At 42.5% G+C, this 55,667-nt stretch carries 61 protein-coding genes, 22 tRNA genes, 3 rRNA genes, 1 pseudogene and 1 riboswitch (2 of these 88 cut by a window edge); of the genes and pseudogenes, 12 read left to right on the forward strand and 75 right to left on the reverse strand.

Features of this window, described 5'->3' with window-relative positions; genetic code table 11:
• The 3 genes from NSS80_RS15020 to NSS80_RS15030 all read left to right on the forward strand — a co-directional run.
• Positions 1-836: the 3' portion of a 1,4-dihydroxy-2-naphthoate polyprenyltransferase gene (locus NSS80_RS15020; protein WP_025093657.1), read on the forward strand. It extends 103 nt beyond the left edge of the window; 836 of the gene's 939 nt are visible here — the last part of the coding sequence; the start codon falls outside the window, past its left edge; it ends in the stop codon at positions 834-836.
• Between the two features lie 118 nt (positions 837-954).
• The gene (locus NSS80_RS15025; protein WP_024425775.1) at positions 955-1,689 is read left to right on the forward strand and encodes a TraR/DksA C4-type zinc finger protein; all 735 of its coding nucleotides are present in this window, start codon (positions 955-957) and stop codon (positions 1,687-1,689) included.
• An 86-nt stretch (positions 1,690-1,775) separates the two neighbouring features.
• Positions 1,776-2,252 (forward strand): tryptophan-rich sensory protein, encoded by a 477-nt coding sequence (locus NSS80_RS15030; protein WP_024424942.1) that lies wholly within the window; start codon positions 1,776-1,778, stop codon positions 2,250-2,252.
• A gap of 76 nt (positions 2,253-2,328) precedes the next feature.
• On the opposite strand, the gene NSS80_RS15035 is transcribed toward NSS80_RS15030, so the two are convergent.
• From NSS80_RS15035 to NSS80_RS15150, 24 genes are all read right to left on the reverse strand, one after another.
• Positions 2,329-2,400: transfer RNA gene (locus tag NSS80_RS15035), tRNA-Glu, on the reverse strand.
• Between the two features lie 7 nt (positions 2,401-2,407).
• Positions 2,408-2,498, reverse strand: a tRNA-Ser gene (locus NSS80_RS15040).
• Positions 2,499-2,501: 3 nt separating this feature from the next.
• Positions 2,502-2,576 (reverse strand) — tRNA-Asn (locus NSS80_RS15045).
• 6 nt (positions 2,577-2,582) lie between these two features.
• Positions 2,583-2,659, reverse strand: a tRNA-Ile gene (locus tag NSS80_RS15050).
• Between the two features lie 17 nt (positions 2,660-2,676).
• Positions 2,677-2,750 (reverse strand) — tRNA-Gly (locus NSS80_RS15055).
• Positions 2,751-2,761: 11 nt separating this feature from the next.
• Positions 2,762-2,837, reverse strand: a tRNA-His gene (locus NSS80_RS15060).
• Positions 2,838-2,862: 25 nt separating this feature from the next.
• Positions 2,863-2,935: transfer RNA gene (locus tag NSS80_RS15065), tRNA-Phe, on the reverse strand.
• Between the two features lie 18 nt (positions 2,936-2,953).
• Positions 2,954-3,030, reverse strand: a tRNA-Asp gene (locus tag NSS80_RS15070).
• Positions 3,031-3,034: 4 nt separating this feature from the next.
• Positions 3,035-3,111: transfer RNA gene (locus NSS80_RS15075), tRNA-Met, on the reverse strand.
• A 22-nt stretch (positions 3,112-3,133) separates the two neighbouring features.
• A tRNA-Ser gene (locus NSS80_RS15080) sits at positions 3,134-3,226 on the reverse strand.
• A 7-nt stretch (positions 3,227-3,233) separates the two neighbouring features.
• Positions 3,234-3,310, reverse strand: a tRNA-Ile gene (locus NSS80_RS15085).
• Between the two features lie 4 nt (positions 3,311-3,314).
• Positions 3,315-3,388, reverse strand: a tRNA-Met gene (locus NSS80_RS15090).
• A 25-nt stretch (positions 3,389-3,413) separates the two neighbouring features.
• Positions 3,414-3,486 (reverse strand) — tRNA-Ala (locus NSS80_RS15095).
• 8 nt (positions 3,487-3,494) lie between these two features.
• Positions 3,495-3,571: transfer RNA gene (locus tag NSS80_RS15100), tRNA-Pro, on the reverse strand.
• Between the two features lie 7 nt (positions 3,572-3,578).
• Positions 3,579-3,655: transfer RNA gene (locus NSS80_RS15105), tRNA-Arg, on the reverse strand.
• 10 nt (positions 3,656-3,665) lie between these two features.
• Positions 3,666-3,751: transfer RNA gene (locus tag NSS80_RS15110), tRNA-Leu, on the reverse strand.
• A 12-nt stretch (positions 3,752-3,763) separates the two neighbouring features.
• Positions 3,764-3,835: transfer RNA gene (locus NSS80_RS15115), tRNA-Gly, on the reverse strand.
• Between the two features lie 30 nt (positions 3,836-3,865).
• Positions 3,866-3,948: transfer RNA gene (locus NSS80_RS15120), tRNA-Leu, on the reverse strand.
• An 8-nt stretch (positions 3,949-3,956) separates the two neighbouring features.
• Positions 3,957-4,032, reverse strand: a tRNA-Lys gene (locus tag NSS80_RS15125).
• Positions 4,033-4,069: 37 nt separating this feature from the next.
• Positions 4,070-4,145, reverse strand: a tRNA-Thr gene (locus tag NSS80_RS15130).
• A 33-nt stretch (positions 4,146-4,178) separates the two neighbouring features.
• A tRNA-Val gene (locus NSS80_RS15135) sits at positions 4,179-4,254 on the reverse strand.
• 521 nt (positions 4,255-4,775) lie between these two features.
• Positions 4,776-4,891: ribosomal RNA gene (gene rrf, locus NSS80_RS15140) — 5S ribosomal RNA — on the reverse strand.
• A gap of 61 nt (positions 4,892-4,952) precedes the next feature.
• Positions 4,953-7,883 (reverse strand): 23S ribosomal RNA (locus NSS80_RS15145).
• 182 nt (positions 7,884-8,065) lie between these two features.
• Positions 8,066-9,614: ribosomal RNA gene (locus tag NSS80_RS15150) — 16S ribosomal RNA — on the reverse strand.
• Together the 16S, 23S and 5S rRNA genes form the textbook arrangement of a ribosomal RNA operon.
• A gap of 435 nt (positions 9,615-10,049) precedes the next feature.
• A riboswitch (TPP riboswitch) is annotated at positions 10,050-10,151 on the forward strand.
• 98 nt (positions 10,152-10,249) lie between these two features.
• Here NSS80_RS15150 and thiT point away from each other — a divergent pair.
• Positions 10,250-10,825, forward strand: a complete 576-nt coding sequence (gene thiT / locus NSS80_RS15155) for an energy-coupled thiamine transporter ThiT (protein WP_034284310.1) — start codon at positions 10,250-10,252, stop codon at positions 10,823-10,825.
• Positions 10,826-10,917: 92 nt separating this feature from the next.
• Positions 10,918-11,106, forward strand: a complete 189-nt coding sequence (locus tag NSS80_RS15160; protein ID WP_024423229.1) for a hypothetical protein — start codon at positions 10,918-10,920, stop codon at positions 11,104-11,106.
• Here NSS80_RS15160 and NSS80_RS15165 read toward each other — a convergent pair.
• The 3 genes from NSS80_RS15165 to NSS80_RS15175 all read right to left on the reverse strand — a co-directional run bounded on the left by NSS80_RS15165 (position 11,066) and on the right by NSS80_RS15175 (position 13,852).
• A complete protein-coding gene (locus tag NSS80_RS15165) occupies positions 11,066-11,620 on the reverse strand; it encodes a GNAT family N-acetyltransferase (protein ID WP_034284309.1) in 555 nt (184 codons plus the stop codon). The two genes, NSS80_RS15160 and NSS80_RS15165, sit on opposite strands and share 41 nt — an antisense overlap.
• Positions 11,621-11,762: 142 nt before the next feature.
• The gene (locus tag NSS80_RS15170; RefSeq protein ID WP_034284308.1) at positions 11,763-13,310 is read right to left on the reverse strand and encodes a flotillin family protein; all 1,548 of its coding nucleotides are present in this window, start codon (positions 13,308-13,310) and stop codon (positions 11,763-11,765) included.
• Between the two features lie 11 nt (positions 13,311-13,321).
• Positions 13,322-13,852, reverse strand: coding sequence for a hypothetical protein (locus NSS80_RS15175; protein WP_041115891.1), 531 nt, complete (start codon positions 13,850-13,852; stop codon positions 13,322-13,324).
• 206 nt (positions 13,853-14,058) lie between these two features.
• On the opposite strand from NSS80_RS15175, the gene NSS80_RS15180 reads away from it, so the two are divergent.
• Positions 14,059-14,541, forward strand: coding sequence for a DinB family protein (locus NSS80_RS15180; RefSeq protein ID WP_342498337.1), 483 nt, complete (start codon positions 14,059-14,061; stop codon positions 14,539-14,541).
• Positions 14,542-14,580: 39 nt separating this feature from the next.
• On the opposite strand, the gene NSS80_RS15185 is transcribed toward NSS80_RS15180, so the two are convergent.
• On the reverse strand, positions 14,581-15,789 hold the full coding sequence (locus NSS80_RS15185; protein ID WP_025094230.1) for an iron-containing alcohol dehydrogenase: 1,209 nt from the start codon (positions 15,787-15,789) through the stop codon (positions 14,581-14,583).
• A gap of 27 nt (positions 15,790-15,816) precedes the next feature.
• Positions 15,817-17,286: a betaine-aldehyde dehydrogenase gene (betB, locus tag NSS80_RS15190; RefSeq protein WP_041115889.1), complete on the reverse strand. Its 1,470-nt coding sequence runs from the start codon at positions 17,284-17,286 to the stop codon at positions 15,817-15,819.
• 206 nt (positions 17,287-17,492) lie between these two features.
• Between betB and NSS80_RS15195 the strand changes: the two genes are divergently transcribed.
• Positions 17,493-18,050 (forward strand): GbsR/MarR family transcriptional regulator, encoded by a 558-nt coding sequence (locus NSS80_RS15195; protein WP_034284303.1) that lies wholly within the window; start codon positions 17,493-17,495, stop codon positions 18,048-18,050.
• A gap of 72 nt (positions 18,051-18,122) precedes the next feature.
• Positions 18,123-18,195: transfer RNA gene (locus NSS80_RS15200), tRNA-Ala, on the forward strand.
• 53 nt (positions 18,196-18,248) lie between these two features.
• Here NSS80_RS15200 and NSS80_RS15205 read toward each other — a convergent pair.
• The 39 genes and pseudogenes from NSS80_RS15205 to NSS80_RS15395 form a co-directional block, all read right to left on the reverse strand.
• Positions 18,249-18,431: a hypothetical protein gene (locus NSS80_RS15205; RefSeq protein WP_034282447.1), complete on the reverse strand. Its 183-nt coding sequence runs from the start codon at positions 18,429-18,431 to the stop codon at positions 18,249-18,251.
• Positions 18,432-18,547: 116 nt separating this feature from the next.
• Entirely contained in the window at positions 18,548-19,351 is an 804-nt protein-coding gene (locus NSS80_RS15210; RefSeq protein ID WP_041115887.1) for an N-acetylmuramoyl-L-alanine amidase, read from the reverse strand.
• 19 nt (positions 19,352-19,370) lie between these two features.
• Positions 19,371-19,634, reverse strand: coding sequence for a phage holin (locus NSS80_RS15215; RefSeq protein ID WP_024423242.1), 264 nt, complete (start codon positions 19,632-19,634; stop codon positions 19,371-19,373).
• 12 nt (positions 19,635-19,646) lie between these two features.
• Positions 19,647-19,859 carry a BhlA/UviB family holin-like peptide gene (locus NSS80_RS15220; RefSeq protein ID WP_017367922.1) on the reverse strand — a complete coding sequence of 71 codons (213 nt, stop codon included), beginning with the start codon at positions 19,857-19,859 and terminating at the stop codon, positions 19,647-19,649.
• Positions 19,860-19,895: 36 nt separating this feature from the next.
• Positions 19,896-20,039, reverse strand: coding sequence for an XkdX family protein (locus NSS80_RS15225; protein WP_041115885.1), 144 nt, complete (start codon positions 20,037-20,039; stop codon positions 19,896-19,898).
• Positions 20,036-20,356 carry a hypothetical protein gene (locus NSS80_RS15230; RefSeq protein ID WP_041115883.1) on the reverse strand — a complete coding sequence of 107 codons (321 nt, stop codon included), beginning with the start codon at positions 20,354-20,356 and terminating at the stop codon, positions 20,036-20,038. Before NSS80_RS15230 ends, NSS80_RS15225 begins: the two co-directional genes overlap by 4 nt.
• Positions 20,357-20,368: 12 nt before the next feature.
• Positions 20,369-21,754, reverse strand: a complete 1,386-nt coding sequence (locus NSS80_RS15235) for a hypothetical protein (RefSeq protein ID WP_041115881.1) — start codon at positions 21,752-21,754, stop codon at positions 20,369-20,371.
• Positions 21,755-21,799: 45 nt separating this feature from the next.
• Complete coding sequence (locus tag NSS80_RS15240) at positions 21,800-22,930, reverse strand: pyocin knob domain-containing protein (protein WP_041115879.1); 1,131 nt, start codon at positions 22,928-22,930, stop codon at positions 21,800-21,802.
• 7 nt (positions 22,931-22,937) lie between these two features.
• Positions 22,938-23,110: pseudogene (locus NSS80_RS15245) on the reverse strand (XkdX family protein).
• Entirely contained in the window at positions 23,107-23,436 is a 330-nt protein-coding gene (locus NSS80_RS15250) for an XkdW family protein (RefSeq protein ID WP_041115877.1), read from the reverse strand. The pseudogene NSS80_RS15245 and the gene NSS80_RS15250 overlap by 4 nt, the downstream one beginning before the upstream one ends.
• A gap of 10 nt (positions 23,437-23,446) precedes the next feature.
• Entirely contained in the window at positions 23,447-24,325 is an 879-nt protein-coding gene (locus NSS80_RS15255; protein ID WP_041115875.1) for a hypothetical protein, read from the reverse strand.
• A gap of 14 nt (positions 24,326-24,339) precedes the next feature.
• Positions 24,340-24,723 (reverse strand): phage tail protein, encoded by a 384-nt coding sequence (locus NSS80_RS15260; protein ID WP_024423249.1) that lies wholly within the window; start codon positions 24,721-24,723, stop codon positions 24,340-24,342.
• 11 nt (positions 24,724-24,734) lie between these two features.
• A complete protein-coding gene (locus tag NSS80_RS15265; RefSeq protein WP_041115873.1) occupies positions 24,735-25,658 on the reverse strand; it encodes a YmfQ family protein in 924 nt (307 codons plus the stop codon).
• Positions 25,642-26,691: a baseplate J/gp47 family protein gene (locus NSS80_RS15270; protein WP_024425895.1), complete on the reverse strand. Its 1,050-nt coding sequence runs from the start codon at positions 26,689-26,691 to the stop codon at positions 25,642-25,644. Before NSS80_RS15270 ends, NSS80_RS15265 begins: the two co-directional genes overlap by 17 nt.
• The gene (locus NSS80_RS15275; RefSeq protein WP_041115871.1) at positions 26,684-27,106 is read right to left on the reverse strand and encodes a DUF2634 domain-containing protein; all 423 of its coding nucleotides are present in this window, start codon (positions 27,104-27,106) and stop codon (positions 26,684-26,686) included. The genes NSS80_RS15270 and NSS80_RS15275 overlap by 8 nt, the downstream gene beginning before the upstream one ends.
• Before the next feature lie 14 nt (positions 27,107-27,120).
• Complete coding sequence (locus NSS80_RS15280) at positions 27,121-27,387, reverse strand: DUF2577 family protein (protein WP_024423253.1); 267 nt, start codon at positions 27,385-27,387, stop codon at positions 27,121-27,123.
• On the reverse strand, positions 27,384-28,394 hold the full coding sequence (locus NSS80_RS15285; RefSeq protein WP_041115869.1) for a hypothetical protein: 1,011 nt from the start codon (positions 28,392-28,394) through the stop codon (positions 27,384-27,386). Before NSS80_RS15285 ends, NSS80_RS15280 begins: the two co-directional genes overlap by 4 nt.
• A gap of 11 nt (positions 28,395-28,405) precedes the next feature.
• Complete coding sequence (locus NSS80_RS15290) at positions 28,406-29,074, reverse strand: LysM peptidoglycan-binding domain-containing protein (protein ID WP_034282467.1); 669 nt, start codon at positions 29,072-29,074, stop codon at positions 28,406-28,408.
• Positions 29,067-33,149, reverse strand: coding sequence for a transglycosylase SLT domain-containing protein (locus NSS80_RS15295; RefSeq protein WP_317221874.1), 4,083 nt, complete (start codon positions 33,147-33,149; stop codon positions 29,067-29,069). The genes NSS80_RS15290 and NSS80_RS15295 overlap by 8 nt, the downstream gene beginning before the upstream one ends.
• On the reverse strand, positions 33,150-33,287 hold the full coding sequence (locus tag NSS80_RS15300) for a hypothetical protein (RefSeq protein ID WP_095357030.1): 138 nt from the start codon (positions 33,285-33,287) through the stop codon (positions 33,150-33,152).
• A gap of 41 nt (positions 33,288-33,328) precedes the next feature.
• Positions 33,329-33,769, reverse strand: coding sequence for a phage portal protein (locus tag NSS80_RS15305; protein WP_012011040.1), 441 nt, complete (start codon positions 33,767-33,769; stop codon positions 33,329-33,331).
• Between the two features lie 525 nt (positions 33,770-34,294).
• Positions 34,295-34,738, reverse strand: coding sequence for a phage tail tube protein (locus tag NSS80_RS15310; protein ID WP_024423257.1), 444 nt, complete (start codon positions 34,736-34,738; stop codon positions 34,295-34,297).
• A gap of 1 nt (position 34,739) precedes the next feature.
• On the reverse strand, positions 34,740-36,086 hold the full coding sequence (locus tag NSS80_RS15315; protein WP_044332541.1) for a phage tail sheath family protein: 1,347 nt from the start codon (positions 36,084-36,086) through the stop codon (positions 34,740-34,742).
• 3 nt (positions 36,087-36,089) lie between these two features.
• Entirely contained in the window at positions 36,090-36,302 is a 213-nt protein-coding gene (locus NSS80_RS15320; protein ID WP_034282476.1) for a hypothetical protein, read from the reverse strand.
• Positions 36,289-36,744: a hypothetical protein gene (locus NSS80_RS15325; RefSeq protein WP_024425901.1), complete on the reverse strand. Its 456-nt coding sequence runs from the start codon at positions 36,742-36,744 to the stop codon at positions 36,289-36,291. Before NSS80_RS15325 ends, NSS80_RS15320 begins: the two co-directional genes overlap by 14 nt.
• 4 nt (positions 36,745-36,748) lie before the next feature.
• The gene (locus NSS80_RS15330) at positions 36,749-37,246 is read right to left on the reverse strand and encodes an HK97 gp10 family phage protein (protein ID WP_317221873.1); all 498 of its coding nucleotides are present in this window, start codon (positions 37,244-37,246) and stop codon (positions 36,749-36,751) included.
• Positions 37,243-37,599 carry a YqbH/XkdH family protein gene (locus NSS80_RS15335; protein ID WP_144472307.1) on the reverse strand — a complete coding sequence of 119 codons (357 nt, stop codon included), beginning with the start codon at positions 37,597-37,599 and terminating at the stop codon, positions 37,243-37,245. The genes NSS80_RS15330 and NSS80_RS15335 overlap by 4 nt, the downstream gene beginning before the upstream one ends.
• Positions 37,596-37,979, reverse strand: a complete 384-nt coding sequence (locus NSS80_RS15340; protein WP_024423261.1) for a DUF3199 family protein — start codon at positions 37,977-37,979, stop codon at positions 37,596-37,598. Before NSS80_RS15340 ends, NSS80_RS15335 begins: the two co-directional genes overlap by 4 nt.
• A gap of 13 nt (positions 37,980-37,992) precedes the next feature.
• Complete coding sequence (locus NSS80_RS15345; RefSeq protein WP_024425904.1) at positions 37,993-38,916, reverse strand: phage major capsid protein; 924 nt, start codon at positions 38,914-38,916, stop codon at positions 37,993-37,995.
• A gap of 22 nt (positions 38,917-38,938) precedes the next feature.
• Positions 38,939-40,027 (reverse strand): XkdF-like putative serine protease domain-containing protein, encoded by a 1,089-nt coding sequence (locus NSS80_RS15350; protein ID WP_317221872.1) that lies wholly within the window; start codon positions 40,025-40,027, stop codon positions 38,939-38,941.
• A 38-nt stretch (positions 40,028-40,065) separates the two neighbouring features.
• The gene (locus NSS80_RS15355) at positions 40,066-41,523 is read right to left on the reverse strand and encodes a phage portal protein (protein WP_041115859.1); all 1,458 of its coding nucleotides are present in this window, start codon (positions 41,521-41,523) and stop codon (positions 40,066-40,068) included.
• On the reverse strand, positions 41,520-42,821 hold the full coding sequence (locus NSS80_RS15360) for a PBSX family phage terminase large subunit (protein ID WP_198527494.1): 1,302 nt from the start codon (positions 42,819-42,821) through the stop codon (positions 41,520-41,522). Before NSS80_RS15360 ends, NSS80_RS15355 begins: the two co-directional genes overlap by 4 nt.
• A gap of 8 nt (positions 42,822-42,829) precedes the next feature.
• Positions 42,830-43,474, reverse strand: a complete 645-nt coding sequence (gene terS / locus NSS80_RS15365; RefSeq protein WP_041115855.1) for a phage terminase small subunit — start codon at positions 43,472-43,474, stop codon at positions 42,830-42,832.
• Positions 43,475-43,626: 152 nt separating this feature from the next.
• Positions 43,627-44,145, reverse strand: coding sequence for a sigma-70 family RNA polymerase sigma factor (locus NSS80_RS15370; protein WP_024423267.1), 519 nt, complete (start codon positions 44,143-44,145; stop codon positions 43,627-43,629).
• A 131-nt stretch (positions 44,146-44,276) separates the two neighbouring features.
• Positions 44,277-44,483, reverse strand: a complete 207-nt coding sequence (locus tag NSS80_RS15375; protein WP_024423268.1) for an XtrA/YqaO family protein — start codon at positions 44,481-44,483, stop codon at positions 44,277-44,279.
• Positions 44,480-44,881, reverse strand: coding sequence for a holliday junction resolvase (locus NSS80_RS15380; RefSeq protein WP_317221871.1), 402 nt, complete (start codon positions 44,879-44,881; stop codon positions 44,480-44,482). The genes NSS80_RS15375 and NSS80_RS15380 overlap by 4 nt, the downstream gene beginning before the upstream one ends.
• Positions 44,882-44,931: 50 nt before the next feature.
• Positions 44,932-45,174, reverse strand: coding sequence for a hypothetical protein (locus NSS80_RS15385; RefSeq protein WP_029707371.1), 243 nt, complete (start codon positions 45,172-45,174; stop codon positions 44,932-44,934).
• Complete coding sequence (locus NSS80_RS15390; protein ID WP_169737554.1) at positions 45,152-45,304, reverse strand: hypothetical protein; 153 nt, start codon at positions 45,302-45,304, stop codon at positions 45,152-45,154. Before NSS80_RS15390 ends, NSS80_RS15385 begins: the two co-directional genes overlap by 23 nt.
• Positions 45,301-45,564 (reverse strand): helix-turn-helix transcriptional regulator, encoded by a 264-nt coding sequence (locus tag NSS80_RS15395; RefSeq protein ID WP_317221870.1) that lies wholly within the window; start codon positions 45,562-45,564, stop codon positions 45,301-45,303. Before NSS80_RS15395 ends, NSS80_RS15390 begins: the two co-directional genes overlap by 4 nt.
• Before the next feature lie 159 nt (positions 45,565-45,723).
• On the opposite strand from NSS80_RS15395, the gene NSS80_RS15400 reads away from it, so the two are divergent.
• The 3 genes from NSS80_RS15400 to bioB all read left to right on the forward strand — a co-directional run bounded on the left by NSS80_RS15400 (position 45,724) and on the right by bioB (position 47,816).
• Positions 45,724-46,101, forward strand: a complete 378-nt coding sequence (locus tag NSS80_RS15400; protein ID WP_024423272.1) for a helix-turn-helix transcriptional regulator — start codon at positions 45,724-45,726, stop codon at positions 46,099-46,101.
• Positions 46,102-46,318: 217 nt separating this feature from the next.
• Complete coding sequence (locus NSS80_RS15405; RefSeq protein ID WP_024425911.1) at positions 46,319-46,669, forward strand: hypothetical protein; 351 nt, start codon at positions 46,319-46,321, stop codon at positions 46,667-46,669.
• A 151-nt stretch (positions 46,670-46,820) separates the two neighbouring features.
• Positions 46,821-47,816 carry a biotin synthase BioB gene (gene bioB, locus NSS80_RS15410; protein ID WP_268414873.1) on the forward strand — a complete coding sequence of 332 codons (996 nt, stop codon included), beginning with the start codon at positions 46,821-46,823 and terminating at the stop codon, positions 47,814-47,816.
• Positions 47,817-47,851: 35 nt separating this feature from the next.
• On the opposite strand, the gene NSS80_RS15415 is transcribed toward bioB, so the two are convergent.
• From NSS80_RS15415 to NSS80_RS15430, 4 genes are all read right to left on the reverse strand, one after another.
• Positions 47,852-48,325 carry a hypothetical protein gene (locus tag NSS80_RS15415; RefSeq protein WP_024423274.1) on the reverse strand — a complete coding sequence of 158 codons (474 nt, stop codon included), beginning with the start codon at positions 48,323-48,325 and terminating at the stop codon, positions 47,852-47,854.
• 374 nt (positions 48,326-48,699) lie between these two features.
• A complete protein-coding gene (locus NSS80_RS15420; protein ID WP_025094210.1) occupies positions 48,700-49,533 on the reverse strand; it encodes an undecaprenyl-diphosphate phosphatase in 834 nt (277 codons plus the stop codon).
• Positions 49,534-49,660: 127 nt separating this feature from the next.
• A complete protein-coding gene (locus NSS80_RS15425) occupies positions 49,661-50,803 on the reverse strand; it encodes an AI-2E family transporter (RefSeq protein WP_024423275.1) in 1,143 nt (380 codons plus the stop codon).
• 66 nt (positions 50,804-50,869) lie between these two features.
• On the reverse strand, positions 50,870-51,247 hold the full coding sequence (locus NSS80_RS15430; RefSeq protein WP_317221869.1) for a hypothetical protein: 378 nt from the start codon (positions 51,245-51,247) through the stop codon (positions 50,870-50,872).
• Positions 51,248-51,444: 197 nt separating this feature from the next.
• On the opposite strand from NSS80_RS15430, the gene NSS80_RS15435 reads away from it, so the two are divergent.
• Entirely contained in the window at positions 51,445-52,437 is a 993-nt protein-coding gene (locus NSS80_RS15435; RefSeq protein WP_034282511.1) for a Gfo/Idh/MocA family oxidoreductase, read from the forward strand.
• Between the two features lie 62 nt (positions 52,438-52,499).
• On the opposite strand, the gene NSS80_RS15440 is transcribed toward NSS80_RS15435, so the two are convergent.
• The 3 genes from NSS80_RS15440 to NSS80_RS15450 all read right to left on the reverse strand — a co-directional run.
• A complete protein-coding gene (locus NSS80_RS15440) occupies positions 52,500-53,024 on the reverse strand; it encodes a type 1 glutamine amidotransferase domain-containing protein (RefSeq protein WP_024423278.1) in 525 nt (174 codons plus the stop codon).
• A gap of 90 nt (positions 53,025-53,114) precedes the next feature.
• Positions 53,115-55,103 carry a methyl-accepting chemotaxis protein gene (locus NSS80_RS15445; protein WP_041115847.1) on the reverse strand — a complete coding sequence of 663 codons (1,989 nt, stop codon included), beginning with the start codon at positions 55,101-55,103 and terminating at the stop codon, positions 53,115-53,117.
• Positions 55,104-55,468: 365 nt separating this feature from the next.
• A protein-coding gene (locus tag NSS80_RS15450) for a methyl-accepting chemotaxis protein (protein WP_317221868.1) crosses the window boundary here: on the reverse strand, positions 55,469-55,667 show its end. The gene runs 1,778 nt beyond the window's last position; the window shows 199 of its 1,977 coding nt (coding positions 1,779-1,977); the start codon falls outside the window, past its right edge; the stop codon is at positions 55,469-55,471.

Here is a 55,667-nt window from a genome sequence, read left to right on the forward strand (position 1 = left end):
TTATTCCCGTTACTTTAGGAACTGTTTTAGCACTTCCAAGTGGTCAAATACATGTTGGGCTATTTTTAGCCATGCTGTTTGCATCTATGTTTATCCAAATCGCAACAAACATGTTTAATGAGTACTTTGATTATGTTCGCGGGCTTGACAACGAGAAATCTGTCGGCATCGGCGGAGCCATTGTAAGAAACGGTGTGAAGCCAAAGACAGTCCTCAGCCTCGCTTATGCTCTATTTGCACTTTCTTTATTGCTTGGGGTATATATTTGCATGATGTCTAGCTGGTGGATTGCACTAATAGGACTTATTTGTATGGCAGCAGGCTATTTCTATACTGGCGGCCCTGTACCAATTGCATATACACCGTTTGGAGAACTTGTTTCAGGTGCTTTTATGGGATTAGGAATCATCCTGATTAGTTTCTATATCCAAACAGGCACACTGACGTCTAAAGCGGTTCTCATCTCACTACCAATTTCTATTTTAGTTGGTGCCATCTTACTATCGAACAATATCCGTGATTTAGACGGGGATAAGGAAAATGGACGAAGAACACTTGCCATTCTTGCTGGACGCAAAGCTGCAGTGAACATTTTACTTTCCATGTTTTTGGTATCATATGTACTCATTTTTGTTTATATCTTCACAGATATCGTCGGTCTTTGGAGTCTTCTTGTTTTACTGAGTGTGCCAAAAGCCTATACAGCCATTAAAGAGTTTAAGCAAAAAGAAAAACCGATTGAATTAATGAATGCCATGAAATCTACAGCTCAAACCAATACATTTTTTGGTTTTCTGCTGACGATCGCTTTAATCATACAATACTATATCGCGTAACAAAGAACGCCTGCAGCCGCAGGCGTTTTTTTAATAAGGAATTGCTTCAAATTGGAACTAGTCTTACATACAAAATTGCTCATACTAACAATATGTTTGATATGAAAGGATGATCGCTTTGTTGTCTAAAGACGAATTACATCATTTGAAGCAGCGCCTTCTTGATGAAAAGAAAGAACTTGAAGCCAAAAGCCATGACGATGAACAGAAAGTATCCTTTCCTTACGATTCGATCGGTGAATTGTCTGCCTATGATAACCACCCGGGTGATCAAGGGACAGAGCTGTTCGAGCGGGGGAAAGATATTGCTTTAAACAGCTTGGAACATGAACATATGTTAGACATCAATGAAGCACTCCAAGCCATTGCAGACGGCTCTTATGGTCTGTGCAAGGTCTGTAAAGCCCCTATTCCAAAGGAACGCTTAGAAGCCTTGCCTACTGCCGTCACATGCACAGAGCATTCAAAAGAACAGACCGTTTCACAAAACCGTCCGATTGAAGAGGATTTATTAAGTCCTCCCGCGGGACAATTTGAAAATGAAGAAAGTGCTGCGTACGATGGAGAGGATGCCTACCAAGACGTAGAACGCTACGGAAACTCTGAGACCCCGTCTGATATGGAATTCCCTCCTCTAACATACGATGATGTATATACACAATCAGAAGATGAAGATTATGTGGAGGACTACGAAGGATTCGCAGCTGCTGATATTGAAGGAAAAGCAAGCAAGGTGTATCCGACCAAAGCACACGAGGCCTATGAAGAAGCACTAGACGAAGAAGGTGTCATGACGGTATTTGGTGACTTGAAACCGTACGAGGAAGAACCTTATACAGAAGAAAATCATTAGTCCCCTCATATTGGGGGCTTTATGTTTATATCATGTAATTATTGGGAAATCATTTTAAGAGTGAATTTGATTGGAGGAGATTCTTGATGGCTAGAAAAAGTATCATTTGGGCGATTGTTGTCTTCTTTATAACATACGCACTATTCTCTATTGCCGGATTCTTGTTCCCCATCGACAGAGAATGGTATGACGCATTGAATAAACCAGAATGGACGCCTGGTGGCGGTGTGATTGGTGCTGTGTGGGCTGTCTTATTTGCACTCATCTCATTGTCCGCAGCGATCATTTATGGAAAATATGGATTCCAAAAAATCACTTTACCATTTTGGATTCTTTTCCTTTTAAATTATGTTTTCAATCAAGCCTTTAGCTTTTTTCAATTTACACAAAAGGATTTGTTTGTAGCTACAATCGACTGCCTTCTCGTCGCACTGACAGCACTTGCACTTGTCATCGTCTCACGTAAACTAAGCAAAGTCGTTCCAATTTTACTGATTCCTTATGTCTTATGGGGCTTCTTTGCCACATACTTGTCTTATACGATCTATTCCATGAATATGTAAAAAAAGACCGCCATGATGCGGTCTTTCGTTTTGGAGAAAATAAAAAAGAGATCTTTGACAAGATCTCTTTTAAAAATGACCCGTACGGGATTCGAACCCGTGTTACCGCCGTGAAAGGGCGGTGTCTTAACCGCTTGACCAACGGGCCAGATCAATGGCGGAGAAGGAGGGATTTGAACCCTCGCGCCGCTTACGCGACCTACACCCTTAGCAGGGGCGCCTCTTCAGCCACTTGAGTACTTCTCCATTTGGCTCCGCAGGTAGGATTCGAACCTACGACCGATCGGTTAACAGCCGATAGCTCTACCACTGAGCTACTGCGGAAGATCATGGTGGGCCTGAGTGGACTCGAACCACCGACCTCACGCTTATCAGGCGTGCGCTCTAACCAGCTGAGCTACAGGCCCATGAACAGATATACAAATGGAGCGGGTGATGGGAATCGAACCCACGACATCAGCTTGGAAGGCTGAGGTTTTACCACTAAACTACACCCGCAAAAATATGTATGGGGCGATTGATGGGAATCGAACCCACGAGTGCCAGAGCCACAATCTGGTGCGTTAACCACTTCGCCACAACCGCCATACTATGAATATTTTTATAAAAGTGGCTCGGGACGGAATCGAACCGCCGACACACGGATTTTCAGTCCGTTGCTCTACCAACTGAGCTACCGAGCCAAGTATTCTCTTGAAAAATGGCGGTCCGGACGGGACTCGAACCCGCGACCTCCTGCGTGACAGGCAGGCATTCTAACCAACTGAACTACCGGACCATTTTGGTTGCGGGGGCAGGATTTGAACCTGCGACCTTCGGGTTATGAGCCCGACGAGCTACCGAACTGCTCCACCCCGCGATGATATGGGTTTTAAAAAATATGGCGGAGGAAGAGGGATTCGAACCCCCGCGGGCTTTGACACCCCTGTCGGTTTTCAAGACCGATCCCTTCAGCCGGACTTGGGTATTCCTCCGTATAGATGGTGGACCTTGTAGGACTCGAACCTACGACCGGACGGTTATGAGCCGTCTGCTCTAACCAACTGAGCTAAAGGTCCTTTATAGCGGCGGAGGGGATCGAACCCCCGACCTCACGGGTATGAACCGTACGCTCTAGCCAGCTGAGCTACACCGCCATGATCAAAATAATCTTTTAAAAAGTGGAGCCTAGCGGGATCGAACCGCTGACCTCCTGCGTGCAAGGCAGGCGCTCTCCCAGCTGAGCTAAGGCCCCATAAAAGATGGTCGGGAAGACAGGATTCGAACCTGCGACCCCTTGGTCCCAAACCAAGTGCTCTACCAAGCTGAGCTACTTCCCGATCTTAATGGCGCGCCCGAGAGGAGTCGAACCCCTAACCTTTTGATCCGTAGTCAAACGCTCTATCCAATTGAGCTACGGGCGCTTATTTATAATGCCGAGGGCCGGACTTGAACCGGCACGGTAGTCACCTACCGCAGGATTTTAAGTCCTGTGTGTCTGCCAATTCCACCACCCCGGCGTGGATGGTATAAGCGGAAGACGGGATTCGAACCCGCGACCCCCACCTTGGCAAGGTGGTGTTCTACCACTGAACTACTTCCGCATTACAGGATTTCTTTATTTTATTTGGCAATGCGGGTGAAGGGACTTGAACCCCCACGTCATAAAGACACTAGATCCTAAGTCTAGCGCGTCTGCCAATTCCGCCACACCCGCATGAAACATGGTGAGCCATGAAGGACTCGAACCTTCGACCCTCTGATTAAAAGTCAGATGCTCTACCAACTGAGCTAATGGCTCGCTTTAAAAGCGACTTGTCTATCTTACCATATGAAAGTGGTGCCGGCAAGAGGACTTGAACCCCCAACCTACTGATTACAAGTCAGTTGCTCTACCAGTTGAGCTACACCGGCTTTATCTATCCTAACATTATGTAAGAATAAATATGGTGGAGGATGACGGGCTCGAACCGCCGACCCTCTGCTTGTAAGGCAGATGCTCTCCCAGCTGAGCTAATCCTCCACTATGTAGGAATCTCTCGATCCGACAAAGATTATTATATACAGGTTTTAATCATTTGTAAAGGCTATATTAAAAAAATTTTATTTCAATTTTCATTGCGTATTTCTTTTAACAAATGATCGTCATTTCTCCTATTCAAACAGCTGCTGTTCCACGTTCAGCAGCTGAACTTCTCTCTTCTATATTCTCTTTTAAAACGTTCGATTCCTTCAGAAATATTAGCAGTCCCTCATTTTTATACTTTAATGATATATGTATCTCTTTAGCCGTAAGCATTTATAAAAAATCATAGAGGCTTACACATCTTTAATTTCCCTATATAAGCTGATACTCTGTCTCTCTATTGTTTTTTTATAGATAATGGTTTATGCGATAGACTCTTTTTCTCTTTATATCCAAGTATTTCACACGCTGCTTGTGGACATAAAATGAAGCCACGATCTTTTATCAAACAAGTGAATGTATGTACCCTCAACTTGCACAAAAAAGACCAGTTCCGACTGGAACTGATCCTAATAGAAGCTTGGCGGCGTCCTACTCTCACAGGGGGAAACCCCCAACTACCATCGGCGCTGAAGAGCTTAACTTCCGTGTTCGGTATGGGAACGGGTGTGACCTCTTCGCTATCGCCACCAAACCTGATGGAGAGAATGTTCTCTCAAAACTAGATAACAATGTTCATGCTTCACATTAGAATATAGGTTAAGTCCTCGATCTATTAGTATCTGTCAGCTCCACGTGTCACCACGCTTCCACCTCAGACCTATCAACCTGATCATCTTTCAGGGATCTTACTTCCTTGCGGAATGGGAAATCTCATCTTGAGGGGGGCTTCATGCTTAGATGCTTTCAGCACTTATCCCGTCCGCACATAGCTACCCAGCGATGCCCTTGGCAGAACAACTGGTACACCAGCGGTGCGTCCATCCCGGTCCTCTCGTACTAAGGACAGCTCCTCTCAAATTTCCTGCGCCCGCGACGGATAGGGACCGAACTGTCTCACGACGTTCTGAACCCAGCTCGCGTACCGCTTTAATGGGCGAACAGCCCAACCCTTGGGACCGACTACAGCCCCAGGATGCGATGAGCCGACATCGAGGTGCCAAACCTCCCCGTCGATGTGGACTCTTGGGGGAGATAAGCCTGTTATCCCCGGGGTAGCTTTTATCCGTTGAGCGATGGCCCTTCCATGCGGAACCACCGGATCACTAAGCCCGACTTTCGTCCCTGCTCGACTTGTAGGTCTCGCAGTCAAGCTCCCTTGTGCCTTTACACTCTGCGAATGATTTCCAACCATTCTGAGGGAACCTTTGGGCGCCTCCGTTACATTTTAGGAGGCGACCGCCCCAGTCAAACTGCCCACCTGACACTGTCTCCCTGCCCGATAAGGGCAGCGGGTTAGAAGGTCAATACAGCCAGGGTAGTATCCCACCGATGCCTCCACCGAAGCTAGCGCTCCGGTTTCCAAGGCTCCTACCTATCCTGTACAAGCTGTACCAACATTCAATATCAGGCTGCAGTAAAGCTCCACGGGGTCTTTCCGTCCTGTCGCGGGTAACCTGCATCTTCACAGGTACTATAATTTCACCGAGTCTCTCGTTGAGACAGTGCCCAGATCGTTGCGCCTTTCGTGCGGGTCGGAACTTACCCGACAAGGAATTTCGCTACCTTAGGACCGTTATAGTTACGGCCGCCGTTTACTGGGGCTTCAATTCGCACCTTCGCTTACGCTAAGCGCTCCTCTTAACCTTCCAGCACCGGGCAGGCGTCAGCCCCTATACTTCGCCTTACGGCTTCGCAGAGACCTGTGTTTTTGCTAAACAGTCGCCTGGGCCTATTCACTGCGGCTTCTCGGGGCTTTAACACCCTAAGAAGCACCCCTTCTCCCGAAGTTACGGGGTCATTTTGCCGAGTTCCTTAACGAGAGTTCTCTCGATCACCTTAGGATTCTCTCCTCGCCTACCTGTGTCGGTTTGCGGTACGGGCACCTCTCACCTCGCTAGAGGCTTTTCTTGGCAGTGTGGAATCAGGAACTTCGCTACTAAATTTCGCTCGCCATCACAGCTCAGCCTTTACGGGAAACGGATTTGCCTATTTCCCAGCCTAACTGCTTGGACGCGGATATCCAATACCGCGCTTACCCTATCCTCCTGCGTCCCCCCATTGCTCAAATGGTGAGGAGGTGGTACAGGAATATCAACCTGTTGTCCATCGCCTACGCCTTTCGGCCTCGGCTTAGGTCCCGACTAACCCTGAGCGGACGAGCCTTCCTCAGGAAACCTTAGGCATTCGGTGGACGGGATTCTCACCCGTCTTTCGCTACTCATACCGGCATTCTCACTTCTAAGCGCTCCACCAGTCCTTCCGGTCTGGCTTCACAGCCCTTAGAACGCTCTCCTACCACTGTTCGTAAGAACAGTCCGCAGCTTCGGTGATACGTTTAGCCCCGGTACATTTTCGGCGCAGAGTCACTCGACCAGTGAGCTATTACGCACTCTTTAAATGGTGGCTGCTTCTAAGCCAACATCCTGGTTGTCTAAGCAACTCCACATCCTTTTCCACTTAACGTATACTTTGGGACCTTAGCTGGCGGTCTGGGCTGTTTCCCTTTCGACTACGGATCTTATCACTCGCAGTCTGACTCCCAAGGATAAGTCATCGGCATTCGGAGTTTGACTGAATTCGGTAACCCGGTAGGGGCCCCTAGTCCAATCAGTGCTCTACCTCCGAGACTCTTACCTTGAGGCTAGCCCTAAAGCTATTTCGGAGAGAACCAGCTATCTCCAGGTTCGATTGGCATTTCACCCCTACCCACACCTCATCCCCGCACTTTTCAACGTGCGTGGGTTCGGGCCTCCATTCAGTGTTACCTGAACTTCACCCTGGACATGGGTAGATCACCTGGTTTCGGGTCTACGACCACGTACTCATGCGCCCTATTCAGACTCGCTTTCGCTGCGGCTCCGCATCTTCTGCTTAACCTTGCACGGGATCGTAACTCGCCGGTTCATTCTACAAAAGGCACGCCATCACCCGTTAACGGGCTCTGACTACTTGTAGGCACACGGTTTCAGGATCTATTTCACTCCCCTTCCGGGGTGCTTTTCACCTTTCCCTCACGGTACTGGTTCACTATCGGTCACTAGGGAGTATTTAGCCTTGGGAGATGGTCCTCCCGGATTCCGACGGAATTTCACGTGTTCCGCCGTACTCAGGATCCACTCTGGAGAGAACGACATTTCAGTTACAGGGCTGTTACCTTCTTTGGCGGGCCTTTCCAGACCTCTTCGCTTATATCATTCCTTTGTAACTCCGTATAGAGTGTCCTACAACCCCAAGAGGCAAGCCTCTTGGTTTGGGCTGTTCCCGTTTCGCTCGCCGCTACTCAGGGAATCGCATTTGCTTTCTCTTCCTCCGGGTACTTAGATGTTTCAGTTCCCCGGGTATGCCTTCTCATACTCTATGTATTCAAGTATGGATACTACTCCATTACGAGCAGTGGGTTTCCCCATTCGGAAATCTCCGGATCAAAGCTTGCTTACAGCTCCCCGAAGCATATCGGTGTTCGTCCCGTCCTTCATCGGCTCCTAGTGCCAAGGCATCCACCGTGCGCCCTTTCTAACTTAACCATTTCTTACTTTAGAAAGAATCACTATGTGTGATGAACTTTGCATTGCATTCAATGTGAATGTATTACTTATTGTTATCTAGTTTTCAAAGAACAATCCTGTCTCGCTAGAGACATGTTTTGAAGGAATGATCCTTCAAAACTAAACAAGACGAAAACGTACGCTGCTCCATATATCCTTAGAAAGGAGGTGATCCAGCCGCACCTTCCGATACGGCTACCTTGTTACGACTTCACCCCAATCATCTGCCCCACCTTCGGCGGCTGGCTCCATAAAGGTTACCTCACCGACTTCGGGTGTTGCAAACTCTCGTGGTGTGACGGGCGGTGTGTACAAGGCCCGGGAACGTATTCACCGCGGCATGCTGATCCGCGATTACTAGCGATTCCAGCTTCACGCAGTCGAGTTGCAGACTGCGATCCGAACTGAGAACAGATTTATGGGATTGGCTAAACCTTGCGGTCTTGCAGCCCTTTGTTCTGTCCATTGTAGCACGTGTGTAGCCCAGGTCATAAGGGGCATGATGATTTGACGTCATCCCCACCTTCCTCCGGTTTGTCACCGGCAGTCACCTTAGAGTGCCCAACTGAATGCTGGCAACTAAGATCAAGGGTTGCGCTCGTTGCGGGACTTAACCCAACATCTCACGACACGAGCTGACGACAACCATGCACCACCTGTCACTCTGTCCCCGAAGGGAAAGCCCTATCTCTAGGGTTGTCAGAGGATGTCAAGACCTGGTAAGGTTCTTCGCGTTGCTTCGAATTAAACCACATGCTCCACCGCTTGTGCGGGCCCCCGTCAATTCCTTTGAGTTTCAGTCTTGCGACCGTACTCCCCAGGCGGAGTGCTTAATGCGTTAGCTGCAGCACTAAGGGGCGGAAACCCCCTAACACTTAGCACTCATCGTTTACGGCGTGGACTACCAGGGTATCTAATCCTGTTCGCTCCCCACGCTTTCGCTCCTCAGCGTCAGTTACAGACCAGAGAGTCGCCTTCGCCACTGGTGTTCCTCCACATCTCTACGCATTTCACCGCTACACGTGGAATTCCACTCTCCTCTTCTGCACTCAAGTTTCCCAGTTTCCAATGACCCTCCCCGGTTGAGCCGGGGGCTTTCACATCAGACTTAAGAAACCGCCTGCGAGCCCTTTACGCCCAATAATTCCGGACAACGCTTGCCACCTACGTATTACCGCGGCTGCTGGCACGTAGTTAGCCGTGGCTTTCTGGTTAGGTACCGTCAAGGTGCGAGCAGTTACTCTCGCACTTGTTCTTCCCTAACAACAGAGCTTTACGATCCGAAAACCTTCATCACTCACGCGGCGTTGCTCCGTCAGACTTTCGTCCATTGCGGAAGATTCCCTACTGCTGCCTCCCGTAGGAGTCTGGGCCGTGTCTCAGTCCCAGTGTGGCCGATCACCCTCTCAGGTCGGCTACGCATCGTCGCCTTGGTGAGCCATTACCCCACCAACTAGCTAATGCGCCGCGGGTCCATCTGTAAGTGACAGCCGAAACCGTCTTTCATCCTTGAACCATGCGGTTCAAGGAACTATCCGGTATTAGCTCCGGTTTCCCGGAGTTATCCCAGTCTTACAGGCAGGTTACCCACGTGTTACTCACCCGTCCGCCGCTAACATCCGGGAGCAAGCTCCCTTCTGTCCGCTCGACTTGCATGTATTAGGCACGCCGCCAGCGTTCGTCCTGAGCCAGGATCAAACTCTCCGAGGTATGCAGGATGCATATCACACATGCGTTGCTACACGATGTAGCGAACTTAGCATGTGATCATTTCCTGCCTCGCCAGTTTGACTGACTACCTATGAAGTTTCATAGGATTTTTTTATAAAAACTCGAATTAACAGGTACGTTTTGTCTTGTTTAGTTTTCAAAGATCATCTTCGTCGTCTCTCAGAGGCGACTTTATTAATATAACATTCTATCAAGATAAAGTCAACAACTTTTTTCTTAATGTTATTTATCAACCGCGCTGTTTCAGCGGCGAATACAAATATAACACCTTTTGAAAGAAGAAACAAGTATTTTTTCTAAATAATTTATTTTTCCTTATCTCTTCCTATATATTGATACAAATGCTGCTTATCTCGGGAATTGTCTATTGTTGATCCTGCAGGTCTTTAGTATATTTATAATAGATTGAAACTAAATAACCGCAGGGGGAGCTTTGTGCTGAGAGTGAACATTCGTTGTTCTGACCCTTTGAACCTGTCAGTTAATACTGAAGTAGGAATGTGGAATCACTTGAATACATACGGTGTATTCAAATCGATATGTTTTTCTATGAATAACATACTCATCCTTACACGGTCTCTCCTTGCTCAATTCATGAAAAAGGAGATTTTTTTATGCAGCAATCAAATCAATTGGTACGACTGATGGAAATCGCGATTATGACTTCACTTGCTCTTGTATTAGATTACTTATCAGGTCTCTTTTTAAGAATGCCCAATGGCGGTTCTCTTGCGCTGATTATGATTCCCGTTATTCTCATGTCTATTAGATGGGGAATATCTACCGGATTTATCATCGGTGTGTTAATCGCAGGTCTTCAGCTGATGAATAGCCCGATCATCGCTACACCTGTTCAAGGATTCCTCGATTACTTCGTTGCATCTGTTGTCATTTCTTTAAGCGGCCTGTTTTCTGGACTGATCAAAAAAGCCATTCAGGATCAAAAGCGAAAACAGCAATTCTTCTATATTACCTTAGCTGTTTTTGTTGCTAGTTTATTCAGGTTGCTGACGTTCTTTATTTCTGGCGTCGTTTTCTTCTCTCAATATGCACCGAAAGGAACACCAGGATGGGTCTACTCTTTAATTTATAACAGCACATATATGGTTCCTTCATTTATTATTTGCAGTATCGTTCTTTGTATACTCATCCCAAGTGCATCTCGTTTGGTTTTTCCTCATCAAAAATAACCGGCTGATTTCAGCTGGTTATTTTTTTATGCATAATTTGCTGATCTATGGAATCTATTAATAATAGAAGATTTCATGCTGGAGGTACGACAATGAGCCCTTACTCCATTATGCTGTGCTGCTATATTCTCAGTCTTGCTTATTTTTTGGCAGGTTTCTATGAAGCTTTAAAAATAGCAGGCGTGAAAGGAAAAGTAGAAGCTTCACCGTTTATTTCTTACATGCTGCTTGCTGTGCTCTTCACTTTTTTCTCTCATTATTACTGGAAGCTGACGATTTAATCCGTTGTACATGGTTATTCAATATAGACAGCTCCCATCCATACCCTATTTCATTATGGTTCTCGCCAGCCAGCTCGAACTGGCTGGTAACGACAAAACTAGGTTGAAGTTTTTGATAAAATTGTTTTGCCGAATTTTGCTCAAACACCCATAGCATCAACCTCTGATACCCTTTTTCTATTAAATAATCGACACCTTTAGCAATTAAAGCAATACCCGCACCTGATTTCTGTTTCTGTTGTAATAAATAGATGGCATACAGCTCTCCATCATATGTAGAATAACGTTCGTCACGTTGTTTTCCGAAAGAAGCAAAACCAAATACGCCATCCGCATCTTCTGCGACAAACGTGCCTTCAAGCGATCTTTTTCTCCAGCTCTCTTTCCGATCTTTTATATTTAAACCATCCAAATAATCCTGATTAATAATGCCTTGATAAGTCGTTTGCCAGCTCTTCACATGTATTTCGGCGATTTTAGGAATATCTTGATGTACAGCATGTCTCACCTTCATCCGCACCACTCCTTTTAGTTTTTTACACCCTATCTTCATTATCATAAATTCCTATTACGTAGAATTCAATGGTCTGTATTTCAATGGTTAAAACTTCTTCTATAAAAAATAGACACCTTCTGCTGGAAGGTGTCTATTGATTTTATTCTTCTATTTGAGTATCAGCGATCTCTTTTTTTCTTGGCTGTTTGATTTCGTTTGTCAGCTCTTGAATGCTTTGCTTCACATTTCCTTTGCCGGAAAAGTTCTCAATTATTTCTTTCACATCTATTCCAGAGGATGCTTTCAGGCTTTCTTGCAGACTGGACATGAGGTTTGTGGCATAGCCTGTAACTTTATTGGCACCGCTGCCTTCCCCGTTACCGCCCGTATCCACAACAGTAATTTTATCAATGTTAGAAAGTGGTGCAGATACTTGCTTCGCATATTCAGGTAGCATTTTCACAATCATATCAAGGATCGCTGCCTGACCATACTGTTCGAATGCTTCAGCGATTTTCTCTTTCGCTTCCGCTTCTGCAAGTCCTTTTAGTCTAATGACTTCCGCTTCTGTTTCCCCTTTTGCACGATCCGCTTCCGCTTTGGCAAGTCCGTCAATACGAACTTTCTCAGCTTCTGCTTTGGCCATTGCTTCAATGCTGTATTTCTTCGCATCTGCTTCAGCAAGGCGTTTCGCTTTTTCCGCCGCAGCCGACTGCTCAACAGCATAACGGTCCGCATCTGCTTTCTTTTTCACTTCAGAATCGTATTGACGTTCACGACGCTGAATCTCTTTTTCTTCTAATTCAATTTGTTTCTGACGCTCAATGATTTTGACTTGCATTTCTTGTTCAGTTACGTGCTGACGGTTACGAGCTGTTTCTAGATCGTACGCTTGGTCAGCACTTGCTTTCGCCGTATCCTGTTCACGTCTAAATTCTGCTCTTTTCAGCTCATTGATCTTTTCTGCTTCAGCGATTTCAGTAGCACGCTCAAGCTCAGATTTCTTCGCATCTTTATCTGCTTCGGCACGTTTGATACGTGTTTCTTTATCTGCTTCAGCTGTTGCAATATCTGCATCGCGTTTTACTTGGGCAATTCTTGGTTTACCTAGAGATTCTAAATAGCCATTTTTATCACGAACATCTTTAATCGTAAACGATACAATGACAAGACCCATTTTCGCTAAATCTTGAGAAGCGACACGTTGTACTTCTTGAGAGAATTTCTCTCTGTTTTTATAAATCTCTTCAACTGTCATTGATCCTAAGATGGAACGAAGATGGCCTTCTAATACTTCTCTTGCTTCGTTTTCGCGGTCTTCTTTTGTTTTCCCTAAAAATTGCTCTGCAGCAGTCGCGATTTCTTCAATCGATCCGCCAATTTTAATGATGGCTGTTCCATCCGCCATTACCGGTACACCCTGTTCGGTATAGACTTCAGGTGTTGAAACGTCTAGCTTGCTAGATAGTAAGCTGAGCGGCTCTGCTTGTTGAAAGACTGGAAGTACAAAGGTACCGCCGCCTCTCACAATCTTAATCTTGTTTCCACCTTCATCCACGTGGACATTTTTACTTCCTAGGTAACTTCCTGTGACGATTAATGCTTCATCTGGACCTGCTGTCCGGTATTTAGAAACAAATACACCAATAAGTGCAATAAGAATCACAAGCACAATTCCAATGATCACTAAAATCGTTGTTCCTGGCATAGCATTCCCTCCTAGATTTCTTCATTTGGTATAACAGATAAGACGCCTTTGTTCACTTCGACAACTAGCACACGGGTTCCATATGGAATCTCCTCTTGGTCGAAACTGACAGCTGGCTTTGAGATTTTCCCGCTATTACTGATTAACAGCACTTCTCCAAATCCGTCTTTTGGAACAGATACAATGATCTCCCCAGTTCTTCCTTTTAAATCGGCCTCCGTATAAGAGAGAGATTCTTCAGCAGAGGAAAGCGGGACTAATATAAATACATTCAAACAGGTCACAAGGATCACTGCGAGGACGGCAGATAATCCTGCGCCAAGTCCACTTCCTACAATTGCTGTTTTTTCAGAAATAAACCCTCCAGCCGAAAAAAAGGTAAGAAATGCGAGGATCAATGTTGGTTGAAGGAATGGAACAGGGATCGCTTCAAACAATCCATCAAATACATCGCCGAAAAAGACGAAAACAAGTGTCAGGATTCCTGATATCATTAATATGTATAAATACAGCGTCTGAAGAGGCAGCCCGAACACATCCATCTTCCTCCCCCTTTCTTCATGAAATGAACATCTTTTGTTTCATTTAGACCTCACCCACCTCCAATGTATTCCTTCTAACAGGTAATACGAACCACTTTTGTAAAGGTTTCATATTTCATCACAATTCTTCAAAGGGATTTTCGGATAGCTCAAGAATGATTGTCATGTACCATTATGTTAAAATTTGATCTTGAGGTGATGAGAAAATGAGTATATTACATGAAGCAAGACAAGAATTGTGGCACGAGCTGCAAGGTTTGAGCGAAGAACAATTGAACCAAAAATTATCTGATGATACTTGGAGTATTCAAGAGGTAGCAGATCATTTAAAGAAAATGGACCTAGTTGCAGCAAAACATCTAGCTGCTGAGGGGAAAAAAGCACCGATTAAAGAATATGAACCAAAGCCAGTAGAAATGGCAGAGGACCGTTCGAAAAAAGCCACTGCGCCTAGTATTGTTGAGCCTGAGCGCAAGCATGTCACACCACCTACACATTTAAAGGATGAGCTCGATACTGCACGTGAGCAGCTCAATCAAATTTTATCAACATTTACTGAGGAAGATTTCAAACGCGTCATTGCACACCCTGTGTTTAAAGAGCTATCCCTTAAGCAATACCTTGATTTTATCGGTGCACACGAAAAACGCCATATTCATCAAATCAAAGAAATTAAAGAACAACTATAGACATAAAAAAGACTCCCTTTTGGGAGCCTTTTTTCATTGTTACACCGTTTTAGGTGTTAACTCAAAGCAGCGAGCATAAATCCATTTGTACGCTTTTTCGTTTAAATCTCTTGGGTTTCCAACTGTTTGCGGATCTTTCATTGCTTCTTTAGATAAACGATCAATCATATCTTTTGATACACCTTGTTCTTCTAATGAAGGAACTTCTAAATCCTCCACTAAATCATACATCCAGTTCACAGCTGCTTTGGCTGCTTCCTCTGTTGTCATTCTGCTTGTATCAATCCCAAACGCTTGCGCAATTCGAGCGAATTTTTCCGGATACCCTTTCCAGTTATACTCCATCACTGGTCCCATCATCGCTGCAACACACTGACCGTGCGCGACAGGAATAATACCTCCGAGTGTTTGACTCATCGCATGTGCAGCTCCAGCTGATTCACTTCCATAAGAAAGCCCGGCAAGCATCGCAGCTTGTGCCATTCCATATCTTGCTTCTAAGTCCTCGCCATCAGCAAAGGCACGGCGAATATAATGAGCAGCATATTCAATTGCCATGAGCGCTACCGCATCTGTAATCGGCTGAGCAAATTTCATCGTATAGCATTCAATCGCGTGAGCAAGCGCGTCAATTCCAGTCATTGCTGTCACATGAGGCGGCATGGACACATGAAGCTCTGGATCAATGACTGTTAGATGAGCTGCAATGAGAGGTCCACCAGTATTGAATTTGAATTCTCTTTCTTCATCAGTAATGACCGCCCACTGCGTTACCTCTGAACCTGTACCAGCTGTTGTCGGAATAGTGGTTAAAGGAGGGATTCTGTTTTCTAACGGTTTTTTTCCCTCTGCCGCTTCGTAATCAAGGACTGAGCCTTCATGAGTCGCCTCTACTCCGATTGCCTTTGCTGTATCCATTGAACTGCCGCCGCCTACTGCGACTAATCCATTACAGCCTTCTTTTTCATATAAAGCAGATCCTTCGTTCACTAGACGGACTGGCGGATTTGGCTCTACTTTATCAAATAGAACGACATCGATTTGTGCTTCTTTTAATGAAGCAATTACTGGGTCCACCACGCCGGCTTGATAAATACCAGGGTCTGTTACAAGCAATACCTTTGAAACGCCGTATGCTTTTACTTCTTCCCCAACATGTTTCACTGCACCAATGCCGTGTTTGATAACAGTCGGAATTTCAAATGTGTGGAATTTCTGCATGCTTTCAATTTTCATATTTAGTGTCATAAAGAATCTCCTCCAAATGCTTAATTTTTATTTAAACCAATGAACCGCTTCAGGTTTTGTATTTCGATATAAATGCTTCAGTTCGGTATATTCTTCAAGCCCCGTGCGTCCTAATTCGCGCCCAATGCCTGATTGCTTGTAGCCACCCCAAGGTGCTTGAGCGAAATAAGGATGGAAGTCATTGATCCAAACCGTGCCCAATCTTAATTGTCGAGCCACTCTTTCGGCCTTGCTGATATCAGAAGACCACACAGCTCCTGCTAATCCATAAATCGTATCATTTGCCAGCTTGATGACTTCTTCCTCTGTACGGAAGGATTCGACTGTCAGGACAGGTCCAAAGACTTCTTCCTGTACAATCCGCATATCTGACGTGCAGCCTGAGAAAATGGTCGGCAAGTAGAAGAACCCATTTTGCAGCGCCTCTGCGTCAGGTCTTTTTCCGCCTGTCTCTAACTTAGCGCCTTCTTCTAAACCGATGCTGACGTATTTTTCTACTTTTTCTCGATGCTCAGCTGAGATGAGCGGCCCGCTCTGGGTGTGTTCATCAAAGCCGTTGCCTAGCTTGATTTTTTTCGTACGCTTCACCAGTTCTTCTAAAAATTCATCATGAATGGATTCTTCCACCAGCAAACGTGAACCTGCTGAACACACTTGCCCTGCATGGAAAAACACAGCATTCATCGCCTGGTCAACCGCTACGTCTAAATCAGCATCTTGAAACACAATATTCGGATTCTTTCCGCCGAGCTCAAGGGCTATTTTTTTCACATTCCCGCTGGCTCCCTGCATAATTTTCTTCCCTGTTTCAATACCGCCTGTAAATGAAATCAGATCTACTTGATCATTTACAGCAAGCTCATCTCCAACGGTTGCCCCAGGTCCAAGCACTAGGTTTGCAACGCCTGCTGGAACGCCCGCTTCTTCCATGAGTTTAAATACTTTTATTGTGGTGAGTGGTGTGATTTCACTTGGCTTTAAAACGATTGTATTTCCCGCCGCAAGTGCAGGAGCGATTTTCCAGCTTGCTTGAAGCAATGGATAGTTCCAAGGAGTGATTTGTCCGCATACACCGACAGGCTCTCTGACTAATTCACTTTTCGAGTTTGGAATTGGCGATGCTATGATTTCACCGCCATCTTTATCAGCCAGACCTGCGTAATATTGGAACACGTTCGCAATATCGTCCATATCTGCTTTGCTTTCCTCTAATGTTTTGCCTGTATCAAGCGATTCCAATTTGGCTAGTTCATCAAGATCACGTCTAATCAATTCAGCTATCTTAAACACAATATTTCCTCTTTCAAGTCCAGGCATGTTTGCCCAGTCCCCTTGATCGAAGGCTTTTCTCGCTGCTTTAATGGCTAGCTGCGCGTCATTTCTAGATCCTTCGCTGACTGTCGCGATCACTTCTTGATTGAACGGATTGATGATATCCCGTGTGTCGCTACTTTTAGCGCCAACCCATTGTCCGTCTATAAATAGTGTTTGACTCATAGAAGGAACCTCCTCTGATTCTCTTTGGTAAGTTTGTTAAATAAAAATTTAACATTTTGAACATAATTAACTTATCATGTTCAAATTTTTCTGTCAAAGGGAGATATGCTTCATTTATTTTGACATTTTGTATTCTTTCGTTAACATATAGTCCATAAAGATTTTTTTGAACGGATTGAATTTTCTTAATAGAAAGCAGGGACAAAATGAAAAAGCAGGAAAAACCGCAAGCAGAAGATCGTATTTTAGCTGCTAAAGATCTAGTCATTGATTCCATAGCTGAAACGATGGATCTCTATGGCATTACACGAAGTGCAGGTATTCTATATGGAACGATGTATTTAAATGAGGAAATGACACTGGATGAAATGCGTGAAGAGCTGCAAATGAGTAAGCCGAGTATGAGCACGGGTGTGAAAAAGTTGCAAGACATGAATATTGTCAAAAAGACGTTTCACCGTGGCCGAAGAAAACACAGCTTTGTTGCGGAAAAAGACTTTTTTAAGTTTTTCACGAACTTCTTTCCGCAAAAATGGGAACGTGAGGTCGAGGTCAATTTAGCGGCAATTGAAGAAGCGCAAGAGCGGCTTCAAGAGGTGTCGCGTGATGATCAGCTGGAGGAACATGTAAGAGAAGAAGCGCAGCAGCTCATTGAGCAGCTTGAAAGCTCAAAAGCCTATTATGACTGGCTGAGACGATTAGCCCATTCCGTTCATTCTGGTGAAATATTTGACTATATTCCGATTGAACAGAAAGAAAAATAGACGATGTGTTTATGTTTTACAGCTTGAATTTCACAGGAGGATTGATTATAATAAATTATGTCGTCATACCTCGGGGCATTAGCTCAGCTGGGAGAGCGCTACGCTGGCAGCGTAGAGGTCAGCGGTTCGATCCCGCTATGCTCCATACGAAAAACCATTCTTGTAAAATCAAGGATGGTTTTTTTATGTACATATCTCTTACAGTTCTGTTTGTTCTTTGTTTTTTCTTAATAACTTTATGATGCGGTATGTGATCACAGAAAGATAAGTTAGGATGAGAATGATTGTATAGGACACAGGGAAGTCGCTCGTCATTTCGTGATAAATGAAATAGATGAGCAGCACTGACAGCATAATGATCTGGAGCAGTTCTTTTTTCATTTTTCTCTCCTCTCATGATAGGGATTTGGCCAATTATATCACAAATGATGTCATTTTTTGTTAGCTATCAGCAAGGAAGCATTTCCTCACTTGCTGATAGCTTTTTTTATAGATCATCATTTCTTCTGTAATTGTTCGATTTTGTTCTTCGTCTTCGGTCCGTAAATTCCGTCTGCAGCTAAGCCGTTCATGAGCTGGAACCGCTTGACCGCATTCGCCGTTTTCGGTCCATAATAGCCGTCAATCCCGTTGTTTTTTGCCCCTTTGTCTGGGTGAAAATAGAGGGAAGATAAGGCTTTTTGCACGGCAGTGACTTGAGGGCCTTTTGTTAAGGGCTTGGTGACTTTTAAAATGCCAGATGGCAGATTTGACGATTTCTGTTTGGAAACGGGTGCTTTATGGCTCAAACTTTCTGCCTGAACTGGTTTTCTTGTGCTTTTGCTGCCGGTTTGCGCTGTGGCTATTCCAGCTTTAAACTGATCCCACCCTCCGAGAAGTTTCCTTGGACACTCTTTCCCGCTCCAATGTTTATGAGGCACTACATTTGATAAGGGAATTCCGAAATCTCCCATCAGCTTTCGAATGAGCCATTGGGCATTTTCGACTGCTTGTTCAAAGTTGCCGTCTGCATTTTCACAAATTTCAATACCAATTGATTTCATATTGCCGGTGCCTTTGCCATCCCCTGCGTGCCAGCCGTTTTCGTTTAACGGTAAATGCTGATAAATCACCTGATCATCAACGGTGTAATGCCAGCTCACCCCGGTACTTGAACGTGCAACAAACGCTGCATGACTGGCCGCATTAGCGCCTTTTGCACTGTTAGACGTATTATGCACTGTAATATAGAGCGGCTTCATCGTGTTTCCTGGTCTGTTGCGATGTTGTTTTGGAATCAATGCTTGAATGATTTTTACCATGTCGTTTCTCCTTCAAGTATTATTTTGTTAGCCCTCTTTGTTTCAGAGCATCTTTTTGTAATTTGCCTTTGTAGGTCACATAATTGTTTTTAAACCAAGCTATTACCGCTGTGACCATAGTGAAAATTGTAGAACCTGCCACATATAGTGCCTCACCTGCGGTTTGTACTTGCTCCTCACTAATCGGCAGCACTGTCTGTCCAAACATGACAAGCGTTTGATTGATCAGAGCAATAAAAAGAAGCACTGTGCGAATCACAGTGCCTTTGTCGAATGTTTTCATGATATTTACCTCCTATTTTAAATTCCGTTCAATTTTGTCAAGCTTGTCGATCACGACATCATACTTCTCACTAAACTTTGCTAACACATCATTTTGCGCCTCGATTTGCTCATTGAGTTTGTTTTCTCTTTCCTTTGTTGTGTTGAGAACATAGAACAGAATCCAGCAAAAGAGAACGGCAAATGGGCCTTGTGTCATTAAGTTTTGAACAACATCTACTTCCATTGAAATCACCTTCTTTCCGACAAAAAAATAAAGCCATTAGGCTTCGTATTTGTCTCCTGTTATGTCTTGATAGTCGTCTGCCGAGATCCAGCCGATCCTTACATAAAATGCAATGTCCTCTGGGCCGTAACATTGCCAGTCCCAAAATTGTTTGATATCTGCTACAGTTGGAAACATCATTCTGAAGTCCTCCCTGTCTGCATAGCCAATAGCTGCGTTAATTGTTTAGATAATAAAGCATTTTGTTTCTTTAAAAGTTCTATATCACTTGGCGGGAGAGGGGCTGGTTTTAGGCTATCTATATACTCCTGTGTCGCTGATTCATACCATTGCTGTTTTTCCACATCAAAAGCTGCTTTATAAAAAGAGGGATTATTGGGTGGAGCAATTGTTGTGCATTGATCTGGAATGATATAATTTCCTTCATCATCCCTCTCAAACACTACTATAGGTCTGACCAATTCATTTTGATGATTGTACTCATAAACTTGTATCATACTATCACTTCCTTAATTTAATGGGACGACTGTGTCTAAATAGTAGCCAGTTACTGCACTTTCATTCGCTGCCAGTAAACCAGTTAGCTTTAGTTCTCCTGTCTTATATATAAGTAATTTACTATGACCCGTTGTACCTGATACGGGAACTGACACCACAAGACCTTTCTCTGGTAAACCTTCGGCTGGAATCCGTCCACAGATGATTTCTCTATTTGCTTTTAGATGACCTCTCAGCAACAACAAATTTCCCCATTTCACATATTCAACTGGTCTATCCCCTATAGATGAACTTTTGTCTAAGGTAACGCTAAGCCACGTGACATGTTCAAACTCAGCATTTGTCACTAGCTGTTTCCAGCCCCTGAAGATTCCATCAGTATGAGTAGTTCCGTACCAATGGCTGTTATCATAGCTTCGACTCACATGAAAAGTTTTGCGGTTATTTCCCGTTTCTAAAATATCTACATTAAACCAAGAAGCATCGGTCGTTGATGGCATATTTACTGCATTCGTTCCAGAGACATAATAAAAACCAGAAGGCAGAGTGAGTATATCTGTACCAGTAGGAATAAGCATTCTATTTCCATTCGCTTTCAATAATGGGTGCTCGTTCAATCTCTTCCAGCCGCTCCATTCTTGCTGAGTACCGGTAACATCTGTCGTCGATCGATTGATGTATACATCGCCTGTATTATTCGCCCCAATGATCCAACCATAAGTATTTTCACTAAAGACTGATAAGGCCCTCATAGAACTTTTTGTAGGCAGATCGGGATGTGCTTCATGAATATACCAAGAATGCACGCCCGGTAATTTGATAAGTTTATCTAAAATACTAGGATCGTTTGCATTAATTCTTTCATAAGCTTTTCCATCGTCAGCAGTGATTTTAGATAGTTGTCCTGCGTCCCATTTGTTTTTTTCATTTTGTGTCGGCAATTGGAGCCAGTTTATTCCGACGTCATTCAAATGATAGGAAAAACAAAATGCATTGCCTGATGTGTCAATCGCGATTCCTACGCCAATATTATTTTGACCTACAAGCTGAAAGCCTCTTAATGCAGCATTACCTATAGCAGGAGAATCGACTACTCCAGAACCTCCCGGAGCATAGAACGAGCAGGCACCTAACGATTTAATCCCGTTATAAATACTGCCGCCAGCAGGGATATTCACCAACTGGGACCCGTTATCATTTGTCATTTTATATAACTGAGATTGATCCCATTTCTGCTTTTCTGTTACAGATGCATGAGATGTTGCATCATTTTTGTGTTGATTGATTTGATCCAAAAGTCCAACATCATTTTCAAGAATAACCTTGATCATGTCATTAAACAGATCTGCATGGGCTTTGTCACTGACTTTAAAAGAACGAGGTGTCTTTATCTCCATGAACATTCTCCTTTTATATTTCAGCTCTAAATATTGGTTTTATCTTCACCTTGTGCTGAACTTAAAACCAAATGTAATAAACTCAGTCGGATTGGCGTTATTTGAAGATGATTGTACACATACATTACCCTCTTTATCTATTAATGTACGATGGAATTGTGGTACTCCTGGAGTCCCTATACTTGAAGCGACTCCTACAAAATGCATTGCCTGTTTCGGCCGATATTCTTCAGGCAAAATAAATACTGGATTATTTCCTAAAATCCCACCTTTTATAGCTCCTACTATCTCAACTTCACCTAAGAGATTCTTGCGATATTTTACTGGCAAATTAATAGGGTCATATTCCTTCCAATTGCTTTTTATCTCTTTAGGTGTTTCCCAAGATCCTTCTAATAGATCTGATAGCGTGATTTGCTTCTCCCATGGTGTCCATGATTCTGCATTGTGTTTAAGAACTCTAAAGTATGTGTTCTTCCCATAAACAGATTCGTATGCTATTTGCACTAATGTACTGCCATAACTCATGACCAATAAAAACACTCGATTAATGGAAGGGGATGGGCCGTTTATTCCTGCATTATATATGAGATACATCCCTGTCTGAGTAAGGGTATTATAGTCTGTCTCGCTAGCAAACCCATGATAAATGGGCTTTCCATTATCTTGTGTGATTTTTACTAATTGACCGTTATCCCATCTGTTCCTATCACTTTCTGTAGGCAGCTTTGTCCATGTAATCGACGTATGTCCGGCATCATAATAGAAAAAATAAGCATTACCTGACATATCAATTGCAAAGCCAGAGCCAATATTGTCTTGGCCTACTGTCTGCAGCCCTCTTATTGATACATTCGGTAAGGCAGGTGAATCCTCCACACCAGCAGCTGCATAAAATGTACATGTTCCTTTGTCTTTTATCGCATCAAATATACTTCCCCCGGCTGACACATTGATAAGCTGTCTTCCACTATCAGCCGTGATCTTATAACTCTGGGATTCATTCCATTTTTTCTTTTCTGTTTCAGATGCGTGTACTCCGCCATCATTTGTATGTTTTAAGAGATGCTCTAATAATCCAGTATCATTTTCAAGTAGTACTCTGACCATGTCATTAAACAGATCTGCATGCGCTTTATCATTCACGTTAAAAAGTTTTGGTTCTTTTATTTCCATTCGGTTTTCACTCCCTTGCCTTGAAATTTGGTTCAATCTCTTGCAGCTGCTCTAAAGTGAGTATCCTTTGCTCGTATCCTGCATTTAGATCTTCCATCGAACAATCATCTAGTTCAACTGCTTGTTTGACCAACTCAGGTGTTATCCATTGGAAATATAATGCCATACCCAATAATTCATGTTGTACTCTCTCCTTTAATGAAAAGGATGTCATTTTTTAGCGCTTTTAGTTCGTTTGATAGAAGATCACATTGATGTTCAAGCTGTTTTCTCATCAGCTTTTCTTTTGCTACTTCTTGTGCTAGATAATCTAGCGGGAGCGGTGGTTGATACCTTGGATTGGCTTGTGATTCCTCCCACCATTTTTTCAACTCTTTCTCTGTTGGTTTGGGCACATCAAGATACCATTCATCTATATACGAACCAGCACCGTCATTTCTTAGTTCAAAATCCTTTTGCGGATCCGCATCGGGATATTTATATTTAATGGCTTCATATAAAATCATCAAAACCCTCCTATACTCGCGGGAAATTTCGGCCGCCTACTTCTGTAATGTCAAAATAGTTGTACCAGCCTGAGTTATCTGATATATAACGACTAACGTCTCCGTCATATCCTGCGTACATGTAAATTTCTAAATAATCCCCTTTATTAGCCGGTACATTGGCAGAACCATAAAGTCCCATACTAAAACTCAACGTATCAGATGGGCTTGTCGGACTTTGTCTTTGATGTGAAATATTTTTATATCTTTTTCCATTTAAATAGATCGATAATTCAAAGTTTGCATACCGTTGAAAGCTTTCAATATACACACCAGCATTCACTGAATACATTCCGTTTTCAGGGCAGATGAAGCGATTATTTTTGATATCAAAATTGTTATGACTGTCTTTTATCTTTCGATTAAAAAGGACTTTTTGATACTCTCCCTTGGTTAATAACTGCTTCCCAGTTGTACCTATATTGGCATGACAGAACCCAGAGAGTTTATGCCAGTCGGTCCAACCCGATCCAGTCCACCAATGACGGCACCACGTACCTGTGCTATCAAAATAGCTGCCTGCTTCGTTTCCAGTCCCATAATAATATTGAACAAATCGAAAGTTACTATATTTTTCATTTTTCACAAAGCCGAATCTTGTAGGGTATCCCGTATCATTGGCTTGACCAATATCCATGAATGTAATACCTATTGGATATTCCTCACCGCTGACTGTCGCATCTTGAATGGCTTGATCCCCTGTTAGTTTGAATAAGCTTTCATTTGTGATCCCTGCTATTTGTTTACTAAGCGCATTGTCATTTTCCACAAGTGTGTCGACCATCCGGTTAAACAAATTGGCATGTGCTTTGTCAGAGGTTTCAAACGGTAAAGGTGATTTTATCTCCACTTCTTTTCCCTCCATTAATAAATATCATCAATCTCAAAAACAAATTCGATGTCGCCGTCTTTTTGTTTGTCTGTCATGGTGCGGATGGCGGTGAATTTGCCGTCTTCGTCGACAAGTGCTAGTTCGTTGATCACTTCTCCTGCCAGTTCTCCTTCGGCGATCGTGCAGGTGTAGCGGATTTTTGCTGGTTCCATGAAGGTAAACGAATCAATATTTTTTTGGACTAGTTCTTTTTTGAGTTTTTGTTCAGTGCCGTCTAGTGAGATCGGTTTTCCATCCTTCGTTCCCCCATTTCCAAATGCCATTTTGACGACTTTTGTGAGTTTTGTTCCTTCGGCTCTTGCCTTTGCCATTTGTTGACGTGCATACAGTGTTGTTACGGTTAATTGATCAGCCATTGTGATCCTCCTTATAAATCTATTTTTTTAGAAGTTGCTGCTAGCATTTTTGATCCGTCCAGCGAAACAGATCCATCGAGAATCCAGTAATGATCCTTGATCAGTAAGCTTCCATCCTGCTCAGTTTGGACGTGTACTGGCAGACGGAACGTCATCTTCTTCTTTGTTTGATGCTGGAGCTGATTTTTTGCGCGTAAAATCAATGCCGCTCCTTGCTTCGTTTCATGTACCGCTCCAGTCATGACATAGTTCATGCGATATGCTGTTTCTGACTGATGTTGAAGAGGCATCCTCATGTTTAATGAATGCCGAAAACGAGCAGGCACATCCGTTGCACCTCGCGTTCCGCTGAGATAAAACGTACCATTTAAGACAAATTCACCATTGAGTAAAATCGGGATATGATCGAAAAAACCCACTCTGCTTCGCAGTGTGAGCCTCCCGTGATGATCATTTTTTTCATGTACGTCGGTATGATGAAAAGCCGTGAACGTATAAGCCAAGTGCGCGGGCTTTAACGTTTCAAGTATTTCTACAATATATCTCGTGTTTTGCAGATCATCTAGGTTCACACGTAAGGCAAAGTGATAGCGATTGGTTGTGAGACGGATGACAGCACTTGGATTCTTGAGAAAGCGATTGACTGATTTCTCTAATGAAAGATACGTGATTGGCGGAATATTTGACATCATATTGAGTAAGCGTGCCCTTCGCAGTTCAATTGAATCATCTGATTCCCGCTGCACCTTCAGCATTCTTTCCCATCTGTTTAATCCCCATGTCGCAGTTAAAGGAAAGAACTGATCCGTTAAGTCGAAAATGGATTCGTCCAATTGCTCAAATTCCGGTGCCTCTGTCTTGAGCAGGTGATCCACTTCATAAATCTCTGTAAAATATGGCGGCAAGTAGTTTTTCATTTCATCCTGTTTGCTCAATAACCTTCACCTGCCTAAGACGCGGAATCTCAATGTCCTGTAATACTAAGTTTTTCGACTCCCCATTCAATAACACATCTGCATAATCTGACACACTTTCTGAATGGTACAGAATATCATTTAAGGCAGACATTCGAATGGTACTCTTTTCAAATGCGATTGATTTTAACAGCGTCTTGACCTTTTCTTCTATTTCTTTCTGAGCTCCTTCAAGGGTCCAGTCCATTTGAAGTTCGACAGCCACTTCTATGTCGATATCCAGCCATTTGGCGCTTTCAACGGTTGCTTTTGAGCCTATAGGCGCTTGTCCTTCTCCTTCACCTGGCACTGGGTCGATATATTCCTGTACTCTTTTGACAAGAAGGTCTGATGCAACATCTAGATTGCCATCTGTGATGACAATTTTGACCGTCCCTTCTCCGTTCCAAAGCGGGAACACTTTCGCTCTGCCAACACCGGGCACTTCTTCAGCCCATTTTTTATAATGCGCCCTGTTGGCACTGACAGCCTCCCGCCTCGCACGTATTAAATATCGATCATATAAAGAAGCGTCATCTTCCTCCTCTTGACCTGGTATCACCAGTTCTTTCATCTTAATCGATTCAAGTCCTGGAATTGTATCAAGTGACAGCAGCGGCTGATCTGTTAACTGAACATTGCCGGCTTTACCAGGTGTCTCGCATTCTAGCGTGCCATCCTTCGAATATTGGAAATAAACGTCTTCAATAAAAAAACGTGAGCCAGCTGGAATGTTGATATTTTCTGGCTGAATGGCCGCTGACCAAACTGCTTTAGTGGCTGGTTTTCTTTCAATTCCTACTTCAGCAGCCCGCCGATCTAGAAACTCTCCTTGTGCTGTATCTGCAAAGACCAGCTCAAACACTTGATCAAGCCAAATATAGGACTGGGCCAATTCAGCGGCAGCAGGTGCCAAGGCATTCCAAATGACGCTGTTTTCTCTTTTATCTATATCATCTGGCAGTCTATCCAGCATTCTTTCCATTAATGCTTCGTACGTTTGTTCCTCAAACATCGCCCTCCATCACCTCCTCTATTTCTAATGTGCCCTCATCTGTGACAATTGCTAGTTTGACATGAAATGAGTCATTTTGCTTTGTGACCTCTAACTCTTCAATATGGTCAATCCGCTCGTCAACGAGCAGTGCTTCCTCTAGCAGCCTTGGAATTTCCATTTCTTTGTATTCATCCGTGGCTTCTGTATCCGTCAACAGCTCCTGAATTTCAGTACCAATATCGTGGCTGTAGATAGGATGTGCATACCGCTCTGTCCTAAGTGTCATATAAACGAATTGCCGAATTGCCTCGATGCCTGAAATGGTTTCGCCTGTCAGCCTGCCAGTTTCAAAATCTATTCGATACGTCGTCGAGGTTTCGACCTCTTCATCTTCTTCTGTTTCCTCGATTTCTTCCTCTGGTGAAAGTGCCACGTTCATCACCTCCCTTACAATTTGTCGATGATGTAAAAAGACTGGCCTCCTGCCATTGCAAGCACCATAATACTGTCTCCCCTTTTCAGCTCATCATCCTCACCCTTATTTAAGCGCTTCGGCCAAATCAGTAATTCTTCTGGAATGATCAGCTTATGATTTTCATTTAATCGGATGCTCAGAGGGGAAACTGCCGTGACTTCTCCGATGACAAGATCAATTGGCGACTCTGCGTCTACTGCATTCACTGCCAATCGTTTAATCGCTTCACTTAATCTCACGCTTGATCATCCTTTGGCATGGAATTTTTCTCAACAACATCAATGGTCATGGTGTGTTTCACCCCACTGAATTCATGTTTGTCTTGATCGATCCAGTAAGTTTTTTTCACGTTGATTTCAGGAATTTTCAAATAGATTGGGAGACCGCTTTGCAGCTCAGGAATTCCTAGGGCTTGTATGCTTTTGACTTCTTGTTTGACGCCTTTTTTCTCTGCCAGCCGTACTTTGGCTCTTTTTTGCAGCTGCGGCTGGTTGATTTGCCCTGTGACTGTCTCAACATGCTGTAAAATACCGTATTTATTCTGACCGGCTTTATCCTGTTCAATCACCACAATCTCGGATTTACTGCCTTTTTTCTTATTCTTCCCCTGTTCATCAGCAGACGTACGCATCTTGACACGAGTGGCTGTCTCTTCAATCGAGGTGCTGTATTGATAACTGATGAGATTGACGCCTGATTCAATGACCCAGACGTCCTCTGGATCAGGCCAGGCTCTCAGCCCCATCTTGCCTTTAGCAGAAAAGATTTGATAGTTTCTTCCTGTTTGCCGCTTCGTTTCTTTCAATGCTTTCAATATCATGTCATACAGGCTCGTGTCATTTTTAAAGACTAGTGATTTTATGACATGTCCTGTATTGGAGATAGAAGTCATTGGAATTTGAAAGTCGGCTCCAATCCGCCTTAAGATTTGATCTGCTCTTTGATTTGAAAAAACATAGACATCTTGGTTTTTCACCAAATATTGGAGCATATCGTATGCAGTAAACGTCAGCTTTCCTTCAACCGGCGTCCGCGAAAAAACAATGCCTCTAAACAGCTCTTTTCCTTTCCATTTAAAAAGAACCGTGTCCCCTTCCGAGACACGGTAATATGTTTGACTGCCTTGTTTTGTGATAATATTTGCCTGAATTGAGCGAGGGGCTTGATACCTTTGCCCCTGAAGTGTCACACTCTCTGTGACAAGCTCATACATGGTGCCGCTTCTGATGGCAAAAAGCTCGATCAATGCCAGCCCCCCTATTGTGGTATTTTTAACCTTTGTCCAGGGAAAATCCAATGCCCCGGCTGCTTAATATTGCGTCTGCTACGTTTAATCATCGCTAATTTATTGGCATTCCAAATACGCCGCCATTTTGTACTGTCTCCATAAAACCTGCCAGAAATGGCCCATAGTGTATCCCCTTTTTTGACGGTGTACATTTTTGGTGGTGTTTTTGAAGGCCGTTTCTTTTTCGTTTGTTTTGCTTTTTTCTTACGTTTTATTTTCCTAGGAGATGCAGTTTTGTATTCCTTTAACTCGATCGTAAATTCACGATCTCCAATATCATATGACCCTTCCTTGTGGGTGAAGCTTTCAATGCTGCACGTCATATTGATTTTTGTTCCAGTTACAATCAACCGCACGGATTTCTTTGAACGCATCATTCGTTCAATTTTCGCGATAGCATTCTCTGGTGATGGAATGCTTTTATATTCAGCAATCGGCGAATATTTCTTAGGAAATAATGAGGTGAAAGATACTTGTTTCGCCGATGGTACGTCAATAAAGGTCAGTTCTCCAAAAGAGGCGACCTTTACTGTTTCATTTTGTACGTTGTTTGTGATTTCGAGTTCGGATGGAAGGACAGGGAATCGCAACTTGTCCTTTCCTTGGGAAATCCACAATTGATACACAGATTTACCCATCAATTACGACCCCCTTCGTTCCTGTATGAAGCTCTACTTCTAGTTCTTCTACAAGCATTTGTTTAATTTTTTCGACTAGCGATTGCTGATCTTGTCCATTATGGAAATGCTGATCTCCATTGAATTGAATCGTAATCTGTTTATTACCTGGCGATGTTGTACTGCCAGTAGACTGAGGTGAGGTAACTTGCTGCATCTGTGCTTCCGGTAAAGGAGCAGATGCATTTGATGGATCATATACTTGCATCCCAAGTGCCTTGGCTGCCTGCGTCAATAAATACCTTCCGCGAATGCCTCTTTCCTCTGGAATGATCCATTCGCGTTTATTTCCTTCACCGACTCTAGCCACCTGCTCTTGAGTAATCAATCCGCCATTTGCATAGCCTTTATAAGGTCCGCCTCTTCTCATACTTCGTAATCCCGGCGTGTTGAAGACTGTTCCATATCTTCCCTTAATGTAGTTAATAGCTGCAACGGCATTATGAATTGGGTTCCAAATGTCATTCATGCCTTTGCCTTTATTGGCGTTAAACGTCGTTCCAATGGTTTGCATTAAGCCTTTAGAAGGGGTTCCCTTTTTGGCGTTGGAATCCCATAAGTTGATCGCTCTCGGATTTCCACGTGACTCATGCTGCGCGATGGTCATCAGACCTGGAAGCCAGCTCATTGATGTACCAGTTGCCATGATAGCCGCCATGAGCCATTGTTTAATATTAAGCCCTGAAGCTCCCATACCGCTGAAGGCACCGATTAATGAACCAGCCTGATTTTCAGCAAATTTTTTCACATCAACTGAGTCGAGCCCTTTGACGACACCGATCGATGCAAATTTCCCAAGACTCATCATGACGCGTGAAGGGGAATGAATGTCTAATTCCTCTCTAAACGCCTGCTCTACTTTCTTCGCCATTTCTTTGGCCGCTTGCGTGACTTCGCTTCCTTTGGAACGCATGCCGCTGTTAAAGGCGTCAATCATTCCAGAACCCCAGCCTGGTGATTCTTGTTTTGCTTGCAGGAATGGTTGTTTGATGTTTTGATCTACGTATTGGCTCGTGCCAATTGATGTGGCATTTTGGCCTGCTGCAAAACCACTAACCGTTCCAGAACCCCAAGTGGGTGATGCTGTCATGACTTGTTGGTAGGGTGCTTTTACACGACTTTGCAAGAAGCTGTCTGTTCCTGTTGGTGTCATCTGCTGACCGTTTGCAAAGGCAGAAACCGTTTGCTGACCATACTTTCCTGAGTCTGATGTCAATTGACCAAAAGGCTGCTGAATATTCTTTTGTTTCCATTGATCAAGAGAGATGACTTTACGGTTTAACCCTTGTTCAAAATCGTCATTAAATTGCTCGCCAATGCTAGAAGCTTGAATGTTCGCATTCATTGAGACTGATCCGCCTCCGCTCATTGAACCTACAGAAGATGATGCAGTTGTAGGAGCTGGGGAGCTTGACACTTGAGTTCCTGCCGCTCCGCTCGGGACAACAGACATTCCAAGTTGAGAAGCAGCCTGTGCAAGCAGCATCTTACCGCGCCCTCGGTTATTTTGAGTTGGAATGACAAATTCGTTACCAGCTTCACCGACCCATGATAAGGTTGGCTGGGTGATATAACCGCCTGTGGCTTTTTTACCAGGTTTAAAATCCTTTTTCCCGTTTTCTCGACCTTTTTCAAATTTCACAATATGCCTACCAACGAATTTTGCGCCTTCACTTTTGATTAAATCCCATGAATCTCCTAAAATATTTTTACCCCAAGATTGAACATTACTCCACTTTCTTGACCACCAGTCTTTATTAAATAGAGTTGAAGAAATAGTTGCTTTTGCAGTTGACCAAATTGTTTTTGATTGTTCCCATTTACTTTTTGACCAACTTTTTACGTTATCCCACTTTTCCCCCCACCAATCTTTGTTAAAGACCGTTTCACGAATTTTCCCTTTAATTGAATTCCATATGTCGACTGCGCCATCCCATTTTTCTCTGGTCCATTTTTTTACATTATCCCACTTCTCTCCCCACCAATCTCCGTTAAAAACAGTCTCACTAAGTTTCCCCTTAATAGAATCCCATATTTCGACTGCACCATCCCATTTTTCTTTGGTCCATTCCTTTACATTATCCCACTTCTCTCCCCACCAATCTCCGTTGAAAACGGTCTCACTAAGTTTCCCCTTAATAGAATCCCATATTTCGACTGCACTATCCCACTTTTCTTGAGTCCAGTCCTTGATAGCATCCCATTTTTCACTCCACCATTCGCCATTAAAGACAGTAGATTCTAAAACTCCTGTAACGTATCCAGCTTGTTCTGCCCACCATTCTGAATTGAACAGTGTATTCGATGCTGTTGTTTTTATATCTTCCCATTTCTCACTTAAGTTTCCTAAAGACGTTTCTGCAGAAGTTTTAACACTCCCCCACTTTTCACTCCACCATTCGCCATTAAATAAAGTGTTTGAAATATTCTCTTTAAGTTTTGAAGTATCAAATATCTCCCCTAATTTTGATCCACCATAAGTGCCAGCCATGCTTCCAGCAACACCACCAATTGCAGCTCCTACAAATGGTATTGGAATTAGAGCCTGACCAATTGCAGCTCCACTAACTCCTCCTGCAAGACCTCCAGAGAAACCACCTACTTTTTCCCCAACGTTTTCTTTGGTTGTTCCTATTAAATCTGTTGCACTTAATAAGTTCCCCAATACAGGCACTCTTTTTAATAACTTACTACTTCCTCTACCTATATTTTTTAATGAATCGCCTAAACTACTTAACCCGCCGCTACCTTTCATCAGTCCAGCAAGTCCCGCAACTGAGGCTACTATGCCTGTAGTTTTCTTCAATCCACTAGGGATTTTTTCAAAAATCTTACCTGCATTTGTTTTCAGTTTTCCTAGTCTACCTGAAGGTCTTCTATTTCTTTCAGCTCTAGAAATGGCGGTAGGATTTGCGGGCTGCCTTTGAGTACGGCCATTTCTATTTCTAGTTCTATTAGAACCACGCCTGCTTAACCCTCGAGCACAACAAGGGCAACAGCTATTACGAAACAAACCTTTTCCTTTTTGTTTATTTGGCTGCGTATTAGGAGTTGGATTTGTTGATGCTTCAGTCGTTGGACTTTGAGCTGAAGAGTTACTGTTGTTCTCGCTTGATGGATTTTTCGGGCCAAGGATCAAATCTAAGCCTTTGTTAAACCATTTATCTAAATACTCCTCAGGATTGATTTTAATCTTCTCACTAATTCGTCCGATCACTTCTTGTTTGTAAGCGTCGATTTTCGTTTCAATCCAAGGGAGTGCATTATTATCCCAAAAGTTTCTAGGACTCAATTTTTCTTTCAATTTATCTGAAACGTCACCTGCATATTTTTCAATTTCTTTTAGGGCCTTATTTCCCAAATTACCTAACCAGCTCTGTTTGTTTTCATTCGTTTTTGTAGCAGCAGTTGCATTAGGTTGCTTTTTTACTTTCTTTTCTTTCACAACAGACTCTGCCTGATCTCGTTTTTTCAGCTTACTTTTTGCATTGTCTTGAACAGACACTCTGATTTCGTGTTTGGACATCGTCAAGCTTTTGAGTGTCTTTTTGATTCGTTGAATTGCAGCCGTGGCTTGGTCAACCATGTTTAATCTCATATAGTACGTTCTGTTGATGAGCTGAAGGATTGATTTTTTGATCGATGACATTTTCGCTGACAATTGATCGTTTAGTTTAAACGTCAGCATAATGGGACTTGTCCCCATTTGTTTCAAACGATCTATGTTGGATTTAATGACATTCAGCCCCTTCGCTTGAAAGGATATGACCAGATGATTTGGAATCATATTTAACTGATTGTTCAATGCTTTTAGATCCCGATAGATTCCTTGATCCAGCCTCATAGAAAATACTGAAACTTTCCGCAGCGATAAAGTGAGGTTTCTTAATTTCTTTTCATCCATTTCCAGACTTATTTTCACTGGTTTTCTAAATGGTTTGAGCTGCTTCTCAAACGTTTGAAATCGTTTTTGAATGCGTAATAACTTCTTCGACACCCGGTCTTCTAATTCAAATCGCGCTGTAAGTTTCGCCAATTATTTACCTCCTTTCTTTGCTTCTTTTTCTAGCATGTCTAGCTTGTAGCTGATGAGTCCGAAAAGGAATGCTTTGAACGGTCTTGGGGATTCGTATAATTCCAGGAGTTCAGATGGGGAGTAGTGAAGCTCGTGCATTGCGTAATATAAAAACACCGCTTCTTTATCCCCATCTTTTATTAGTTTTTTGCTGCTTCTTCTAAATCTTCAATTTCATCTTCGAATCCGTTGATTTCGATCGCTTTGTTTAACCAGTTCGCATATTCACCGCCGACTGACAGGACCCGTTTTGCTACTTCAACTGGATCTTGTGTGCTGTAGGCTTCTCTTAATTCCTTTGAGCGGAAATCTGGGTAAATCGTCGATTCAATCGCAATACGTGCGTAGAAGCGCTGGCTGTCTAAGTCTTTCACACGTCCTCTGCCTTTGACATTTTTGAAGGTTGTGTTTTCTTTTTCCAATTCATCAATACGTTCAGTTGTAATGGCTTTAAAGACAAAAGGAATGACATTCCCTTTTTTATCAACAAAACGCTTAGAAATCGGTACTTTGACTTCTTCCGCTTCTACTGTTTGTCCTGGCATAAAAAATGAAAGATCAAATGTTTGTTTTTCACTCATGTTTAAAAACTCCCTTTGTTATGTTTTTTTGAATGCAAAAAAGCACATCCATTTTTGAATGTGCTTTCCAATCTTTTCATGTATAATTTAAATTGTACAATTGAACGGCTTGCTCAAGGGCGTCTGACTCATCCCCGATAGGAAGGGGGTGATGCATATGTCAACATTTGAAGCGATTTCCCTTATGCTTTTATTCGGGATGTTTATCTTTACTTTGTTGACGTATATAGACAAAAAATAGACTCCCCCTTGAGCTGTGGAAGGTTAAAGGGAAGTCTACCTAAAGAACCTATTCGATAAGCCAGCCCCTTGAAGGGCCTCATTGTACATTGCCGGGATGTTAGAGCATCCTGGATTCTTTTTATTTTATGCAAATCGCTTTGCATGTAAACATATTTTAATGAATCGAATACAAGACGTCACCAGACGAAATTTAGACGGCTTCAAGACGGTTGTATTACAACTGCATTATAGCATATTCAGTTATTATTTTGCTAATTAATTAGCTAATTTCCTCCACTTTTCTTAGAATGTATTCTTCAGCTTTTCAGGCAGATCAAAGTCCTCGAAGGTGAAAGGAACTTCTTCTTCAAGCGCCTCTGAATCAACATCCAATCCAGCGATTTTAGCAGAATCAAAGTTGACATCAAATAATGTGACACGCTCAGTGCCACGGCCTGATGATTTATCGTCAATGACAGCTTGAAGAGTGAAATATGGATCTTCTCCTTTTTTCACATAATTGAGCATTAATTGAACGAAACGGGACGTAACTTTATAGAATGTTGCCGTTCCTGTTCCGTTTGCTCCCGTTGTTTTATGTCCAGTCATTCGGCGGCCCATGACGTTGACTTCTGATTTGTTTTTCTCCACGTTTGCTTCGAAGGTTTTGATAAATGCAAGCTCCTCACCTTCTAAGAAAAGACGACCTTCTTTACCTGAAATTGTATTTTGCGCTTTAAAAGCCATCTTACTTCACCTCCACATTGAAATAGAATTTTTCTGCTGCATCTACTGGTTGAACCGCTAAATCGATGATAAATCCATCACGATCTTCATTGAGCCCGATTACGATATCTGTTTCTGAATTAAAGCCTGTAATGCCGCTGCCATCTTGAAGCTGTGTGAGATACTGGGTAATCAGTGTTTTCACAAGCTGTACTCCATCATCTGATGCTGGAATGTCATTGCCATTGGCTTTGCGTAATTTAATCAGATTTTTTAATTCGAATGTTAAATCATTGTTGATCGCATCAAGCACACGAATGATTTTGTTTTTCGCCATTTGCTGGTTCTTTTCAGCTGTGAAGCTTGTCAAGGAGTTAATATCTTTTTCAACACTCACGGTACGATCTCTCGCATCAAAGGTGAAAAGGAACTCCCCTTGCGATAATCGGTATTCTACTTGATCATTGTCAAGACGTTCTAATGTATCGACCGCTCCTTCGTATTCAACAAAGGTCAGTGACTGATTGAAATTTGCTCCGGCACTTGCACCTGCGACCCATGCTGTTGTTTGAGCAGGTGTTAGTTCGGTGCCATCTTCGAGTACAACACCGCTTGTCACATTGATGATTCCTTCTTGGTCCGCTGCATAATTAGCCACAACCCCTTGCACCTTACGTCCTTGCTTATCACGTAGACGCTCGATAAATGAAGCGAAGGTTGCTTTTAATTGCTCACTATTATCGACTGGAAGAGCAATGACATCGAAGTATTCTGTTTCTGCTGCTTCTAGGAAAGCTGTATAATCTGCGACACTTGCCACGCCGTTTTTCCCGCCGCTTAGTGCCACACCAGCTGTGATAACAGCTTCACCTTCACCAGAAAATTGAACGTATTTGTTTTTCACAAGATCTTTCACATCAGTGACAACCTGTTTATCCACAATGTCTGTTCCAAGATAAGTGATCACATCGCGTTTTGCGCTATCAAGTACATTTTCTGCGACTTGTACTGTGATCTCATTTCCTTTTTGGCCGCCATAATTTGCTGTGACGACAAAATTTTCAGCAATTTCGGCTTTGGCCGGCTCTCCTTCATTGAGGCGGTAAAGCAAGACTGTTTGCGCTTTTTTCTTTGCTTCACGGAAAAGAAGAAGTGATTTATCATCAATGTTGAGTCCAACCTTTTTATTTAAATCTTCCATATTTGAAACGGAAATAAAGGTTTTTGGTTCTCCCCAGCTCATCACAAGAGGAAGTGCCACCGTACCTCGATCGCCTAAAGTAATTCGCTGCTCTGCTGTTGTTTTAAAATTAAAGTAAATGCCAGGACGCTTTTTCTCTGTACCTGGTGTAAAAGTGCCTCCGTTCATCCTTTAAACCTCCTTGGACAAAAAAGCATCAATGTGCTTTTTCGCTTCTGTTTTTGTAATTGGTTGATGTTTGATATAAAAAAGAGCCCCTTCAAGGATTTCTGGTTTGACCCCAAAAAGATCCTTACTGTGCTCCTTCAAGGCTTCAAATGAAAAGCCAAATTCTTTTTCTTCGCCGGCTGTTTGAGCAGGCTGAGCATGTTTAGTCTTGCTCACGTTTGATCACCCCATCTGAAAAGTTGATGTCTTCAAGGCTTGCCTCTTTGTCGCGGTTATACCAATAGCTGCTATCCCACGTCAGGACAATCGCTGCTACGCCTTGATCTATCATTCTTGTTTCCACTCTTTTTATGCGGACATAATCATCAAGCACCTCTCCGTCTTCACTCATCATCTGAATGATTTGACGATCAGCAAGCAATGCATCAACAATTGTTTCTGCCGCATCATGTGCTTTTTCTGTATCAATATGAAAGACTTTCACTTGCAGCGAATAAGATTTCATAAAGGTAGAGACCGTATCTGGACCACTGATCACTGTTACAGGCGGCACATAAACGGATGGCACTTGAAAGCGTTCTGGCAAAAGACGATCATACATTGTCACAGGAAAGTGTGTGTAGATATAATGCATGATTGCCCCGACTTCTTGATTCATTCCATCACCTCCCAAAATGTCGATCGAACCAGCTTTGCAGCTTTCGATCCAGCGACTGTTCAAACATTTGCTCATAGAGCATGACAGCATGATCCCAGTAGCCATTTCCATCAATCCATTGAGAGGCAAGCATCATTCCGGTACTTGCATTCGGATCATATTCAAATCGGCTGCCAGTCCATCTGCCAGGCACCCATCTTCGCTCTCCACTTGAAGAAGTGGCATGTCCGTCATTGACATAGGAGGCATATTCAAGCTGCGTTCCCACTTCAAGTGTGAGACCGCCTTTTGATATGAGAAAATGATTCTCCTTATCGCCTTGTGTAAAGGAACTAAGAAGCCGGCCTGTATCGACAGCATTCTCCTTGATTAATTCATCCTGAATGATGTCTAAAAACTGCAGGCCCATGTCCTTCAGCCAATCTTGATATTCTGCCTTTAAGCCGCCATCAAACGCTGTCTGCAGCTGTGAGAGCAGCCGGTCAAGTCCATCAATTTTCATAGATTTTCCTTCCTGACTGCCATCACTTCGATGTGATGATTTTTCACTTTTTTAGGCTGCTGTAATTTGAGTGACACACCATTCCACACCATTTTGTCATGCAAGCGAATATCACTTGCTAAAGGAAAATGGACAAGATAGGATTGATAAATGACTGTATTCGGCTCTTCTTGCACAAGTGACTGGTTCTTTTCTATGACATAACAAGCTAGATCGGCTAGGCTGGGAGCATCGGGATAGGAAAGTGTCATTTGTAAATCATCAGCTGGAATTCCAAATTTCCCGCGGGCAGACTCCTTATGCTCAAGGTGAAAAAGATCACAGCGGTCTGTTAATAGAGATTGATAGCTCATAATGATCTCACCTTTAGTTTGGCACTGCCGCCGGTCAATGTTGGTTCAATGTAATCTACAAGCAGGGCATATACATAAGGTCTGCCCTTCACTTGATCAGCTGCCTTCGCATATGAATAATCGCCCATTTTTTCTGACGTAAAGCCTTTCATCATTGATTCATCATCATTCAGCATGGCAAAATATTGGGCCATTTTTAATAATGCGATTCTTGCTTTTTCAGGGAGGGGCTGATATTTTTCGCTTGAGAAATCGTGACCTACGATCTGAAATACCGCAGCTTCTGCTTCGATAATATCTGCTGTCAGTCTTTCCACAGATCGATTTTTCACACGATCAAATACAGAATAGGCTTGCAGTTCTTCAGCAGAAATGATCATGGCCTGCCGTCACCTACTCTTTCACTTTCATCACTTTTGCTACAGCATCCTCTTCCTCAAATTTGCTGTCTAGCTTCGCTGTGAGGACAATAATAAATTTACGGCTGCGAATATCTTTTTCTACTTCAATTCGAATATTACGAGAGAAACCTACGATAATATTTTTAGGGTGTGTCAACAAAATATCTGATACGTCTGTTCCCGCTTCGTCATATGGCTGCATATTGGCAAGACCTTTGACCGGCACACCAAATGCAGAAGAGAGTCCGCCTTGAATGGCCGCATCTCCAAGGCCTGTCTGGCGGTTTGCTACTTGATCCTTCCATTCAACTTCTAAGCTTGGGGATGTGTAGAAACGGAAATCCTGAGGTACACGTAAATATTTTGACGGCATCGCTTTATAGGCTTGCTTAAACATTTGGCGGCTGATTTCCGCTCCGTTTGCATCTACGATATGAGAGACTGCTTGTTTTCTCACGCCATCCATTTGAGCTAAAAATGGATCTGCTGAAGTCGTATCGCCATTGACGATGAGCTCTTCAATGTCAACGGCTGCTCGTTCAGCGAGCATTTGCATAATCGTCTGCTGAATGCCGTCTTTCTCAATATTGTTTTCAATGCTGTCATAGGTCATATGAATCTCTGCGATGACCTCTTTCGCATTTAGCTGGACAGTGCTTGTCGCTGGGACAACACGGTCTTTCGCATCAAGTGCTTTGCCTTCTTCTGCTGGGCGCAAAATACGCTGGCCAAAGCCGATTTTTTCGATTTTTTGTGAATCACTTTCCATTGGAATGATACGTGCATCATTTAAAACGGTTGGTGTATTTTGCATCATTCTAATGAATGTGTTGGATTGGGTGGCGTTCATGAGACCGCCGGTTTTTAAGCTGGCAAGTGTCATTTCGGCCTTGCGAATCAACTCTTGATTTCTCACACTGTTTCCTCCTTATTTAGGCTTATAGTAAGCCATCCCATATGGGCTTTGTACTGTCGTTTTGTGTATCGTGGATTGTTTGTTTTGACATACCGCGCGCTTTTTCAAGCATGTGAATCCGCTCTGAAATAGGCAAAAGCTGCTGCTGAAGCACTTGCTCAAGCGCTGCTTTTTCTCTGCTGGCTGATTTCTCTAAGGAAGAAAGCTGATGACGAATCGGTGCAACGACTTGCTCAAGCACCTTTTGGACAGGTTCTTCCTCTGTTTGATCTGTTTCCTGCTGTTCTGCCTGCTGTAAGACGTGTTCAATGGCCATTTTTGCTTTTTCAAGCTCTTGTACTTGCTCCGTTGTCAGAGCGGCATCTTGTTTTTGTACGGAGGCTGGCCTTTCACCAATCGTTTGAAGCACATCCTCTGTCTTCAAAATGTCCTGCACGATTGGCAGCAATTGCTCAAGCGCTGATCTTACACCCGCCTCATCACCATCACTTGACTGTAAGGCTTCCAGCAGATGATCTAAAACGCTCCAAAATTGTTGTGACATGTTTGCACCTTCCTCTTTCAAAAAGAAATTTTTCAGCAAAGAAAAAAGCCCTCTCTCATTCGTGCTTTGAGATAGGAGCTGATCTTGTTCTTCTATTGCTACGATGTCTGCCGTTCCAGCCATTGAATACCCTGTAATGTGGCCTTTCTGGATTTGATCCCAAATCTCTTGGGAAGCCTTTGTTACAAGTACCCAAGATCCTTTTCGAATCAGCTCACCGCCTACCTCAAAATCAGCGGGGGCAATGTATGATTCAACAACCTCGCCCACACCATGTTGAAAATCATGCTGCTTGTCAATGCGGCGGGCATCCTTCATAAAACCATGTGCCGCTCTTTCAATTTCTTTGGCAGACATAAAGTCTTGGTGTGCATCAGGTGTATTCGGTTCATACACGACACCATACACAAGACGATGAGCATCTTCTGCCTTTGTCAGCACACTAACCTCCTTTTGAAAATCAGGCTGGCTTTTCTTTGCCTTCATCAAAAAGAATTTCTTTTTGTTTGCGGCTCTGTCCACATAGGAAACATGCGTAATTTTTGCGTTTTTTAATTCTCTCGGCATATGTTCACCCCCTTTCAAAAAAGCGCATGCGCTTCGGTTTATTTCTTCAGCTGATTCGCCTCTCGTTGAGGCTCTTGTTCGGCTGATGTCATGCGGCTTTCTAAAGGTCTGTAATAGAGATCCTCCGGCCATTCCTCTAACGTTTTCCCAAGGATACGTCCTGCTAGATCTCGCAAATCGTTTGGTGACACTGCCCCAGCCTGAATAAACGGTGTCAGAACCTTGGCAATCTCTAATGGATCTCTAAAGTCAGGACCATTTAATAGGAAACGAACATGCCAAATATCAAGATCCGGCAAGAAAAGGGTATTGAGCTTTCCTGTGATGAGATGCCGTTCAGGCTGAAATACCTGTTCTTCTGTTGTTTTTCGCGCCGTATCGGCTGTCGCTTTGTTATAGTCTTGAGACTCACCTGTGTAAATAGGCGGCAGGCGAAAAGCAGAGCGGATTTTGTTTCTTGTTTTTTCATCGTATTCTAAAAAGAGTGCATCTTCTTGCAAGATCTCTGCTAGGGATTTGAAGTTCACTTTGACATTTGAGACATCTTCTTCTCCAGTTAACCCTTTTTCCGTCGGGAGACCTTCGACTTCAAGCAATAGAAATTTATGTGCATGATCAGAGCCTTCGATATCGTCCATATAATCCTGAAGCTGCTGATAGGAAGACTCAGACAGCATTCCATTTTCGACAATGATGGCACCAGGTACATGCCGCCCTTGTTTAAAATAAAGATAGTTCAACTCTTCTGCCTTGCGTGCCCCATACATATTGACGATGTTGCCAATCCAGCGGGGAATCCCATACGTTCCACTGCCGATTTTAAAATGAATCACTTCTGTTGCGCGCAGCGGCTCTGGGGTGGTGTCATCGTATTTGCCTGTTTCACAATGTAAAATGCGCGGATCACCATACTCCTTGAAAAAGACTTTCTTTTCATTGATCACCTGCACATATTTACGGAATCGTTTCTTTCGATTCATTGTTTTCAATTCGCCGTTTTCTGTATACCGGAATTCAACATCAACTGGCTCACTAAGCTTGCAAATACGGATATGGAGCGCATCTAAATACTCGATTCCTGCCGGCTTTCCCTGACCATCTCGGAGAACCTCTAAAAAACCATTCCCCGTTTTCTCCCGGTCTTCGATGACATAGCCAAGCACCACATCAGCAGACTCATCATAGTTCATGTATTTCGTAAACTCTTCAAGTCTTGTCCATTCCTTCTCTGCTGCTTTCTTTTTTGCCGGTTTCACACCTTCTGCATTAAAGTCAAAGGCATATTCTACACCAAAACCAAAGCCTAAAATATTGGTCTTATACGCATCAATACATTGCTGAAGAATGGTTGAATATTCTGCCATGCTTTTTAATTCATTGATATTGTAAGGCGGGGGAACAATATCATCTTTTTCGTAGGAAAATTCATCTGCATACATTTGTTTTGTATGATCAGACATGTTTGCCTTCATAATGGTTGCTTTCAATTGTTTCATTGTATGGACCTCCTCTCTCTGTTTGGACGGACACGCTCTGAGGCGGTCTGTTTCAAATCTGTCACTTCATAATCATCCAGCGCATACCAGATGGCTGATAAAGTGTGCGGATCGATTTGAAATTCATCTTCCTCTAGACGTCCATCCTTATCTGCCTTATAGGTTAGTGATTGAAGTTCATAGATGGTATATGGACAAGCATCAGAACAAATAATTTTCTTAAACCGTTTGATTTTTTTTGTATACTGCAAACGTGAGCCTTGGAACTTATGTGCCGCTACCATTTGAAAGCCGCGCTGCCGAAAATAGTGAATGGTTTTAGGTTCGGCTGCGTCAGCTTTAATCAGTTCCTGTGATTCAATGAACTCTTGCAGGTCAGTGGCTGTTTCATCATCTGTTTTCCCGCGGTCGTAATATTCCCAATAAATATATAAGTACTTTTTTTCATGATCGACAGCTAACCGAATGAGCGCATTGTATGATTCAACAAATCCAAAATCCATGCCTGCTCGTTTCAGCGGTCTGTCAATCTGCTGAATGGCTTCTAATACATCAGAATGGCTTCTCACCTCAAATTGAGGAAAAACCTTTGTGCCATTAATGCCGAAATACCCCTTCCTCGCAATACGATAGAGATCTGTGTCATACTCTTTCAGCTCATCCAGCTGCTTCACGTAGCTTTTAGGAAGGAATAGGTTATCTTCCGCCGTGGAGTGATGGTAATACGTATCCTTGATGACAACGGTTCGCTTTTTGTATAATGTTTCGTCATCTAAAACAAATCGCTTCAGCTGTTCATCTCGAAAAAAATGTCTGTACGTCCAATTATCCTGACCAACAGGATTGGTCGATAACATCATATAAAGCGGTAAGGACGGATGCCTCAGCCTTCCAAGCAACTCTTTAAAGCCTTCATAAGAAACCTCTGAACATTCCTCAATCCAAATGATCGAGATGTTGTTGATCGATTTCAATTTTTCAGGCTTGTCCAGTCCTTTAAATAAGATGCTGCTGCCGTTTCGAAACGTTAGTGCAAGCGGCGAACTTCGGCACTTCACCACGTGGTCGATGCCGAGGTCGCTAACGATTTCTTGTAATAAAGAAAAGGTTGATTCGCGGTGCGTATCATACACCTCTCGAATGACAAGTGCTGTCCGCTTTTCTTCCAGCAGTTTTAAGACAAGCTTTAAAGCAATGTGATAGCTTTTGGAGGAGCCATAGCCTCCGACTAAAAATTGAAACTTTTGATTCCAATCGAATAGAAAGTGTTCAAAGTGAGGATTGACTTCTTTTTCAATCAATGGCGTCATGAGTCGTCCTCTTTTCGCTTGATCATGATTTGAAGATCTTCCTCTTTTTCTTCACGCACTGCCTTTTTTGTTTTTTCGATCGTCAGTTCAATTTGCTTCAGCCTTAATCTTCGTTCATCCTTTGCATGTGCGAGCTCTTCAAACTGTTTTATTAGACGCCTGAGTTCACCCATTGCACGGGATTGTGCATTTAAAAACGTGGCATGCCGATCCCATGAAAACTGAAACGAGTATTCTTCTGAGGTCATGTCTAGTTCTGTCTGAATGCTTTCGCCTGTTTCTTCTAATGAAGAAGGCATGTATGCCGCCTTTTTCAGCTCTTTGATCATGTCCTCCTGATCTGCTACATACATGATTCGCTGCGCCCGAATAATGGCTGCATATTGAATTTGAATTTGGTCCCAGATTAAATCAAGCGATGTGCGTCCATCCATTTTCTCCATGATTTCAATCGTTTCATCTGAAAGAAATTGATTGAAAATCGAGTGTGCTTGCTTTGACGAAGTTTTTTGTCTTTGCCATCCGTATCGTCTTTTCCACGATTTGACGGTATGGATCGAGACATTGTAATGATCAGCAATTTGCTGGTACGTCATCCCCTTCATATAATCCTGCTTGGCCTCTATCCGTTTATCTTTCATTTACATTCACCTGCCGCCTCCTTTTAATTCGAATGATTCCCCCTGAAGGAATCATTTGTGTAGGGCTAGCAAACATTCGTTTGGTCTTTCTAACTATAGGTGGCAACTGTAAGACAAGCTTTAGCTGATTTATTTTTGAACAGAAAAAACACCTATTCAGCAGCTCTGAATAGGCGTTCTTGTACTTTTTTGGACATCTTCGTCCGCGCTCTTTCCATATGTTTTTGGACAGTTCCTTTTTTGACATCCAGCATAACCGCAATCTCGCTAAACGATAACCCTTGTGTTGTGTGCATAAAGAATACGTCCTTTTCTCGATCTGTTAAAACAGACAAAGCTTCATCAATTCGTCTTTTGTCTCTCTCACTGACTTCTCTTTCTTTCTCTTGAATAAGGGTATATTCATGTGATAAAGCCTCTAACACTTCTGGATTTGCGAGAATGGTACGCTGATAGACTGAACGTCTGTCTAATCCTCTGCGCGCACCTGGCTCTCTTCCGATTTGAAGCCATTCTACTACGTATTCCAGATCGCTTACCATACTGGCGATCATTTTTTTATCATGCTTGTCTTGAACGGACAGCTGATGTTCTTCTTTTTCTTTAAATGGTTCATATTGTTTTCTAGCATTCTTTAAAGCTCTTTTATATTCAATGAGTAAATCTTGCATATTGGCTCTCTCCCTTTTTTTAAGAAAATAAAAAACGGACACCAATCAAGCCCCCTTTTAGCAGGGTCTTGATCAGTGTCCGCAGGCTTTCCGTCTTGGACATAATATTGTGCTTTGATGTGTTCAGTCAGTTAGCTGATTTTAAAACCAATCTCGTGATCTACTCTTGCAAAATGACCTTTTGCCGTTTGAATAATGGTTTTTCCATGTTCAGGTACATCCATTTTATAAGCCGTTCCTACATTCCCATCTAACACGATGACTTGAATTTTTCCTTTTTCCATCTCACCGACAAATGTTTGGTTTTCTTGAATGAATAGTTGTTTTGGCTCGTTCATATGTTTGTCTCCTTTTTTGGTGATGGCCTCGTGCCACCACCTACCGTATTGATAATGATTTCAACTCTTGGACACATACTATAAAACTGGGAAACTCTTAAATCGACCATCTGCAGAGGGACTTCATCAGCTATAGAATGAAGTGCTTCTTGAATATGCTGTAGATTCGGCTGAAAGATGCTGACGTGTACTGGGCGTATCAACCCTTTTTCTGCGTATGTACGCTTTTTTTGGCAGTCAGCTATGTCAAACGGCATGTGATCAAATAAACGAATTTCAAGTGATAGTGCGCCTTTTAATTTTTGGGGGCATTGCCCTTTTGCAGCTGATCGTATTCTTTTCATCAATGTCTCTTTTGTTAACAAATGCTCATGTTCAATCATTAAATGGATGACCATGTTATGATCTCCCGTCATCCTTTGACCACTGGCGGATGTCTTGTTCGTTTTTACTCGCTTTGAGCAAGCATTTCAAAAATGTCATGATTTGCTCCCATCGTTTCACGTTGCCCTGATTCCTCCTTTTTTGTATCATCGACCTTAGCCTCCAGGAGGGTCATATATGTCTCTTTCTCTTCTGCTGTGGCAAAAACAAACATCGGTTTCTGACGATGAAAGGCGATCCAGCCGCCAGCTTGGTCTAAACAAAGCTGCGCTTCTTTTCTAGCATCAAACGTCAGCTGATGTCTCATCTTCTTCAGCTCCCTCCAAGCTGTCCTCAATTTCTGTTTGGTATCCATATCGTTTCATGTCATATAACCAATAACTTTTTGGATAACCAAAGTCACTTATCTGAGTCACCATTGGATGTTCAATATTCATTCTGTTCGTCTCCCCTTTTCTAAGAACCGATCTTCTCTTAAACAATTACTCTTTTCGTGTAACTTTTGGCCAAAAAAAAGCTCTTGAACCCCGGTATTCAGCAGATCTGCAATATGCTTTGCTATTTCTAAGCTAGGCTTCGTTCTGCCCATTTCGATATTCGCATAGCCGCTTGTGTACTTATATCCCAATTTTTTCGCCATATAGGTTTGTGTTTTACCTTGCAATATGCGCTCTTTTCGTAAATTTTCAAGTTTCATCTGTCCACCTCTTACTCAATATGTGTAAGTTATATTCATTATGATAATATACACGTAACGAGTAAGTCAATCACATTTTTATTCTTTTTGTGTATTTATTTATCTTTTCCGTGTAATTCATGATAAAATTTACTCATAACATGAAAAAAGGTGTTTCTGATGGATAATTTGACTGGGAAGATTCTAACTGAATTAAGAGAGAAGCATGGATGGAGCAAGTCAACAGTTGCTAAAAAACTCGGATTAAAGGCAATGTCCACTTATGCAAACTGGGAATACGGCTTGAGAAAACCCGACGGTGAAATGATTGTGAAAATTGCCGAGTTATATGGGGTCTCAACCGATTATCTTCTCACAGGTAAGGACAAAGGCAGGCCCGATGACGATCTTGCAGACGATCCTGATTTGCAAATTGCGTTTAAAGCAGCCTCAGATTTTTCCGAAGAAGCACGAAGACAAACCATCGATTTTATTAACTACATTAGAGAGAAAGAGAAGCAAAAAGGTCGTCAGCCAAAAAAGCGTGACGACCATTGATCATCTCTTTTCATCTGCTTTACGCTGGGACAAACCCAGCTTTTTTTATACCTCTTTTTCCCTTAAAAAAGAAATAGCATATGAATAAAAAATCATGTCTTTTTCAACAAATATGTGACAATTTTCACCATAATTACTCTTTTTTTCATATATATTAATTGACAAATAATTCTATTATTATTAATATATGTATATACCAAAAAAAGGAGTGTTACCGATGAAAAAATTCATGAAAATCTGTACATTGTCTTTAGCTGCTGTAGGTGCTCTTACGTTCTCTCAAACTGAAGGTGCTCATGCAGCTGCACAGCCAAAAGAACCAGTCATAGCAAAAGCTCCTATTATGAATAAAGTAATTACGGTGAACCGTACACTTTCTGTAGGTTCTTCAATCGCCGTCTCTCTTCCAGCAAGCCAAATTTCTGTGTCGGGTGCAACGTATGCGATTCAATTAGATCAAACAGCTCCAAACTTCACTTGGATTCGCGCTGTACAACGCGGTTCTGTAACAGTTTCCTACTATAATTCACTAGGCGAGCTTGTGATTAACTATATTACTGTTCGATAAACAATCTAGCTTTACATATCTAAAGGCGATGACATGAAGTCATCGCCTTTTGGTGTTTAGAGTTGGTTTCATCTGAAACATGATTGCCAACATCCGCTCAATATGTTAACTTTTAATAAATATAAGTTAACATATTGAGGGGGCATTCATGATGAGAGAGCAGCTGTCTTTGTCTTGGGAAGCAATAGCGGAGAAGGCGATGAAAAATGAACCGATCACGGCGCAAGAGGGTCTAGACATTCTTGAAGCTGACGATAGAGAATTGTTACCTATTATGCATGCAGCCTATCAAGTGCGATTTCATTTTTTTCAAAAAAAGGTGAAATTAAATATGATTTTTAACGCGAAAAGTGGATATTGCCCTGAGAATTGTGGATATTGTTCACAGTCGATGATTTCAAAAGCACCAGTTGAAAGATATACAATGCTTGATCAAAAGACCATTGTAGCTGGTGCGCGTGAAGCTCTCAAAAGAAAAGCCGGGACTTATTGTATTGTGGCAAGCGGGAGAGCGCCTTCTCATAGGGAATTAGATGAAGTCACAGCAGCAGTCAAGGAGATCACTGAAACGATGCCTTTGAAGGTGTGTGCCTGTCTTGGGTTATTAAATGAAGAAAAAGCGAAGCGGCTGAAGGAAGCGGGTGTTCATCGGTATAATCACAATATCAATACACATCATGATCATCATGCTCATATTACGACAACTCATACATACGATGACCGCGTGTCGACCATTGAGCAGGTCAAACAGTCTGGCATGTCACCTTGCTCAGGGGTCATTATTGGAATGGGTGAAACCAATCAGCAAATTGTTGAAATGGCTTTTGCGCTCAGAGCACTTGATGCGGATTCAATTCCAGTCAACTTTCTTCATGCCATCGAAGGAACACCGCTTGAGCATCAAGAACGGACACATCCGATCAAAGCATTGAAAGTGCTGGCAATGATGAGATTTGTCAACCCAACAAAAGAAATTCGGGTATCCGGAGGTAGAGAGTTTAATTTACGGACACTCCAGCCGCTCGCACTTTATGCCGCAAATTCCATTTTTGTTGGTGATTATTTAACAACAAAAGGCCAGAAAGTCCAAACGGATCATCACATCATTGAAGATTTAGGGTTTGAAATAGAAGAATGTGCGTTATAAAAAAAGTCTGCCGATTCACCGGCAGACTTTTAAGATTAGAATCTTTTATGAAAATCGACAGTTCCGCTTCCATCTTCTCGGTCAAAGCTGCCGACAAACGTCCAGTTAATATATCCACCGTCGCCATTATTGACAAACGTACCATCTTCAAATACCCAAATACCAAACGTAATACCGTCATATTCAACACTATCATAGTAAACAACATTGTTCAGACCGCTAAAGTCGTGGTCTTGGCTTAAGTTTTGGACAACTACGTTGTAGTTTTGACCTGCTTCATAGAACGCACTGTATGCTGCATTTTTTACGAATCCATCACGATTTTGAGATGACTTTACTGCTTGTTCAATTTTATCGGCAATGGCTACTGGATCAATTGAGACACTTCCATCAACACCTGTTGTTGTAGCAGCTTCAGCCGTTTGACCAAAAGTCGTAAGAGATAGAGGGGCAGCAATCATTGACGTAGCGATGACAGAACCAACAAACATTTTGCTTGTTTTTCTCATTATTTCTAACTCCTCCTTTAATTGGTATGTTTATGTACTACCCCTTCATCTGTCTCTTAAACACTAATTTATGAAAAAAATTCTTATTCTACCAATTAAGAGGGTATTTTTACTGTTTAATTAGGCGAAATCACAAAAAAACTACTCTTATAAAAGAGTAGTTTTTTCAGATTGTTGACAAAGGGCTAAAATGATGTTTATTTTAGCTCTTTGTCTTTTTTTCAGCGTGATAGAAAACCTTTGCAGTCTAGGAAGGACGAGCACTGGCGCGGAGCGAATTTGACATTCGTGAGCACCAGCGCGCAGGACTGACAAAGAATGCGAGGGTTTGTCTACACGCTGAAACTACTCTTATAAAAGAGTAGTTTACAGTATTACATGAACAGGATAAATAAAATCACACCTAGGATAATTCGGTATATCGCAAAAGGCACCAGTTTGATTTTATTGATCAGTTTTAGGAAGAATCGAACAACAAAGAGAGCCACAACGAACGCACTCACAAAGCCGACGATAAAGAATGGCAGCATGTCCGGTGTTAAATATTCGGCATTTTTCACAAGGGTTAACAAGCTTGCTCCTGCCATAATCGGCATCGCCATGATAAATGTAAAGTCTGCCGCAGCACGGTGATTCAAACCAAGAATAACCCCGCCTGCGATCGTCGAACCTGAGCGCGAAAAGCCTGGCCATAATGCTAAACATTGAAACAGTCCAATATAAAGAGCTTGTCTGTACGTCATGTTATCGACAGAGCTTGTTTCTGTTTTTCGTTTATTGATCCAGTCAGCGACAAGCATCAGCACTGCCCCTAAAATCAAACCGACAGCGACTGTTCTGACGTCAAATAAGTATTTATCAATATAATCTTCAAATAAGAATCCTAAAATGACGGCTGGAACAAGTCCAACTGCAATTTGGGCGATGGTCAGTTTATGCCCGCTGCGCTTTTGCTCTTCTGTGATATTTTTCTTTAAGCCCAATAAATTTAAAATACGATCTTTAAACACGATCATAACGGCTAAAATTGAGCCTAACTGAATCACGACTTTAAATGTGTTGGCCGCTTCTGGCGTAATAATTTCCTTTGATTTTAACCAAAGATCATCGACAATAATCATGTGACCTGTAGATGAAACAGGTGCGTACTCTGTTAATCCTTCGACAATTCCTAAAACCAGTGCCACGAATAAATCCCATAGATTCATGATTTTCTTTCCTTTCAATTCTGATCTTTTGAACACGCTAAACATCTATGTCCACATAAAGACAAGCTTCCTTCATCGAAAGCTCGTCTTTATGATACTATATTTTTTTCAAAAAAAGATTATGACATCAAACCTTTTCTTCTTTATACAAATTGGACCGCATTTTGAACCAATCAAATAAGTGAGTCGTGATGACCTTCAGAACGGCATACGTCGGAATAGCGACAATGATGCCGACCACGTTGAACAATTTACCAGCTGTTAATATAACAAAAATAATCGTAATGGGATGAATATGAAGGTTTTTCCCCATCACCTGAGGAGAAATGAATTTCCCTTCAACGAGCTGAACCACTGTCCAGACTATAATGAGTTTTAACAGCATTACTGGTGACGTCACAAGTGCAATCACAATCGCTGGTGTAATCGCAATTGTTGGACCAAGGTAAGGCACTATGCTTGTACATGCAGCAATGATAGCGAGCAGCAGCGCATAGTCAAGTCCAATGATCATATAACCGATTAACAGAAGAACACCGATACAGAAGCTGACAATGATCTGTCCGCGAATATACGAGCTCAGACGGTGGTTCATTTCGTGAAGCATGATATGTGTATGTTCCCTCATTTTACTTGGGAAAAATTTCAATAGATAGTCAGGCAGCTTTTTGCCGTCTTTTAATAGATAAAACAGAATAAACGGCACAGTCACGATCGAGATGATGACTTCTGTGAGCGCCCCTAAGAATGTTCCTACACCGGTAAAGGTGCTTTCCAAAATCTTCGTCGCTTGACTGGATGCTTTACTTACTAATTCAGACACGTTAAAGTTCATCGAGTTTTGCACTTGATTAATAAAGTTACTTCCTGTTAATTGTCTAATTTGATCTTCTACCGTATCGACGTATTTCGGAAGATTATGAAAGAGACTCATGGTTTGAGCTTGTAAAAAAGGAATGATGGACACGATGGTCACTGTAATAATCCCAATAATGACAATATATAAAAGCAAAATGGAATAGATCCGCTTAATTCTTGCTTTCTCTAACAAGTTGACAATTGGATTTAATAAATAATACACGACCCCCGTTAAAATAATCGGTAAGGCAATGGTTTTGACGAGTACAATGAGCGGTGTGAAAATAAATGATGTTTTCATGAAAACAAGGATATTCAATCCAATTAATAACAGGACGAGTAAAAAGAGAACAAACTTGTTATCAAGAAAAAATTTTCTAAATCGACTGCTCCACATTTGCATAGAGTTCATATCGTTCCTCCAAACACGGGCTATTTTTATGAGTAAATTGTACACTACTTGATCATGATATGGTGGTCATTGTTTCAGCTTTTTTTTCCATTTTGCAATAGACATCACCCATACAATGAGAATCGGCTGTCCAATAAGCCTTATCCATAGCAAGGCTTGTTCTGTATCTTCTTGACCTGGAAATGGTATTCCCTCACGAGCAGCAAATAAGTTTGCAGGGAAAATGAGTACAAGATAGACAGCAATGGATTTTGCCGCTGTAATCCTGACATTTGGCAAAAGAAGCAGCACGGCCAGCAGCCATTCAAAACATGCAGTCGCATAGACCATTACATATGGAAATGGCCAGCCTGGCATCATGCGGGCAAAGCCGCTCGGCTCTATCACATGAAAAATACCAGCCGCTATGGTGTATGTACTTCCTATATGCAGGACGCGCTTCAAGTTTCCTCCTCTCCCTTCTATCCTGAGTATTACCCGAAGAAGGAAGAAACTACCCACTTTTCGTACATTTATATCCTTTATGTAAGACGTTTCAGCCTATATAAAGGTTTCATCCGCTTATCAATAAAAAGAATATTCTTTCATACAAACGCTTTCAAAGCATGTATAATCAGAGAAAAGCAGAAGGAGGGAATCACATGATTCGATTTGCTGTCATCGGAACGAACTGGATTACAGATCGGTTCTTACAAGCTGGTGAAGAACTGGCTGATTTTACATGTACAGCCGTCTATTCACGGTCCGCTGAAAAAGGACAGGCCTTTGCCGAAAAGTATGGGATTGATACGGTTTTTACGAACTTACAACAAATGGCGGAAAGTGATACGTTTGATGCCGTGTATATTGCGAGTCCAAATGCCCTTCATAAAGAGCAAGCCATGTTGATGATGGGGCATCAAAAGCATGTTTTATGCGAAAAACCATTCGCCTCTCATCGAAAAGAAGTGGAAGAAATGATTGCCGCAGCGAAAAAACATCAAGTGTGTTTGATGGAAGCGATGAAAACGACATTTCTGCCTAATTTCCTTCAAATCAAACAGCATCTTGATCAGCTTGGACCTATCAGGCAAGTGGTCGCGCATTACTGTAAATATTCTTCAAGATACGATGCCTATCGAAGCGGCGAGCTTCCAAATGCCTTTAAGCCTGAGCTATCCAACGGTTCTTTAATGGATATCGGGGTGTACCTCGTTTACCCAGTCATATACTTATTTGGTCTGCCGAATCAAATCACCGCAAGAGGCTATAAGCTTTCTTCTGGTGTGGATGGGAACGGTTCAGTCCTTTTACAGTATGACGGGCATCAAGCACTTCTTTTTCATTCTAAAATTTCAACGTCTCATTTATCGGCTGAAATTCAAGGCGAGGATGCCACCATGGTGATTGATCAATTCCACCGTCCTTCACGAATCACGATACACGACCGTGACGGACATCAAACTGACATCTCTCTCAAAGATGATCAGCCAGCTATGTCTTATGAAATCAATCATTTTATTGAGTGTATTCAGCAGGGAATGGGGCAGTCTCCTGTCAATACATTTGCCCTATCTGTTCAAACCATGTCCGTCATGGACGAAGCGAGAAGACAAATGGGTGTGTTGTATCCTGCCGACAGACAAAATGTATAGGGCATGAAATGATGAACAAAGGGCGAAATTTTTTTGTTCGCCCTTTGTTTCGTGTCAGTCGTTTATTTTGCGGCTAACACATCCGCAAATGCTTTCACATACGGCGGAAGGTCCGGCGGGCGTCTGCTGGAGATGAGGTGGCCATCTGTGACAACTGCCTCATCGAACCAGTCCGCACCAGCATTTGTCATATCGTCTTTAATACCTGGTGTACTTGTCACTTGTCTGCCTTTCAGGATTCCTGCTGATATCAGCACCCAGCCGGCATGACAAATCTGACCGATTGGTTTTGCCTTCGCATCAAATGTACGGACGATGTCTAATACTTCTGGATAACGGCGCAGTTTATCAGGCGCCCATCCGCCAGGGACTAGCACAGCATCATAATCATCAGCTTGAATGGAATAAAAATCTGCATCAGATACCGCCGGCACACCATACTTCCCGATGTACTCATGATTTGCTTTTTCACCTACAAGATGGACAGTCGCCCCTTCTTCTCTTAAACGCAGAACCGGATACCACAGCTCTAAATCTTCAAAATCATCGCTGACAAACGCAATGACCTTCTTATCTGATAAACGCATACTATCTCTCCTCTTCTTTCGATTTCCTCTATTGTACGAGATGTCCTCTTAAAAAGAAAAGCGGTTCCCCTTGAGGAGAACCACTTGACCTTATTCGCTGATCTTGAATTTTTTAATTAAATCACGTAATTCTTCCGCCATTTGGGAAAGAGTTGTGGATGAAGAACTAATCTCTTCCATAGAAGCAAGCTGCTCTTCAGCAGATGCTGCGATATCTTGGATGCTTGCTGAACTCTCTCTTGATACATCTGCAATTTCATTTACTGCTTTAGAAATTTGCTCAGATCCTTTCGACAGCTCGCGCACCGTTGTATTCATTTCATTCATTCTTGCTGCGATTTCCGCTGTTTGCTCATTTATTTGTGAGAAACTTTCTTTCGTTTGATCTGTAATAGTAAGACCACTTTTCACTTCTTCATTCACTGCTTTGAACATATTTTGAGATGTTTCGATTTCAGTAACGATTTCATTCACAAGCTTTTCAATCTCTTTTGCTGAATCCGATGATTGAACCGCTAGTTTACGCACTTCTTCCGCAACAACAGAGAAGCCTCTGCCTGATTCGCCTGCGCGTGCTGCTTCAATGGCAGCATTTAGTGCAAGTAAATTCGTTTGATCCGCAATGCCGTTAATCACGCCGAGGATGTTTGTGATATCTTTTGATTTATGCTCTAGCCCGTTGATCACGCCTTCAGCTTCTTTCACTGAATGGTCAATCGTCTTCATTTGGCCAACAGTCTGCTCCACAAGCTGTCCGCCTGTTTCTGCGACTGTTTTTGATTGAACAGATGACGCTGTGATGACATCAGACGTTTCGGCAACTTCGTTCAGTCCTTCATTCATTTGTTTTAAATGAACCGCGCTTTGTTCCACCATTTCGCTTTGATTTTCGTTGCCGTTTGAGAATGTTTCAATAGATGATGTGATATGTTCGGTTGCTTTAGTTGTTTGACCTGCGCTTGCCGTCAGTTCTTCAGATGATGAAGCAACATTCTCAACAGATGTTTGTACTGCTTGAATGACATCTCTTAGGGACTCACTCATTTCATTAAAGCTTGTGCCAAGCTGTCCAATTTCATCTTTTGAGCGGACATCAATTTTTTCTGTTAAATCTCCCTGACTGATCTTCTTCGAAGAAGAGACAAGAGTGGAAAGTGGTTTTGTAATGGAACGGATGATAAAGAAGATCAGAATCCCGCCAATGATAAGCGCGCCGGCTAAAATGATGGCGGCCATGTTAAAGACTGGCTGTGCAGCTTCTTCTACTTCACTGACAAACATCGTCCCGACAATTTTCCAGCCAGTCGCCTTGTTTGTGGTGAACTCCATTTGCTTTTCTTTTCCTTCAAACATATAGCTCATAGATCCGTTATCTTGTGAATACATTTTTTCTAACCATTCACCAGATAATTTTGTTCCTGCTTTTTTCGTTGGATGTGCCACATATGTACGGTCTGGACTTCCAATAAAGGCATAGCCTTGTTTCCCAATGTTAATGCTATTGGACTCTTTAACTAGATTCGCAATGTCTAGGTTCATCGCGATGACGCCTGATCCATCCTCTAGTTTTTTAGAAATGGTTACCACAAGTGTACCGGTTGAAGCCGTTGCATATGGTGCTGAAACAGACAGCTCACCGTTTTTCGCCCAGCCGTCTTTGTACCAATCCCGCTCAGTTGCGACATAACCTGCAGGCATTTTTTGATTAGGATATCTTGAAAACACTTTGCCGTCACTTGAAGCGACAAAAATGCCTTCTGTGTCATCATTCATACTCATGAACTGCTCAAAGCGTCCTTGAATATCGGTCGTTCCTTTTTGCTTGAGCTTTTTCTCCGTGATCCATTTGCTAAAGAAATCGGCTGCGTCTGTTTTCACTTTGACAACCTTCGTAATATTTTTATCTAGCTGCTCTACGTTTTCCTTTGCACTTTGCATAATTTGATCATTTAAAGAGGTGCTTGCCGTATGGTATGAAGAGAATGCCAATACAATGATTGGACATAAAAGAATAAATAAGAAAGAGAATACGAGCTTTTTTGAAATAGATGGCTTTCTGAAATACTGTATGAATTTCATAAAAAAGAAAACTCCTTTTAGTAAGATAGTATATATATCGGAAGTACTACTAGGTTCTTTACTTTTTTAACTTATTAAAGTCTAAATAAGTCCAAATTACCCAATTTATATGCATCGAATGGAAAAACACCTGACGTTTTGGCGTCAGGTGCTTAAGATTGTTGACAAAGGGCTAAAATGTTCTTGATTTTAGCCCTTTGTCTTCTTTTTCAGTGTGATAGAAAACCTTTGCAGTCTAGGAAGAACGAGTACCAGAGCGAATAAAAGATTCGTGAGCACCGGCGCGCAGACCTGACACCAAATTTGAAGGTTTGTCTACACGCTGAAACACCTGACGTTTTGCCGTCAGGTGTTTCGCTACTCTCTTACATTTTAAATTGTTTAATAAGCTCCCTTAGTTCTTCTGCCATCTGAGATAAAGTGGCAGAGGATGAGCTGATCTCTTCCATAGATGCAAGCTGTTCTTCTGCTGATGCCGCGATATCTTGGAAGCCTGCTGAGCTTTCTCTTGAGAGCTCTTTGATTTGATTCACCGCATGAGAAATATCATTTGAGCCATGCGAT

This window comes from Bacillus sp. FSL M8-0350 (assembly GCF_038593345.1).
GTDB lineage: Bacteria > Bacillota > Bacilli > Bacillales > Bacillaceae > Bacillus > Bacillus safensis.

Bases quoted from the DNA above. Each gene is read 5' to 3' on its own strand.
- terS (WP_041115855.1), bottom strand. From the start codon at position 43,474: ATGAAAGATAAACGGATAGAGGCCAAGCAGGATTATATGAAGGGGATG.
- thiT (WP_034284310.1), top strand. From the start codon at position 10,250: ATGCAGCAATCAAATCAATTGGTACGACTGATGGAAATCGCGATTATG.
- NSS80_RS15300 (WP_095357030.1), bottom strand. From the start codon at position 33,287: ATGCACGAGCTTCACTACTCCCCATCTGAACTCCTGGAATTATACGAA.
- NSS80_RS15440 (WP_024423278.1), bottom strand. From the start codon at position 53,024: ATGCGTTTATCAGATAAGAAGGTCATTGCGTTTGTCAGCGATGATTTT.
- NSS80_RS15400 (WP_024423272.1), top strand. From the start codon at position 45,724: ATGGATAATTTGACTGGGAAGATTCTAACTGAATTAAGAGAGAAGCAT.
- NSS80_RS15180 (WP_342498337.1), top strand. From the start codon at position 14,059: ATGAGTATATTACATGAAGCAAGACAAGAATTGTGGCACGAGCTGCAA.
- NSS80_RS15230 (WP_041115883.1), bottom strand. From the start codon at position 20,356: ATGATACAAGTTTATGAGTACAATCATCAAAATGAATTGGTCAGACCT.
- NSS80_RS15315 (WP_044332541.1), bottom strand. From the start codon at position 36,086: ATGAACGGAGGCACTTTTACACCAGGTACAGAGAAAAAGCGTCCTGGC.
- NSS80_RS15260 (WP_024423249.1), bottom strand. From the start codon at position 24,723: ATGGCTGATCAATTAACCGTAACAACACTGTATGCACGTCAACAAATG.
- NSS80_RS15210 (WP_041115887.1), bottom strand. From the start codon at position 19,351: ATGGTAAAAATCATTCAAGCATTGATTCCAAAACAACATCGCAACAGA.
- NSS80_RS15030 (WP_024424942.1), top strand. From the start codon at position 1,776: ATGGCTAGAAAAAGTATCATTTGGGCGATTGTTGTCTTCTTTATAACA.
- bioB (WP_268414873.1), top strand. From the start codon at position 46,821: ATGAGAGAGCAGCTGTCTTTGTCTTGGGAAGCAATAGCGGAGAAGGCG.
- NSS80_RS15370 (WP_024423267.1), bottom strand. From the start codon at position 44,145: ATGCAAGATTTACTCATTGAATATAAAAGAGCTTTAAAGAATGCTAGA.
- NSS80_RS15395 (WP_317221870.1), bottom strand. From the start codon at position 45,564: ATGAAACTTGAAAATTTACGAAAAGAGCGCATATTGCAAGGTAAAACA.
- NSS80_RS15250 (WP_041115877.1), bottom strand. From the start codon at position 23,436: ATGATTTTATATGAAGCCATTAAATATAAATATCCCGATGCGGATCCG.
- NSS80_RS15420 (WP_025094210.1), bottom strand. From the start codon at position 49,533: ATGAATCTATGGGATTTATTCGTGGCACTGGTTTTAGGAATTGTCGAA.
- NSS80_RS15305 (WP_012011040.1), bottom strand. From the start codon at position 33,769: ATGAGTGAAAAACAAACATTTGATCTTTCATTTTTTATGCCAGGACAA.
- NSS80_RS15195 (WP_034284303.1), top strand. From the start codon at position 17,493: ATGAAAAAGCAGGAAAAACCGCAAGCAGAAGATCGTATTTTAGCTGCT.
- NSS80_RS15205 (WP_034282447.1), bottom strand. From the start codon at position 18,431: ATGAAAAAAGAACTGCTCCAGATCATTATGCTGTCAGTGCTGCTCATC.
- NSS80_RS15235 (WP_041115881.1), bottom strand. From the start codon at position 21,754: ATGGAGATAAAGACACCTCGTTCTTTTAAAGTCAGTGACAAAGCCCAT.
- NSS80_RS15240 (WP_041115879.1), bottom strand. From the start codon at position 22,930: ATGGAAATAAAAGAACCAAAACTTTTTAACGTGAATGATAAAGCGCAT.
- NSS80_RS15375 (WP_024423268.1), bottom strand. From the start codon at position 44,483: ATGAACGAGCCAAAACAACTATTCATTCAAGAAAACCAAACATTTGTC.
- NSS80_RS15390 (WP_169737554.1), bottom strand. From the start codon at position 45,304: ATGAATATTGAACATCCAATGGTGACTCAGATAAGTGACTTTGGTTAT.
- NSS80_RS15355 (WP_041115859.1), bottom strand. From the start codon at position 41,523: ATGAAACAATTGAAAGCAACCATTATGAAGGCAAACATGTCTGATCAT.
- NSS80_RS15385 (WP_029707371.1), bottom strand. From the start codon at position 45,174: ATGAGACATCAGCTGACGTTTGATGCTAGAAAAGAAGCGCAGCTTTGT.
- NSS80_RS15225 (WP_041115885.1), bottom strand. From the start codon at position 20,039: ATGATGTTTCCAACTGTAGCAGATATCAAACAATTTTGGGACTGGCAA.
- NSS80_RS15330 (WP_317221873.1), bottom strand. From the start codon at position 37,246: ATGAAAATTGATGGACTTGACCGGCTGCTCTCACAGCTGCAGACAGCG.
- NSS80_RS15185 (WP_025094230.1), bottom strand. From the start codon at position 15,789: ATGACACTAAATATGAAAATTGAAAGCATGCAGAAATTCCACACATTT.
- NSS80_RS15380 (WP_317221871.1), bottom strand. From the start codon at position 44,881: ATGGTCATCCATTTAATGATTGAACATGAGCATTTGTTAACAAAAGAG.
- NSS80_RS15165 (WP_034284309.1), bottom strand. From the start codon at position 11,620: ATGAAGGTGAGACATGCTGTACATCAAGATATTCCTAAAATCGCCGAA.
- NSS80_RS15310 (WP_024423257.1), bottom strand. From the start codon at position 34,738: ATGGCTTTTAAAGCGCAAAATACAATTTCAGGTAAAGAAGGTCGTCTT.
- NSS80_RS15340 (WP_024423261.1), bottom strand. From the start codon at position 37,979: ATGATCATTTCTGCTGAAGAACTGCAAGCCTATTCTGTATTTGATCGT.
- NSS80_RS15325 (WP_024425901.1), bottom strand. From the start codon at position 36,744: ATGAATCAAGAAGTCGGGGCAATCATGCATTATATCTACACACACTTT.
- NSS80_RS15215 (WP_024423242.1), bottom strand. From the start codon at position 19,634: ATGAAAACATTCGACAAAGGCACTGTGATTCGCACAGTGCTTCTTTTT.
- NSS80_RS15405 (WP_024425911.1), top strand. From the start codon at position 46,319: ATGAAAAAATTCATGAAAATCTGTACATTGTCTTTAGCTGCTGTAGGT.
- NSS80_RS15425 (WP_024423275.1), bottom strand. From the start codon at position 50,803: ATGAACTCTATGCAAATGTGGAGCAGTCGATTTAGAAAATTTTTTCTT.
- NSS80_RS15445 (WP_041115847.1), bottom strand. From the start codon at position 55,103: ATGAAATTCATACAGTATTTCAGAAAGCCATCTATTTCAAAAAAGCTC.
- NSS80_RS15270 (WP_024425895.1), bottom strand. From the start codon at position 26,691: ATGTTTGAGGAACAAACGTACGAAGCATTAATGGAAAGAATGCTGGAT.
- NSS80_RS15290 (WP_034282467.1), bottom strand. From the start codon at position 29,074: ATGGGTAAATCTGTGTATCAATTGTGGATTTCCCAAGGAAAGGACAAG.
- NSS80_RS15435 (WP_034282511.1), top strand. From the start codon at position 51,445: ATGATTCGATTTGCTGTCATCGGAACGAACTGGATTACAGATCGGTTC.
- NSS80_RS15335 (WP_144472307.1), bottom strand. From the start codon at position 37,599: ATGAGCTATCAATCTCTATTAACAGACCGCTGTGATCTTTTTCACCTT.
- NSS80_RS15175 (WP_041115891.1), bottom strand. From the start codon at position 13,852: ATGGATGTGTTCGGGCTGCCTCTTCAGACGCTGTATTTATACATATTA.
- NSS80_RS15350 (WP_317221872.1), bottom strand. From the start codon at position 40,027: ATGCCGAGAGAATTAAAAAACGCAAAAATTACGCATGTTTCCTATGTG.
- NSS80_RS15160 (WP_024423229.1), top strand. From the start codon at position 10,918: ATGAGCCCTTACTCCATTATGCTGTGCTGCTATATTCTCAGTCTTGCT.
- NSS80_RS15170 (WP_034284308.1), bottom strand. From the start codon at position 13,310: ATGCCAGGAACAACGATTTTAGTGATCATTGGAATTGTGCTTGTGATT.
- betB (WP_041115889.1), bottom strand. From the start codon at position 17,286: ATGAGTCAAACACTATTTATAGACGGACAATGGGTTGGCGCTAAAAGT.
- NSS80_RS15415 (WP_024423274.1), bottom strand. From the start codon at position 48,325: ATGAGAAAAACAAGCAAAATGTTTGTTGGTTCTGTCATCGCTACGTCA.
- NSS80_RS15220 (WP_017367922.1), bottom strand. From the start codon at position 19,859: ATGGAAGTAGATGTTGTTCAAAACTTAATGACACAAGGCCCATTTGCC.